Source organism: Acidobacteriota bacterium (assembly GCA_018001935.1).
Taxonomy (GTDB): domain Bacteria; phylum Acidobacteriota; class JAAYUB01; order JAAYUB01; family JAAYUB01; genus JAGNHB01.
Window position 1 is genome coordinate 57,672 of record JAGNHB010000011.1, and the last position, 50,916, is coordinate 108,587.

The following is a 50,916-nucleotide window of genomic DNA, read 5'->3' on the forward strand; positions in this document are numbered from 1 at the left end:
GGTCCTCCCGGGACGGCACCCTCTTCCTGGGGCGAACCCCCGACCTGTCCCCCGACCTGACCCGCCTGGCGGCCGCGCTGCGCGAGCGCTTCTCCGGGAAGGGCGGCGGACGTCCGGACCTGGCGCAGGTCGGCAGCCTGGACCCCGGGCGCCTGGGGGAAGCCTTGACTTACTGCGGGGAGTGGCTCGGGAGGGAGATCGGGACGCCGTGACCGGGGGCCGGCCCCGCCGCCGGATGTCGACCTGCGCGGGGTCCCGTTGACAGGCTCACCGGCGCCGTTTACAATGAAACTGTCACTCAAGGAGGCCTGAACATGAAAAGCATCGACGTGTGCAGAATCGCATTGACCGTCCTGGCGGCGCTCGCCCTCGCGGGGTGCGCCGCCGTCCCCGAGACCCCGCCCACCCCCGCCACCGCCTCGTCGGTCCAGCCGGCCGCCGGCGCCCTGCGGGACGCCGGCGTGAGCAACCTCCGGATGATCGTCGCCGCCCAGACCGCCTACTCGGCGAAGATTTCCAACGGGGGGGCCTTCGGGTCCTTCCACGACCTGGTGGCGCAGGGGCACCTCGACAAGCGCTTCGACAGTTCGTCCCCGGAGACGGGCGGTTTCACCTTCACCCTGGAGACGGGCCCCGGGACCTTCAAGTGCGTGGCCAGGGGGCTGGGGGTGAACAAGGACAAGGTCTTCGCCGTGAACCAGACGGGGACCATCTTTTCGGACGAGGCCTGCACCACGCCGGCCTCCGTCGATGACTGATCCTTGACGGGGTCGGAAAAAGTCGGAAAATGGGCGGGAAAGTGTCTGTGAGACGTTTGTTTGAGCCATTACCCGGAGGGTGATGGTACTTCTTGCGACCGTGTCGGCCATGAGGGATTGAGGAACGGGGCGGGCCTCCCCGCGGGGGGGGGCGTCCCTGGCGGACCAGCGGAGGGCACAGGGGTGAGCGGTCGTGAAACGGGAAAGCGGAGGCCGCGGAAAAACGGCGGAAGCCGTCGCGGTTTCCACCTCTTCCTTGCGGTCTGGACGGCGACGCTCGCGGTCCAGGTGGGGATCGTCTGGTCCTCCCTGGCGCTGGACAGCCCCCTTCGGGGGGGCGGGATCGCGCTGGATTTCGGGGCATCGGGCACCACCGTCCGGGACCTGGCCCGGGAATCCCCCTTCCGGGCCGTCGGGCTGAGACCGGGGGACCTTCTTCGGGCCTTCCGGGACGGGAACGGCGAACGGATCCCCGTCCGCGGCCTGCGGGACATCGCCCGTGCCCACCGGGCCCTCCGGTTTGGGTCCCCCTGGGTCATCGAAGTGGAGCGGGAGATGCCGGGCGGGCGGACCGTGACCCTGGAACTCCCGGTGCCTCCCTGGCCCCGTCCGTCGAACTACGTCGCCCGCAACAGCGGTCTCCTCCTGTCGCTTCTCCCGTTTTTCGTCATCAACTTCCTGACGGCGGGCTTCATCGCCATCCTCAAACCCGACGACCGTGCCGCGCGGAACGCCGCCTACCTCTTCCTGAGTTTCTGCGTGCTGGGGTGGGGCGACGCCTCGAACCTCCTGCCCGAGCCCGCCAGCCAGTTCAGCACGCTCGTCTGGATCACCCTCTTTTCCTGCATGAGCGCCTTCTTCCTGCGCTTCTTCCTCCAGTTCCCCTCGCCCTCCCCTGTCGCCGTGCGGTTCCCGTGGCTGATGCGAGCGGCGGCCTGGGTCGGGGCGGTCTTCAGCGTCTGGAACCTCCTGTGGCACTTCCTGCCCTACTACGACGTCCGGGCTTTCGTCCTCTACCTGCGGCCGGTGATCGTCGTCGACTACGTTCTGGACGTGATCTACGTCCTGGCCGCGCTCGCGGGGTTCGCCTCGCTCGTCACGAACATCCGTCGAACCCCCTCCCCCGGGGAGCGCCGCCGCCTGATCGTGCTCCTGTTCTGCGTCGCGGGCCTGCTGCCCTGGCTGGTGTCCTTCCTCATGTCGGCGGTCTTCGGCTACGCCTTCAGCCGGGGCTTCGCCCTCCTGCTGAACCTCCTGCGGATCTTCATCCCGATCTTTTTCGCGTGGGCGGTTATCAAGCACCGGATGTTCGGGGCCCGGGTCATCCTCCGCAAGGGGCTCCGGTTCGCCCTGCTGTCCAACGGGTTCCTCTTCCTGGAAGGGATCCTGGTGTTCCTGGGGCTGTACTACGGGCTGGGGCCAGCGGTGACCCGGACGTTCGGCACCCGGCAGCACGAGTTCCTCCTGGCGGCCACCGCCGGCGCCACCCTGGGCGCCCTCGTCCTGATCGGCCGGGTCAACCGCGGCATGATGCGGGTGCTGGAGCGGAAGTACTTCCGGGAGAGTCACGACGCCCACGAGATCCTCGCGCGCTTCGGCACCGACCTGCGGCGGCACTGCATGCAGCCCGAGCAGGTCTTCACCCTGCTCCTGGGCACGGCCACCCGGGTCTTCCACCCCGCCCGGGCGGCCCTGTTCGTTCGCCTTCGCGAACTGGCGGCGCTCCCCGCCGAATCCGAAGCCATGAAACAGCTGCGGCGGACCGGCGGCAGCAGCCCCGAGACCGCTTTCACCTGCGTGGCGGATGCCCTCCACGACCCGGACGGCACCCTGGAGGTCCGCTGTCCCTCCCCCCTGTCCGGCGACGCGGGGAGGGAGTCCCGAGCCCTCCGGCTGCTCCGGCTCAAGGGGGGCGAGCAGGGTACGCCGCTGACCATCTCCCCGCGGCGGCGGCGCTGGCTCGAGCCCGAGGCCGAAGCGGCCGCGGACCGGGGAGACCCCCTCATCTTCGAGGAGCTGCGAACCCAGTTGATCGTCCCGCTTGTCCGGGAGGAGTCCATGTTCGCGTTCCTCTGCCTGGGGGAGAAGCTGTCCGAGGAGCCCTACTCGCGGGAAGACGCGGAGTTCCTCCAGACCATGGCCCAGCAGGTCTCGGCGACCCTTGACCACGCGGTCCTGATCCTCCAGTCCCGGGAGCAGTCCCAGTTGCTCCGGGAGATGGAGATCGCCCGGCAGGTCCAGTCGAATCTCTTTCCCGCCGCCACCATCCCCATCCCGGGCCTGGATTACGTGGGGACCTGCCGGCCGGCGCGCTACGTCGGGGGAGACTACTACGATTTCCTCCGGGTGGGTTCCTACAAGCTGGCCCTGGCCCTTGGGGACATCGCGGGGAAGGGGGTTTCCGCCGCCCTTCTCATGGCGGGCCTCCAGGCCACCCTCCGGATGCAGGTGGACCTCCAGGGCGACCGGACCGGGGAGATCCTCGGGGAGATCAACCGCCGCTTCTGCACCACCAGCGAGGAGCGCCGCTTCGCCACCCTCTTCCTCGGCGTGTACGACCCCGTCAGCCGGGTCCTGACCTACGCCAGCGCAGGGCACAACCCGCCCCTCCTCTTTCGGGGCGGGGGCGACGGCTCCACTCCGGAGGCGCTGGCCGCCACCGGGCCCCTCCTCGGCGTCGTTCCCGACCTCCGTTACCCCTCCCCCAGCGTCCGCCTTGAACCGGGCGACCTGCTGGTGATCTACAGCGACGGGGTGACGGAGGCCATGAACGACGCGGGGGACCTCTTCGGGGAAGAGGAGTTCGCCCGATTCATCGGGGCGCGTCAGGACCTTCCCCCGGCGCGGCTGGTGGACGAGGTCCTCGCCGAGGTGCGGCGTTTCGTCGGCGCCGCCCCGCAGTCGGACGACATCACCCTCGTCGTCGCCCGCGTGACCTGCGACCCCGTTCCCTGACGGTCCGAGGTTTGTGTGGAAATCCGGCTGAAAATGGGTACAATACCCATTGGAGGTCGGCATGACAACTGACTCGATCGACAGCGGGAAGTTGGTGTCCGAATGCGCAGAGACCGGGGCCCCGGGGGAGGAACGGCTCTCCGCCCCGCTCCGCTGGATCACCCTGACCCTGCTCTTCTTCGTGATGGACGCCCTGACCAAGGTCGCCGTCCAGGTGTTCCTGACCCAGCCGCACCGGGACATCACCATCATCCCCGGTTTCTTCGCCTTCTCACCGACCCTCAACAAGGGCATCGCCTTCAGCCTCCTGGCGGGGACCGACTCCGTCTGGAAGCCCATTCTGCTCACCACGGTCGCCGTGGCGGCCCTCGCCTGGTTCTCCTGGATGATCCTGGGGGGCACGATCCGGAAGACCGCGATGCTGGTGGCCTCCGGCATGGTCTGCGGCGGCATCCTGGGCAACACCGCAAACCGCCTCATCACCGGCTCCGTGGTGGATTTCCTCGACTTTCACGTCGGCCGCTTCGCCTGGCCGACCTTCAACATCGCGGACTCGTGCATCAGCATCGGGGCCGTCTGGCTCATCATCTCTCTCTTGCGGGAGGAGCGGAAGTCATGAGCGCCCGATGGGCCTGGGCACTCCTGCTGGGCGCCGTCGGGTGGGCTTTCGGCGCGGAGGACGCGTACTACCGGCGTTTTTTGGAGCGCTTCAACGCCATCCGGACCCTGCAGGCGGACTTCTACCAGCGCCTGTCCGGGGTCGGGGGCGTCGAAGAGGGGAACGGCACGCTCCAGCTCAAGCGCCCCGGCCGCCTGCGCTGGGAGTACGCCGCGCCGGACCGCAAGCTCTTCTTCCTGGAGGGCCGGCGGTACCTGTGCTACCAGCCCGGGGAACGCCAGCTCCTGGTCCAGTCGCTCCAGGACGAGGACCTCGAGGAGTCGCCCCTGGTCTTCCTCCTGGGGGGGAAACGGGACCTCGACCGGCACTACGCGGTGAGCCCCGCACCGGCCGGTGAGAGCGGGCGGCGGTACGTGCTGACGCCGCGCCGCCAGGGCGGCCCTTTCAAGCGCATCATCCTGACGCTGGCCGGGGACCCTCCCTTCATCGTCGAGATCAGCCTCTTCGAGGAAAACGACAACTTCCACTACTACCGATTCTCCAATGTGCGATTCGACCTGCCGGTCGCGGACGCGGTCTTCCGGTTCACGCCGCCGGCGGGGACGGAGATCATCCGGGAGGAGTGATGGACTACAAGGACTACTACAAGGTCCTCGAGGTGGACAAGAACGCCGGCACGGACGTCATCAAGAAGTCCTACCGCCGGCTGGCGCGGAAGTACCACCCCGACTTCAACAAGGGAAACAAGGCCGCCGAGCAGCGCTTCAAGGAGATCAACGAGGCCTACCAGGTGCTGGGGGACGAGGAGAAGCGAAAGAAGTACGACCAGCTCGGCGCGGACTGGGACAAGTACAAGGACGCCCCGGGCGGAGGCGGTTTCGACCCGTCCGCCTTCGCCGGTTTCGGCAACCTCGGCGGACGCGGCGGGGCCGGCAAGCGGGGTGGGTTCAGTGACTTCTTCCGGATGTTCTTCGGCGGCGCCGAGGAATTCGATTTCACGGGAATGCCCACCGCGGGCGGCCCCCGGCGCCCGCGCCGGCAGGGGGGCGCGGCGCCCTCCGAGGAGCCCGCGGCGGAACTCCCGGTGAGCGTGCGGGAAGCCGTCGCGGGGACGCGCCAGCGCCTGACCCTGAACCAGGAGGTCCCCTGCGAGGCCTGCGGCGGACGGGGGCTCTCGTCTTCCGGGGTCTGTCCCCGGTGCGGCGGGCGCGGAGTGAGTGTCCTTCCCGAGACCATCGACGTCAACATCCCGCCGGGGGTGCAGACGGGGTCGAAGGTCCGCCTTCGCGGGAAGGGAGCCCCGGGTCCCGGCGGCCGCCGCCCCGACCTCTTCCTCGCGGTCCGGGTCCAGCCGGACGCCCTCTTTCGCCTCGAAGGGCGGGACGTCCACTGCGAGCTGCCCCTGACGGTCTGCGAGGCGGTGCTGGGCGCGGAGATCGACTGCCCGACCGCCTCCGGCCGGGTCCGGATGCGGATCCCCCCCGAGACCGACAACGGCCGGACCTTCCGGTTGAAAGGGAAAGGACTCCCCGCCCTCGGGTCCCACCCCGCCGGCGACCAGATCGTGACGGTCCGGGTGGTACTCCCCCGCAACCTCGGCGAAGCGGAACGGGACCTCTTCCGGCAGCTCGCCGCCCTGCGCCGGGACAACCCCCGCAGCGGCCTGTTCTGACGACCGGGCGGCCCGGCCCCGTCCACCGACGGATCTCGACACGAAGGCACCAAACCCCATGCGATACCGACACCTTTTCGGCCCCGTCCCCTCCCGCCGCCTGGGCGCGTCCCTGGGCGTCGATCTCGTCCCCCACAAGGTCTGCTCCATGGACTGCGTCTACTGCGAGTGCGGGCCCACGACCCGCCTCACCGTCGATCGCGCGGAGTACGTGCCGACGACGGACGTCCTGTCGGAGATCGACGACTGCCTCGGGCGGGGCCCGCTGCCCGACTTCGTGACCTTCTCGGGCTCCGGCGAGCCCACGCTCCACAGCGGCATCGGGACGGTGATCCGCCACCTGAAGGACCGCTGGAAGGCCCCCGTCGCCCTGTTGACCAACGCCACCCTGATGCCGGACCCCGCGGTGCGGCGCGACCTGTTGCCCCTGGACCTGGTGGTGCCCTCCCTGGACGCCGCCCTGCCGGACAGTTTCGCCCGGGTCAACCGCCCCCACCCCGACGTCCGCTGCGACGGGGTGATCGACGGGTTGGCGGCGTTTCGCCGGGAGTACGCGGGGCCGATCTGGCTGGAGGTTTTCGTGGTGGACCCGGTCAACACCGGGGAGGCGGACCTTGCGGCACTGCAGGGGGCCCTGGACCGGATTCACCCGGACCGCGTCCAGATCAACTCCCTGGACCGGCCGGGAACGGAAACCTGGGTCCGCAAGACCCCTCTGCCCGTGCTGGAGGCCCTGGCCGCGAAACTGCGTCACCCCCGGGTGGAGATCATCTCACGGTTCCGGGAGCGGGTGGAGTACCACGCCTTCCGCGACGACGTGGCCGAGGCCATCCTGGAAACGGTTTCCCGGCGGCCCTGCACCCTGGACGACCTGTCCGTCTCCCTCGGCCTGCACGCCCTCGAGGCCCGCAAGTACCTCGACATCCTGGAGGCGGAGAAGCGGCTCCGGGCCGAGCTTGGGGAACGCGGCGTCTTCTACCGCCTCAACCGGTGACCTCGGAAGACAGTGGGTGTTACGTGAGCAGCCGGACCACGGCCTGGCCAAAGGCCCGGGCGGCGTGGGGCCCGTTGGCGGTGACGATGCGGCCGTCCACCTCCACGTCCTGGCCGGTGTAGACGGCGCCCGCCTTCTTGAGGGACGGCTCCTCGGAGGGGAAACAGGTCGCCCGCTTCCCCTTCAGGACCCCCGCGCGGGCCAGGGTCCCCGGGGCGATGCAGATGGCGCCGAGGACCTTCCCCGCCGCCACGGCGTCGTTGGCGACGGCCAGGGCCCGCGGGTGGTTGAAGTAGTCCGCCGCTCCCGGCCCGCCGATGAAGAGGATGGCCTCGTAGTCGGACACGTGGAGATCCTCGATGAGGCGGTCCACCGCCGCCTTGGCGCCGAGCTTGCCCCGGGCGGTGCCGGGGCCGGTGGAGACCGTTGTCACCCCGATGCCGGCCTTCACCAGGACCTGCCGAGGCTCCAGGTACTCCTCGTCGCGGAACCCGGCCAGCGCCACGATCAGCGCCGCCTTTTTGCCCTGAACGTCCATTTCGCCTCCTCTGGGTTTCCCGGGATTGCACTGTTTCCCATTATACCAAAATGCGCCTTTTCGCCTCGCGGCGGCCTGCCGTTTCGCGGCCGCAGGGGATGTGGCCGGCGGCCCGGCGGAGGGTTCAAACCCGGAGATGGCAGGCCGGGGAGGGATTTGTGTTGACTTCCGGGCCATTTCCGGCTATTCCTCCGGTAAAGCCCGCGCATCGGTGATACCGGCCGTTCTCCGTTTGCCGGGTATTGTCGGGAAGGAGGGAAGACCCATGGGATATGCGGATGACCGGCACCAGTTGGTGATCGTGGGCGCGGGGCGGGTGGGCTCGACGACGGCGTATGCCGCCCTGGTCTCGGGGATCGCCGACTCCATCACCCTCATCGACGCTGACCGGAACCGCGCCGAGGGCGAGGTGATGGACCTCGTCCACGGGCTTCCGTTCGTGTCGCCGACCACGGTGCGTGCCGCCGGGTACGAGGCCTGCCGCGAGGCCGACGTGATCATCGTGACCGCGGGGGCGGCAAGGCAGCCGGGGGACACCCGCCTCGACCTCGCCCGGCGAAACCTCGCGCTCTACCAGGAAATCATCCCAAAGATCGTGGAGTGGACCCGGGAAGCCGTGCTGGTCATCGTGTCGAACCCGGTGGACCTGCTCACCCTGGCCGCGCAACGGATGTCCGGGCTGCCCCCCTCCCAGGTCGTCGGCACGGGGACCGTCCTCGACACCTCGCGGCTCCGCTCGACCCTGGCGGAACACTTCGCCATCGACGCCCGCAACGTGCACGCCTTCGTGGTGGGCGAACACGGCGACTCCCAGGTCACCTTGTGGAGTTCGGCCCGGATCGCCGGCCTGACCCTGGCGGACTATGCGAAGGCTGCCGGAAGGGCTTGGGGCGCGGACCTCGAGCACGATCTCGAGCGGCAGGTCCTCACCGCCGGGGCCGAGGTGATCCGGCGCAAGGGCGCCACCTACTTCGCCATCGGGCTCGTTGCCTCCTCCCTTGCGCGGACCATCCTCCACGACGTGCGGTCGATCCTGACCGTGAGTTCCGTCCTCCAGGGCGAGCACGGCCTCGCCGACGTCGCGCTCTCCCTCCCCTGCGTGGTGGGCCGGGAAGGCTGCGCGAAAGCCCTGACCCTGTCCATCGACGAGCGGGAGTTGGGCGCGCTCCGGTCTTCCGCGGACACGCTCCGGAAAACCTACGACGAGATCAGTGGCCCAAGGGCCTGAAGTTCGCACGCGCCGTTCGCACACGCCGTTCGCACGCGCCGTCCCGGCGCGGGTCTTCGGGTTTCGGGAAAATTTGGCGCCGGCAGCCGCGCTCCTGCAGGGAGGCTTGACGTCCGCGTCGGGACGACGTGTACGAACCGCGCCGTTCGCACGCGCCGTCCCGGCGCGGGTCTTCGGGTTTCGGGAAAATTTGGTGCCGGCAGCCGCGCTCCTGCAGGGAGGCTTGACGTCCGCGTCGGGACGACGCGTACGAACCGCGCCGTTCGCACGCGCCGTCCCGGCGCGGGTTCAGGGGCCAGCCGAGGGGACGGGCCAAGGCAGGATCTGCGGTGCATTGGGAGAGACCGGGGTCCGCGTCGGGACGACGCGTACGAACCTCAGCGTTTGCAGGCGGCGACCATGGCCATGCCGTACTGCACGAAGTGAGTGTCCCGCTTCATCACGTCGAAGAAGAAACGCCGCATCTCGTCAAGCTTCTTCGAGGTGTGGGTGCCGTGAAGGAAGTGGTGGTACAGCGTCGCTTCCCGGAAGAGGTACTCCGCCAGGACCCGGTCGTCGATCTGCTGGTTGTTGAATGGCTCCACCCCGACCTCGAGGACCTCGAACCCCGCAGACTCCAGGATGGGAGGCAGGAAGGTCCCCGTGCGGATCTCCGTGGCGTGCTTTTCACAGAAGCCGCGGACAAGTTCCTCGAAGAAGGTGAACGCCGGTGTTTCGGGCTGGCACAGGGTGAAATCCGGGTCCAGGTCGACGACCCACAAGAGGGTCCCCGGCCGGGAAGGGGCGAGCATCCGGGGAAGGGTGCGGCGGGTGTCGGGCAGGTGGAGGACCACGTAGCGCATGAGGATGCCGTCCGTGGCGCCGAGCGTGTCCAGGGCCCCTTCCACCCTCGCGTCCGCCTGCTGCCAGGTCACGTTGGGAAGCCGTCGACGGCCGGCCTCACGGACCATGCACTCCTCCGCGTCCACCCCGGTGAAGGCGATCTCCGGGTGGCGCTCCGCGAGCCTGGAGAGGAAAAGGCCGTTCCCCGTTCCGATGTCCGTGACGTGGCTGCACCGGGAAAGGCCGTGCTGGAGCATGAATCGGTGGTGGCGGTCGAAGGACAGCTCGACCTGCACGGAGAGCTGTTCCCGGATCAGGTCCTCGAAGCGGACCCAGGGGTCCTGGTTCATCGGGTCACCTCCTGGAGCAGGGCTTCCAGCCTTTCGCAGAAAACGTGGCCCAGGACCTCGTGGATTTCCTGGATCCGGGGCGTGTCCGTGGAATCGACGTCGAAGAGGACATCGCAGAGGGGACCGACGTCGCCGCCCCCCCGACCGGTGAAGCCGACCTTCAGGCACGGGACCCCGGCGACGGCCTCGAGGGCGGCCACCACGTTGGGGGAGTTCCCGCTGGTGCTGATGGCGACCACCACGTCGTTCGGGCCGGCCAGGGTGAGCAACTGGCGGGCGAAGACCCGGTCGTAGCCCATGTCGTTGGCGGTGGCGGTGAGGAGGGCGGGGTTGCCCGCCAGGGCGAACGCGGGGATCCCGGGCCGGTCCAGTCGAAATCGCCCCATCAGTTCCCCGGCCCAGTGGAGGGCGTCCGCGGCGGACCCGCCGTTCCCCAGCAGGTAGACCCTCCCGCCTTTCCGAACCCGGCGGGCGGCCTCCCGGGCGGTCTCCTCCACGGTGTCACCGAAGCGATCCACCGCGTCGCGCAACAGGCACTCCAGGTCCACCGCGACCGCTGAAAGCAGGTATTCCATGGCCACCTCCCGACATTCCCCCGGTACTCCGTCGCCACCCCGGCGGGGCGGGGTCCCGGAGAAAACCCACCATACCGTACGGCCCGTCCCCCGTCAAGATCGACGTCCCCGTAAAAAGCCCTATCTTGCCCGCGAATCACGCGAATGAGCGCGAATCAGAAATCAATAATCAATAGATATTGTTCGTGTTATAAATTCGCGTATCTTCGTGTTATTCGCGGGAAATCCCCCTTTTTCGACGCTTCGCGGTCCCATCGCCATCGGTTCCACGTGGAGAAATCGCTTGATATCCGGCGGGCCCCCGATTATAATTCCACTGAAATCGGCTTGATCGCAAATCCTTTCCCTGCGGGGTGCGAGTTATGACTGACGGGTTGAACCAGCCGCCGCCGGCCGTGCCGGATTTCAGCAACACCTTCCGGGTCGTGGCCAAGCAGGAGCTGGCCAAGCGCACCATCTGCATGATGGAGATCGAGGCGCCCTTCATTGCCCGGAAAGCCCGGGCGGGCCAGTTCGTCATCCTCCGGGTGACCGACGCCGGCGAACGGGTCCCCATGACCATCACCGACAAGGACCCGGACAAGGGGACCATCACCATCTACTTCCAGATCATCGGCAAGTCCACGGCGCTTATGCGGACCCTCAAGGTGGGGGAATGCTTCCAGGATGTGGTGGGGCCCCTCGGCGAGCCGGACCGGATCGAGCGGGTGGGGAAGATCGTGATGGTGGGCGGGGGCACGGGCACGGCGGTGCTCTACCACATCACCAAGGCCTACCGCGAGTTCGACAACTACATCATCGGGATCACCGGGGCCCGCGAGAAGGAACTGCTGATCCTGGAAAAGGAGATGCGCCAGCTCTGCGACGAGCTGATGATCTGCACCGACGACGGGAGCCAGGGGGAGCGCGGGCTGGTGACGGACCTCCTCACCAAGTGCCTGCGGCTCAACCCCGATGTCCGGATGGTCTGGGGGATTGGGCCCCTGGCCATGATGAAGGCCGTGGCGAACCTGACGCGCCCCTTCCAGATCAAGACCATGGTGAGCCTCAACCCCATCATGCTGGACGGGACCGGGATGTGCGGGTGCTGCCGGGTGACGGTGAACAAGTGCACCCGTTTCGTCTGCGTCCACGGGCCGAGTTTCGACGCCCACCAGGTGGACTTCGACGAACTCCTCAAGCGCAAGGGCATGTACCTGGTCCAGGAGCGGGAGTCCCTGCTCTTCTCCGTGAGACGCTGACGCCGGAGGACGGATGGAACACGACAAAAGCGAAAAACCCAAAGAGAAGATCCCCCGCCAGAAGATGCCCGAACAGAACGTGTCGAGCCGCATCCGGAACTTTGACGAGGTGCCGCTGGGCTACCCGCCGGAGTCCGCCGTCCTGGAGGCGAAGCGCTGCCTCCAGTGCCGCAACCCGCTCTGCGTCCAGGGCTGCCCGGTGGAAATCGACATCCCGGCTTTCCTCAAGCGGATCAGCGAGGGCGCCTTCCCGGAGGCCATTCGGAAGATCAAGGAAAAGAATGCGTTGCCCGCCGTGTGCGGCCGCGTCTGCCCCCAGGAGGACCAGTGCGAGAAGCTGTGCGTCCTGGGGGTCAAGGGAAACCCGGTCGGCATCGGCAACCTGGAACGGTTCGCCGCCGACGCCGAGTACACGGCGGGGGAAATCGTCGTCCCCCCGGTTGCACCCCCCACCGGCCACCGGGTCGCCGTGGTCGGCGCCGGGCCTTCGGGATTGACCGTCGCGGCGGATCTGGCGATCCTGGGGCATGACGTGACCATCTTCGAGGCGTTGCACGAGGGGGGCGGGGTGCTCATGTACGGCATTCCCGAGTTCCGGCTTCCCAAGGCCATCGTCCGGCGCGAGGTGGAGTACCTGCGGCGCCTGGGGGTGAAGATCCACGTCGACTACATCATCGGGAAGGTCCTGGAAGTCCGGGAACTCCTCGACATGGGTTTCGAGGCGGTGTTCCTGGGCGTCGGCGCCGGGCTCCCCATGTTCATGAACATCCCCGGGGAAAACCTCAACGGCGTCTACTCCGCCAACGAGTTCCTCACGCGCTCCAACCTCATGCAGGCGTTCCGCTTCCCCGATGCCGACACCCCCATCTACGTCGGGAAGAACGTGGCGGTGGTGGGGGGCGGGAACGTGGCCATGGACTGCGCCCGCACGGCGCTGCGGCTGGGGGCCAAGCGCGTCACCGTCGTCTACCGCCGTTCCCGCACCGAGTTGCCGGCGCGGCACGACGAGATCATCCGGGCGGAGGAGGAGGGGATCATCTTCAACTTCCTGACCAACCCCATCCGGTACCTGGCCAACGAACAGAGCTGGGTGCGGGCCATGGAGTGCGTCCGGATGGAACTGACCGAGGAGGACGCCTCGGGGCGGCGCGCGGTGATCCCCATCGAGGGGTCCGAACAGGTCTGGGAGTTCGACACCGTGATCGTGGCCATCGGCGCCGGGGCCAACCCCATCGTGGCCTCCACGATGCCCGACCTGAAGGTCAACCGCCGGGGCTACTACGAGGTGAACCCCGAGACCATGGAAACCTCCAAGCCCCGGGTCTACGCCGGCGGGGACATCGTCACGGGCTCGGCCACCGTCATCTCCGCCATGGGGGCTGGGAGGGTCGCCGCACGGGCCATCCACCGGCAGCTCACCGGCGGGGCCCCGAAGGCCTAGTGCCGTTCACCGCGTGATCCGTGAGCGAAAAATCGATGCAAGGAGATCCATATGGGTGCAACAGCGTTTCGTGAAGAGGACGGGAAAAAAGTCATCAAAAGCGGGACTTTCTTCCGCTGCTTCTGCCCTCACTGCCACATGAGCCTGATCGAGAGCGACAACATCGTGATGACGGTGGTCCGGCCCGGCGGCGAGCGGGGGGTCCTGACCTTGAGCCCCTACCTGAACGTGTTCGAGAGCACCAGCACGGTCCGGTTGCCCGAGGGAGAGGAAGTGGAGGACTTCATCTGCCCGCACTGCGCCAAGTCCCTGAAGGAACCCGAGAAGCGGTGCGGCGCCTGCGGGGCCCACATCATGACCTTGCTGGCCCGGGTGGAAACCGAGGTCTTCGACTTCCACATCTGCATGCGCAAGAGCTGCTACTGGCACGGGATCACCACCGAGAAGCGCGAGAAACTCCTGCTGGAGATGGCCGGGTTCCGCAAACCCGGAGACCACGTGGAGATGATCCGGACGGGGACCAAGCTCCAGTGCTTCTGCCCGAACTGCAAGGCCTCCCTGGTGAAGGGCGAGGACCTGGTGGTCCACATCCTCGGCACCGACGGGCGGATCGGCGAGCTGAGGCTGAGCCCCTACCTCAACGTCTTCCGCAACGAGTGCTCCATTTTCATCCCCCCCGGCGCGGAAGTGGAGGACATGATCTGCCCCCAGTGCAAGGGCAGCCTCTGGCTGAACGATAAACGCTGCGAAGTCTGCGATTCGAAAGCCGCCAAGATGCGCATCCGGGCCTCGGTCCTGGACCTGGACTTCTACATCTGCATGCGTGACCAGTGCCACTGGCACGGCCTGAGCGAGGGCGACCGCCAGCGGATCCTGCTGGACGAGAGCCTGGAGTGGTGAGGAGGGGTCATGCAGCGGATGAACCTGGAAGAAAAACGGAAGGAACGGCTCCTGCAGATCATCTCCCGCCACGCTCACGGCTTCAAGTACGAACTGACCCGGCTGCACCTGAACGAGAACCAGATCGAGGTGATCTACCCCTTCGTGGTGAAGCTCATCGACACCGTGAACCGGGAGTACCTCGCGGAAGAGGCTTCCGGCTGGGCCGACCCGCCCGCGCCCTGAGCCCGGGGCGTGCCCCGGCCGGATCAGCGGCCGTCGCCCTCCCGGCGGGCCGCGTACCGTCCCGTCGCCCCCTCCCGGGCGACGGGCGGTTGCACCCGGCCGGCGAGGCGCCCGGCCTGCGGCGCCGGGCCACGCCGTCGGCGGATTTTTCTTGACGTGTGCCCCCCGGATGGATAAATTGCTTCAATCATTGTCGGGGAAGAGGTTTTCATGCCCACGTACATGCTGCGCACCACCCTGGATCGGTTGAACAAACGCCTGGAGGAGATCCAGCGCGAAAAATACGTCGTTGCCCGCGAACTCCAGGAGGCGGCGTCCCAGGGCGATCTCTCGGAGAACGCCGAGTACGATATCGCCAAGGAAAAGAAGGAGATGCTGGCCCTCGAGGAGCGCCGGATCAAGGAGTACCTCGGCGACGCCCAGCTCATCGAGGAGATCAGCTCCCCGCCCGACGTGGTTTCAGTGGGCAAGCGGGTGAAGATCCAGGACGCCGCATCCGGCAAGGAGCAGGTCTTCGCCATCATCGGAGAGCTCGACAAGATGGAGGGCGTCGACTCCCTCTCGGTCGGCGCCCCCCTGGCCCGGGGCCTGCTGGGAAAGAAGCTGGGGCGGTCCGTGGAGGTCCAGTTGCCGCGCGAGACCCGGCGCTACAAGATCCTGGAGATCTCGAACCTCTTCTGACACGGGAGGCCAGGACCCCGATCGGCAGGAACCGCGCCGGTCAGCCATTGGCCGCAACCCGATCGAAACCACGGATGAACACGGATGAACACGGATACCGGATATTGTGATGACTTCCGGTGTCATGTCGGCCTTCTTCCCCGGGGGCGGCCTCCACTCCGTCCCATTTCTTTGCGGGGCTTGGCGGCTTTGCGTGAGGCCGGTGGTGCCTCCACTTTTCATCGAACCCCGAAAGAGCCTTTGAACCCATGAAAACACTTTCAAGAATCCTGTGGGTGGGCGTGGCGGCGGTCTTCGCCCTCTCTTTCGCCATCGTGACGGGCCTCTTCAACCCGGCCGAGAAGGTCAACGCGCTCTGGCTGGTGACGGCGGCGGCCTGCTTTTTCCTCCTGGCCTACCGCTTCTACGGCGCTTTCCTGGCGGCGAAGGTGGCGGTGCTGGACGAAAGGAGGGTGACGCCCGCCGTCCGCCTCAACGACGGGATGAATTACCACCCCACCAACAAGTGGGTCCTCTTCGGCCACCACTTCGCCGCCATCGCGGGCGCCGGCCCGCTCATCGGCCCGGTCCTGGCCGCCCAGTTCGGTTACCTGCCGGGTTTCCTGTGGATCCTGGTGGGCGCGGTGGTGGCCGGCGGCGTCCACGATTTCGTGATCCTCTTCGCCTCGGTGCGGCGGGACGGCAAGTCCATGGCCCGGATCGTGCGGGAGGAGGTCGGCCCCGTATCGGGCGGCGCGGCCCTCTTCGTGGTCCTCTTCGTGATGGTCATCGCCATCGCCGGCCTGGGGCTGGCCTTCATCAACTCCCTGGCCCGGAACCCCTGGGGGGTCTTCATCATCGGCATGACCATCCCCATCGCCCTGTTCATGGGCTTCTACATGAAGCTGCAGTTCCGGGCCAGCATCGCGGGGATCTCGGCCGTGGGCATCGTGCTCCTGGTGTCGTCGGTGATCGTCGGGCACGCGGTCCCGGGCAGCGCCCTCGGGCGGGTGCTGGACCTGGGGCCCCATTCCCTCACGGTCCTCCTGGGGGTCTACGGCTTCATCGCCTCGGCCCTTCCGGTCTGGATGCTGCTGGCCCCCCGGGACTACCTCTCCTCCTTTCTGAAGATCGGGGTCATCGCCGCCCTCGCCGTCGGCGTCGTCTTCCTGGCGCCGGACCTCCGGATGCCCGCGCTCACCCGCTTCGTATCGGGCGGCGGGCCCATCATCCCCGGGCCCGTCTTCCCCTTCCTCTTCATCACCATCGCCTGCGGGGCCATCTCCGGCGGGCACGCCCTCTTCGCCTCCGGGACCACCTCCAAGATGGTGGACAACGAGCGCTACGTCCTCCCCATCGGCTACGGCGCCATGCTCACCGAGGGTTTCGTCTCGGTGATGGCGGTGATCGCGGCCTGCGTCCTGGTGCCGGGGGACTACTTCGCCATCAACACCACCCTCGACGGCGCCCGGCTGGCCGCCCTCGGGTTCACGCCCGAACACCTTTCGGAGCTGTCCCGGATGGTTGGGGTCGACCTGGCGGGACGGCCGGGGGGCGCCGTCTCCCTGGCGGTGGGCATGACCCAGATCTTCGCGGCCATCCCCCTGATGAAGACGGTGATGGCCTACTGGTACCAGTTCGCCCTCATGTTCGAGGCCTTCTTCATCCTCACCACCATCGACGCGGGGACCCGGGTCTGCCGCTACATCGTCCAGGAACTGGCGGGACACGTCTGGAAACCCCTCGGGGACCTCCGCTCCCTGGCGGGAAACGTCTTCGCGAGCCTGGTGGTGGTCCTGTCCTGGTCCTTCTTCATCGCCACGGGGTCGCTCTCCGCCGTGTGGCCCATGTTCGGCACCGCCAACCAGCTCCTGGCCATGCTGGCCCTGTGCCTGGGCACCACCCTGATCCTCAAGGCCGGGAAGGCGCGCTACGCCTGGATCACCCTGGCGCCCATGGCCTTCATGGCCGCCACCACCCTCACCGCGTCGGTGCAGCTCATCGGCAAGTTCTGGGACCTGGCCCTGGCCGGGGGGAAGGACGCCCGGCTCTACGGCGTGAGCTGCGCGCTCATGGGGATCCTCCTGGTTCTCGCCCTGATCATCGTCGGCGACTCCCTGGTGAAGTGGCGTCGTTTGCTGCGAGGCAGGGAAGGGGAGGCCATCCCGGTGGAGCCGCTTCCCGACGAGGGCGAGGAAGTCTATCCGCTCCCCTGAGAGAACAAATCGCCGTGCCATCCGTAAACTTCCGTTCGTCGATCAGCCGGTGAAAATGTCCACGGATGAACACGGATGGCCACGGATTCAGTCCGGACAGGATATCCAGATGAGTGTGATGAGTGGTTGAAAAATATCTCCTGAGAGGAGAGGCAGCATGATCAGAGTCGTCAATTCGAGGTTCAGCGGGAAGACGGGGCTTGCGGTGAGAGCTTTCCTCTTGCTGGTGGCCGTTGTGGCGGGGGCCGGGGCCGGTTTCGGCCAGGACGCCGTCAAAGACGACCCGCTGACGCCGGCGGACGCGGACCTGGCGGCCCGCATCGCGGCGGTGCGGGCCGCCGACTACGCCGGGAAGGACGTGATGAGGGTCCTCGACCGCACCGACGTGGAGGTGGCCGAGAGCGGTCTCTCCACCATGACCTTCCACCGCGTGGACAGGGTCCTCACGGTGGCGGGCGCCGTGGGCGAAGCGGTCCGGTCCTTCGACTACGACCCGAAAAGCTCGGGCGTGGAGATCGTCCGCATCCGCCTCTGGCGCGACGGCAAGCCCCGGGACCTCGACCTGGCGGGGCTGAGGGACACGCCCGCCCCCGACTGGTCCATCTTCTGGGGCAACCGGCTCAAGGTCTTCACCTTGCCGCGCCTGAAGCCGGGCGACGCCGTGGAGACGGAACACCGGCGCAAGGGATTCGTCCTGGCCCTGCTGGCCGACGAGGACGCCGAGCAGCGCTTCATTCCGCCCATGCGGGGCCACTTCTTCGACATCGTGCCCTTCTGGTCGGATCGGCCCGTGAAGGAGAAGATTTACACCGTCCGGCTGCCCCGCGGCAAGAACCTCCGCACCCAGTTTTTCAACGGGACGGCCGAGACCGAGGCGAGAGTGGACGGCGAGACCGCCTTCTACCGCTGGACGGCCCGGGACGTGGCCCCCCTGGAGCGCGAGCCGGGCATGAGCGCCCCCGACGACGTCGCCCCCAAGCTCATCGTCACCACCACCCTGGACTGGAGGGAGAAGTCGGCCTGGTTCCACCAGGCCAACGAGGACTACGGCTCCTTCACGGTGACTCCCGAGGTAAAGGCGTTCACCGACGCGCTGTTGAAGGGGGCGAGGGACGACGACGAGAAGATTTCCATCTTGACCCACTGGGCGGCGGAGAACATCCGGTACTGCGGCCTGAGCATGGGAAAGGGGGAAGGGTACATCCTCCACACGGGGGAGATGACCTTCCAGGACCGCTGCGGCGTCTGCAAGGACAAGGCCGGGATGCTGGTGACCCTGCTGCGGGCCGCGGGGTTTGAGTCCTACCCCGCCATGACCATGGCCGGTTCCCGGGTGGAGGACATCCCCGCCGACCAGTTCAACCACTGCGTGACGCTGGTGAAACGGCCCACGGGCTACCAACTCCTGGACCCCACGTGGGTCCCGGGGTCCATGGAACTGTGGTCCTCCCTGGAGCAGGAACAGCAGTACCTTCCCGGGGTCCCCGAGACGTCCGGACTCCTGACCACCCCCGCGGCCGACCCGGCCGAGCACTTCATCCGGATCACCTCGACCCTGGACCTGGCCGCCGACGGGAAGCTCTCGGGCCGGGCGTCGGTGGAGACCCGGGGGCTGGGCGACAGTTTCATGCGGCGGGCGGTCCAGCGGACCGTCGCGGCCCGGCGTGCCGACATCTTTCGGAACGCCCTGGCCGAGATCAGCCCCCTCATGAAACTCACGGGTTACGACTGCTCTTCCCCGGAAGACCTGAAGAACGCCATGAAGATCGCCCTGCGCTTCGAGTGCCCCGACTTCGCCCAGGCCGGGGAGAAGTCGCTGCGCCTTCGCGCCCCGGCCCTGGCCCAGTACTTCGCCGACCCGGGGCTCGCCTTCTTCCTGCAGGTCCGCACCGACAAGCCGGATCGGAAGTACCCCCTCAGCTTGCGCTGCAACGGGACCTGGTCCTGGGAGGAAACCGTCAAGGCGCCGCCGGGATACCGGCTGGCCAGGCCGCCCGACGACCTGAGGATCGACGGCGCCGCGGCGTCGCTGGAGCGGACCGTCAAGGCCCTCGACGACGGGTTTGTCGTGAAGCAGACCCTGGTTCTCAAGAAGAAGACCTGCCCGCCGTCGGACTACCCGAACCTCAAGCAGGTGCTGGACGCCCTCCGCAAGGAGCGCGGCCGGGTTTTCGCCCTGGTGGCGGGAGGTGACAAATGAACCGGCGTATCCTGACCCTGACCCTGTGGATCGCCGCGGCCTGGCTCGCGGCGGCCCCGACGACGACCGCCCCCGTGGCCGATTCCCCCGGGGCAGCGTACGAAACCGCCCTGAAGGCCGCGGACGCGGAGGTCCTCCTGCGGGAGAAGACCTTCACCCTCAACCCCGACGGCTCGTGGGAGACCCGGGTGCACGAGGTCCGCAAGGTCCTCACGCTCCAGGGGATGAACCGGGCGCTGGGGGAGACCGTCATCCCCTTCCGCGACGGCTGGCAGACCGTGGAGGTGGGCGAGGCCTTCACCACCCGCCCGGACGGGACGAAGGTCCCCCTCCCGGCCAACGCCCGCATCGAGATCATGAACCTGCACGTGGCCCGCAACCCCGCCTTCAGCGACCTCCGGAGCCTGGTGGTCGCCCACACCGGGCTGGAAATCGGCGCCGTCACCGACCTGAGCTGGACCGTCAGGACCCGCAAGGGCTTCCTCCCGTTCTTCGAAGGGATGGAGATGCTGGCGGGGCCCTTCCCCGTCCGTGACCAGTCGGTGGTGGTGCGCGTCCCGCGGGGCACGCCGCTGAAGACGGCCGGCAGCGGCGGCGGGATGGCCTTCACCCGGACCGCCGCCAGCGGGCAGGATGTCTTCACCTGGCGCGGCCGCGGCACCCTCCCCGTGTTCACTGAGCGGGTCGCCCCCGAGGCCGCCTGCTGGGCGCCCTGGGTGTCCTTCACCACGGCGCCGTCGGACGCGGCGGTCCTGAAGGCCCTCGCGACGGAGCCCCTCACCGCGGAACTGTTCGAGGAGGTGACCGGGCGGAAGGCGGGTGCGATGGCCGGGCTGCCCGGCCTGGCGGATGCCCGCGCGGTCCTGGAGAAGGCCCTCGAGGGGGTCCGGACCGTGGATGCCGCCCCGGCGGAGACGGGGGCCTGGGCTGCCCCGCCGCGGGAGGTGTGGGACCGGGCCTGCGGAACCCGGCTCGAGAAGGCCCGGCTGGCCGCCGCCGCCCTGGCCGCCTGCGGCGCGGCCGACACCGGGGTTGCCCTCCTCCTGCCCTCCGCGGGCGGCGTCGAACCCGTCCCCGGCCTGCTGGCCGCGTCGGCGTTCCTGGCACGGTTCCGAACCACGGCGGGGACCTTCTGCGCCGATACCGACGGTTTCGTGTTCACCGCCGACGACCCCCGGTGGCAGGGGATGGTGCTGGTGGAACCCGACGGGAAGCGACGGAAACCTGCCGTTGCCGAGGGCGAGGCCGGCTGCGCCTGGTCGCTGTCGCTGGAGGCGAAGGACTGGAAGGACAAGACCTGCCGCCTCTCCGGGCGGCTCGCTCTCCGCGGGACCGCGGTGGACACCCCCCGGCTCCTGGACGACGCCGCGAAGTACGCGGAGTCGACCCTGGGGGAGGCTCTGAAACCTTACGGAGTGAAGGGGCTGAAAGTCACGGTGAATCTCGCCGCGCCCAACCTCCTGGAGGCCGGCTTCGAGGCGGATGCGGAAAAGCTGTTCGAGCCCGGCGAGGAGCGCGCCCTCGCCCTGCCAATCCCCCCGCCGGTCGCGGCCTGGAAAGGGCTCCTGCCGGTCGCCACCGGGCGGACGGCCCCCCCGGCCCTTTTCACCCCGGCGGAGTTCCGCCTCGACCTGAGTGTCGCCTTGCCGCCGAAGGGAAAAGTCGCGGCGGGCCCGAAGACGGCGGCGTGGGAGCGGGACGGCGTCAAGTGGTCGCAGGAGGCCCGGCTCGACGGCGAGACGTGGCGCTTCACCCGGACCACCCGCCTCCCGTCCCGGGACGTTCCCCTCCAGACCGTGGCGGATGCCCTGGCGGGCTGGCTGGCCGACACCCTCAACCGCCTCGTGCTGGAGTAGGCGCGGCCCCCCAGCCGGCAGGGGAGTCGCCGGGGAGCGATTTATTCGCCAAGGGACGAAAGGACCAAAAGGACCAAAGGGACCAAAAGGACCGCAAGGTCGACAGCCAGGCTCTCGCCCTCTCAGGCTCTTGCGTTTTGGGCACGTGCCGGGCCCTGCGCTCTCGCGCGCCTTTGGTCTTGCGGTCTTGAGCCCTCGCAACCGGGCGCCCCAGGCCTTTGCAACCGGGCGCGCCAGGCCTTCGCAAAATGGCTCCCCAGGCCTTCGCAACCGGGCGCCCCAGGCCTTCGCGCCCGGGCGCCCCAGGCCTTTGCAGCCGGGCGCCCCAAGCCTTCGTGTTCGGGGGCCCCAAGCCCCCGCGGTCCTTTATGTCCTTTATGTCCTTTGGGTCCTTTCGTCCTTTCCCGCCGCGGCGCCGCTCCCCGCCCCCCCCGGAGAAAATCTCCTTCCCCCGTGCGGCGTTTCGGGGTAAGATAGACCCCGACTTTGATTTTCATGGAGGACCGAAATGGGCTTGAACGAGAACATCCTGGAACGCGCCGAGGCGTACCGTGACTACACGGCGAAGAACCTGTCCGATATCGTGCAGATCCCGTCCCTGAGCTGCGGGGAGCGGGAGGTGATCGCGGCCCTCGAGGCCAAGTGCCGGGAGGCCGGCTTCGACGAGGTCCGCGTGGACGGCCTGGGCAGCCTGGTGGCGCGCGTGGGGAGCGGCCCCCGCAAGCTGGCCGTCGACGCCCACATCGACACGGTCGATACCGGCGACCCTGCCCAGTGGGAACGGCCCCCCTTCTCCGGCGACATCCAGGACGGTTTCGTCCACGGCCGGGGCACCGTGGACCAGAAGGGCGGCGCCGCGTCCATGATCACCGGCGGGCGGATTCTGAAGGAACTGGGGGCGGCGAAGGACTTCTCGGTCTACTTCACCTTCACCGTCATGGAGGAGGACTGCGACGGCCTCTGCTGGAAGTACCTCATCGAGGAGGAGAAGCTGGTGCCGGACTTCGCGGTCATCACCGAGCCCACGAACCTGGGCGTCTACCGGGGCCACCGTGGCCGGATGGAGATCGAGATGTACTTCCCCGGCGTGTCTTGCCACGGCTCGGCGCCCGAGCGGGGCGTCAACGCGGCGTACAAGGCCGCGGAAGGCCTCCTGGCCGTCCGCGAGCTGCAGGAGCGCCTGGCGTACGACGCCTTCCTGGGGAAGGGGAGCGTCACCGCAACCCTGGTGGAGTCCCAGTCGCCCTCGCTGTGCGCCGTGCCTGACCGGTGCCGGGTCCACCTTGACCGCCGCCTCACCTGGGGCGAGGACCTGGAGGGGGCCGTCCGGGAAGTCCGGGAGGCCGTCCGGGACACCGCGAAGGTCGAGGTCCCCCTTTACGATGCCCCCAGCTGGAAGGGCACCGTCTTCACCCAGGACAAGTACTTCCCCACCTGGAAGATCGAGGCCGACCACCCGCTCTGCGCGGCCGGCGTGGCGGCGGCCCGCCTCGCGCTGGGCGCCGAGCCGGTCCTGGACAAGTGGACCTTCTCCACCAACGGTGTGGCCATCTGCGGGCGGCACGGGATCCCCTGCATCGGCTTCGGCCCGGGCAACGAGGTCCTGGCCCACGCCCCCAACGAGAAGACCCCGATCGACCACCTGGTGAAAGCATCGGCCTTCTACGCCCTTCTGCCGTCTCACCTGTGAGCGGGCACGGCGTCAGGGCCCTGGACCACGCGATCCGGATCTGACCTGGAGCACCCCCGCCGGGGGGGTGAGGGAGGCAACATGAAGAAGCGACAGGAAAACGTCGGGCGGACGGCCGGGACCGTCGAGTCCTTCAAGCAGGCCATGGAGGACAACCTCTACTATGTCCGCGGGCAGGCGAAACACACCGCCAGCCCCGTGGACCGCTACATGGCCCTCGCCCTCACGGTCCGGGACTACCTGGTGGACCGGTGGCGCAAGACGGTGGAAGGGTACTACGCCAGCCGCCCGAAGTTCGTTTACTACCTCTCCGCCGAGTACCTCCCCGGCCGTCAGATCACCCAGAACCTCCTCTACACCGGGACGGAGGAGGTGGCCCGGAAGGCCCTCCAGGAGATGGGGTTCGACCTCGACGCCCTGATCGAGCTGGAGCCGGAGCCCGGCCTCGGCAACGGCGGGCTCGGGCGCCTGGCCTCGTGTTTCATGGACTCCCTGGCCACCCTGGACATCCCCGCGGTGGGGTACGGCATCCGCTACGAGTTCGGGATCTTCCGCCAGAGCTTCCGTGACGGCCGCCAGGTGGAGAGCCCCGACGAGTGGCTCTTCAACGGCAACCCCTGGGAGTTCGCCCAGCCCGACGACATCGTGGAGGTCCGTTTCGGCGGCCGCACCGAGCACTTTCACGACGACCGCGGGCGGTTTCACGTGCGCTGGGTCCCCGACCAGACGGTTCTGGGCGAGCCCTGCCACACCCTGGTCCCCGGCTACGGGACCGGCACCGTGAACTTCCTGCGCCTCTGGCGCGCCCGGGCCAGCAAGGAGTTCGACTTCCAGCTCTTCGACGTGGGGGACTACGCCCGCGCCGTGGAGCAGAAGACCTATACCGAGAACCTCTCCAAGGTCCTCTACCCCAACGACAACACCCCCCAGGGCCGCGAACTGCGGCTCAAGCAGCAGTACTTCTTCGTGGCCTGTTCCATCCGCAACATCGTGGACCGTTTCCTCAAGTTCAACAAGGGGTGGCCGGAGTTCCCCGACAAGGTGGCCATCCAGCTCAACGACACCCACCCGGTGACCGCCGTGCTGGAACTGATGCGGATCATGGTGGACGAGCACCAGTTGGAGTGGGACGCGGCGTGGGACCTCACCACCCGCTCCATCGCCTACACCTGCCACACCCTCCTGCCCGAGTCCCTGGAGAAGTGGCCCGTGGACCTCTTCGGCCGGCTGCTGCCGCGCCACCTGGAAATCCTGTACGAGATCAACCGGCGCTTCCTGGAGGACGTCCGGCGGCGATTCCCGGACGACCCGGACCGGGTCCGCCGGATGTCCATCATCGAGGAGGGGGTGGAACGGCGGGTCCGCATGGCCCACCTCGCGGTGGTGGGGTCCTTCTCCGTCAACGGGGTGGCCGAGCTTCACTCCAACCTCCTCCGGGACCGGACGCTGCGCGACTTCTACGACCTGTGGCCCGGCAAGTTCAACAACAAGACCAACGGCGTGACCCCCCGCCGCTTCATGAAGATGGCCAACCCGCGCCTGAGCGACCTCCTCACGCAGACCCTGGGGGAGGGCTGGGTCACGGACCTGGACCGGCTCCGCGAGCTGGAAACCCTGGCCGACGACCCCGTGTTCCGCCGGATGTGGCGGGAGATCAAGCAGCGCAACAAGACCGACCTGGCCGGCGTGCTGGTGGAACGGACGGGGATCCGGCCTGCCCCCGACTCCCTCTACGACGTGATGGTCAAGCGCCTGCACGAGTACAAGCGGCAGCTCCTCAAGGTCCTCCACATCATCACCCTCCACCTTCGCACCCTGAAAGACCCCGGCGCCGAGGTCCTCCCGCGCACCTTCCTTTTCGGGGCCAAGGCGGCCCCGGGCTACCACGCGGCCAAGCTCGTCATCCAACTGATCCACGGCGTCGCCGACGCGGTGAACGACGACCCCGACGTCGCGGGCCGGCTGAAGGTGATCTTCGTCCCCAACTTCAACGTCACCCTGGGCGAGCGGATCTACCCGGCCGCCGACCTCTCCGAGCAGATCTCCCTGGCGGGGAAGGAGGCCTCCGGGACCGGCAACATGAAGTTCGCCCTCAACGGGGCCCTGACCATCGGGACCCTCGACGGCGCCAACGTGGAGATCCGGGAGCACGTGGGGGCGGAAAACTTCTTCCTCTTCGGCCTGACGGCGGCGGAGGTCCTGGCGCTCAAGGCCGTCGGCTACAACCCCGGGGAGTACCTCGACCGTTCCACCGAGTTGCGGGAGGTCCTGGACGCGGTGGCCTCCGGCCTCTATTCGAAGGGGGACCCCCTGCGCTTCCGCCCCCTCGTGGAGTCGCTGGTGAGCCGCGACGAGTACCTGCTCCTGGCCGACTACCCCGCCTACCTCGAGCGGCAGGCCGAGGTGGAGGACGCCTACCGGGACCCGGAGCGGTGGACCCGGATGTCCATCCTCAACACCGCCCGCAGCGGCTTCTTCTCCTCGGACCGCACCATCCGGCAGTACTGCGAGGAGATCTGGAAGGCCTCCCCGATGCCGGTTTCGGTTTGACCAACCCGAGGCGAACCACCTTTTGGCGAACCCGTCAACTCTGCTCGGTTCGGGTAAAACCTTTCATTCAGGAGCCTGCCGGCCCTCGGGCCGATCGGGCGGAACGCCGCCCGGCGGGGGCGACGGTTTTTTCATGAGGCGCACGGACCCGTTCGCCGGGTCGAAGACCACGACGGGGAGCGGGCTGTTTTCATTGACGGTTCTGGCCACGGCCTCCGTGCGAAGACGGGTCCCCTCCTCCCCCGAGGGCTCGACCGCCGGGACGCCCGCCGCCGGGTCGAACCCGTGGCGTCGCCGGAAGGCGGTCCTGACCACGGGGTCGATGATCTGCAGGGGGTTGCAGACCTCCAGGCCCGGCTTCTCTCCCCGCAGCAGTTGGTATTCCCTGAGCCTGGTGTTCAAATCGTTGGGAAAGAGGATGATCGCCCTCTCGAAGGGGACGGCGTCCCACATCCCGTGGATTTGCTCGTCAAAATGCGTCATCACCTGTCGGCGCTCCTCCCCGGTCCGGATCCACCCGGGCGCCACCAGCAGCGTCGCCGCCGCGAGGAGCGCGGCGACCGCCACACGTCCCCTTCGGGCGATATCCGGCCGGCGGAAGAGCCAGGCGGCTCCCGGGACGCTGGCCGCGACGGCGATGGCCATGGGCGCAAGGAAGTAGGACGAGGGATCCGGCACGGAGTAATTGAAGGCGTAGGTCAGGCTCAGGACGGCGGCCAGGGAGAGCCCCCGCGCCGTCCAGGCGGCCGGGCCGGGGGTAAGGCGCAGCGTGCCGGCCAGCAGGAGCGCCATGGAAGGGAAGAGGACCGGGTAGACGTAGGCCGAGAGAAAGGAAAGTTGCTCGGGGGAGGGGTTGAAACCGCCTAGAAAGTGGCCGTAGGCCGCCCCCCGGATGTGGTCGACGATGCTTCCCCAGCTGGCTCCCAACGTGGGCCAGTTCCAGGCTGCCGGGTGGAAGGCCCTCCAGGCGATGAAGAGGTAGCTGCACAGCGGCACGGCGGCGGCCGCCGCAAAAAGCCCCGCGTGCCGCAACCCCAGCCTCCGAAGGGGCCGGGACGCCATCCAGAGCGACAGGGCCAACGGGATCGAGACGAAGAGCGAGGTCGCGTGGTGCGCGGCGCCGAACCCCACGAGAAGGCCGAGAACAAGGGCGACCCGGCGGGATTGGCGTTCCGCCCACTGCGCCGAGGGTGAGGCCAGCGCCCGGCTCATCCCGCTGAAGACGAAGGCGGTCAGGAGGGCCCAGGCGACGTGCCAGCTGTAGACTTCGGCCAGCGTCGCCTCGTAGGTCCAGATGGGGTTCAACGCGAAGAAGAGCGTGGGGGCCAGGCCTGCCAGGAATCGTGACGTTTTGCGCATCGGCGCGGAGGCGGGGAGAAGCCGGAGCGAAAGGGCGTTCAGGAAGAACACGGCTACGGCCGCGCCCAGGGCGCTCCAGGTGTTGGCCGCCCAGGGCCAGGAAGCGCCGAGCCCGTGGAGGGCGGAGCAGAAGACGTGCCCCACGAGCGTGTAGATCGGGTAGCCCGTGGGGTGGGCGGCGCCGGCGAAGGCCAGTACCAGGGTGAACTCGCTGCCGTCCTTGTCCCCGGATGCGGCGGGGATTTGCGCAAGGTAGAGCAGGAACGCCGCCGCCGCGGGAAGCAGGGGCCACCACCAAGGGTTCCGCGAACTCCCGCCCGCGTCGGGATGGGGTGGCTGGACCGCTTTTCCCCTGTTCGTCGAAGGCTTGGGTCCGGGCTTCACGCTTTTCTCCTCGGCCGTTCCGCCCCGTGAACCGGCGGCAAGCCGTTTTCTTCCCGGGCGGGCGAGGCGTGGGAATCCGCTTCCCGGCCGTCAGAACCGGTACAGGAAGGTGGCCTGGTAGCGGTTCTTGGTTCTGATCTCGTCCGGGCCCGGGAAGGCGTTGTACCATCGGGAGTACTCCACACCCACCTCCCAGTGCGCGTCGAAGTCGTAGAAGACGTTCCAGAACCAGGTGTACGACGTGTTCTCGCTCCCGTCGCCGAGAACGGGGAAGTCGAAACCGCCCCCCAGGTTGGCGCGGATGTTGGGTCGCAGCCACCAGGTCAGGGACCCCCACCCCCCGATGGATTCGGTGGTGTTCCGCAGGGGGGCGCCGAAATTGTCGAGCATGAAGGAGTTGAGCCGGTAAAGGTCCATCACCTCGCCGGTCCAGGCCTCGCCCATGAAGAGCAGGCTGGGGCGGATCCAGACCTGGGCCTCGCCCCCGATGGACCACGTGGTGACCTTGATGTTCTTCTCCGGGGAGGTCCGGGTGGACTTCCGGCCCCAGTTTCCGTACGCTGCGAGGAAGGTGGTCTTTTGTCCCGAGAAGCACGGGAACTCCAGCGCGGCCCGCCAGAGGACGGTGGGGACGTGGACGTCGATGGGATCCCCTCCCATGGGAATCTGGTTGGAGAAGAGAGGTTCCACCGTGTTGGTGGTCTGGGCCAGGGCCCCCTGAAGGCGGAGCACGAGCGTGGACCCCAATTTGAACCACTTTTCCGCCCGGATCTGGGGGCGGCGGTTCCCGATGTCGCCGGTGAAGGCCTCGGTGGGGAAGCTGATGGAGTCGACCTGGGTGATGCCGCCCACGATGTCGTCCGTCTGGCCGAAGAGGAAGGAGGCTTTCCACTTGTCGGATTTCGCGGTGAAGAAGCCGTGCCGCAGGCGGATGTAGGGGGATGTGACCGAGGCGCCGTTGGTGTTGAAGTCGGTCTCCACCTTCCCGGACACCTCCCATCCTCCCACCCGGGGGCCGTTGAAGAGGACGCCGACCCGGCTGGGCCGGGGGGAGAGGTCGAAGGTGGTGTTGCCGTACGTGTCGAGGGACCCCCCCACGGCGGAAGCGTTGGAGTCGTGGGTCAGGTCGAGCTCGATGTTGCCGTAGACCTTGATGGGGGGCTTCTTCGGGATTTCCGCCTCCGGGGCCGGGGGGACGGGGAGGGCGGCGGCGACGGGGACCGGGGCCACGGGCTCCGGGGGAGGGAGCGCGGTCTTGCCCTGGCTCGCAAGAAGGGCCTCGATGGCCTCCAGGCGGTGCCGGAGTTCGTCCGATGCCTTCTGGGATTCCTCCAGCTTCCGGACCCGTTCGCGCAACAGCGCGTTCTCCTTGCGGAGGTCCTCCAGCTCCCGGGCCACGCTGTCCTGTGCGGAGGCGGGCAGGCAAGCGCTCAGAGCGACGAGGCAGAAGAAGAACACTTTCCGCATAAGATCGACCTCCCGAAATCTGTTGGAACCAGGGGTTATCAACCACCGTTCGAAGCTTGCGGGCCGGGGCCCGGGACCTCTTCAGGGTCTGGCTGCGCTTCCGGCACAGGCCCGGGGTACTTTTTACCCATCCGGGCGAGGAACCCGTCGGCATGGAAGAGAGCGAGGCAGCCCACCCCCATCGTCAAGGCCCCGCAACCCATCGCCCAGGGGTCCCGGTCGTTGGCCATCGTGAAACCAGCCAGGGCGGCGCCTCCCGCCAGGGCGGCCAGCCCGATGCCGTGCATCAGGAGCCGGCTCCGGCTCTTCCAGTTCTCCGGCGTGATCCGGAAGGCCACTGCGCCGACCGCCCCGAAGAGAAGGCCGAGGATCAGAAGCATCAGCGGCAGGCGCATGCGGCCCTTCTCGAACAGGATGACGGCGGAGACGACCAGGGCGGCGCCCTCGAGGATGTGGAACAATGCGTGGGCGTTGCGGACCCGTTTCTCCAGCCGGCGGTGCCCGACGGATCCGACGATGACGAACAGGCCCAGGAGGAAGAGGACGACGATCTTCACCGGCGCCTCGGCGAAGTGCTCCGCCTTGTCCGCGGCCTTGACGAGGATCTGAAGGCCGATGGCCAGCCCGGCGATCATCTCGGCGACGTGAAGGGCCTTCTTCTGTTTGTGATCCATGCGGTTTCCTCGTTGCCCGTCCCCTGCCGCCCCCCCGTGTTCGGGACGGAGGGGCGGGGTCGGGAAACACGGTGTTCGTCTGTCTCCGAGTCCAGAAAGACAATAACCGGCCCGGCAGGGCGAGTCAAGCCGAATTCGGGAACCGGGAAAAATCCGGCTTCTTGGCGGGCCGGGGGGACGTTCGAGGAGACGGGGCCGCCGGGCGGGTTTTCCCGCCACCGGGAGTCGATCGCCTCCGCGCCCTCACCCCGTCAGGGGTGAAATATTTGTAGTAAATGAGGTTATTGTTCATTTCCCCCCGCGCGCCGCCGGGGGCCAACCTTGCTCCGGAGCATCCTCCCGGCCGGCGGCGCGCGGGGGAGGATTCCCGCCGCCCGGGAAACCGGGGGCGCAAGGCGGGGCGGGCGCGCGGCCGGGAGCCGCACCCCGGGTCATCGGAGAAGAAAAGAAAAGGTTATGAAGGGTTGAAACGACGAAAGGACCTAAAGGACCAAAAGGACCTAAAGGACAGCAACCCCGGGACGTCCTGTAAGCCCTGTAAGCCCAATAAGCCCAATAAGCCCAATAAGCCCAATAAGCCCAATAAGCCCAGTAAGTCCAGTAAGTCCTTGAAGTCCTTGAAGTCCTTTAGGTCCTTTTGGTCCTTTTGGTCCTTTTGGTCCTTTGTCCTTTCACGCCAGCAGCAGCAGCGCCAGGTTCCGGCGGAGGCCGTCGCGGAAGAGGCGGTGCCGGAAGATCAGCCGGCGGCGGGCCAGCCAGCCGGCCTCGTCCAGGCGGGCGAAGGCGTCCGCGGCGCGGGCGGCCCCGGGGGGGAGGTCCGGGCCGAAGCGGTCGATGAACGCCCGGGCCTGGGCCCGCAGGCGCGCGAGGTAGCCCCGGAGGCTCGGGGCGCGCCACTCTTCGGCCAGCACGCCGGGGGCGTCCCGGAGCGCCCAGGAGCGGAGCCGCGTGGCGGTGGCGCCGTGGCGGCGGTAGCGGAGGGTGGGCTCGGCGACCCAGCCGACCCGGCCGAAGGCGGCGGCGGCCAGGGCGAACCAGTGGTCGTGCATCAGGGCCCCCTCGGGGATGGCCCCCACCCGGGCCCGCAGGGCGGCGTTGAAGCCCGTGGTGCAGCCCGTGACGCGATTCTGGATCAGGAGCCGGGGGAAGGAGCGGGAGGCGTCGGGGTTGAGCCGCCGGTACCGCCACAGGGAAGGGGAGACCGTCCTCAAGCCCTCGTCCGCCACCACGGCGTCGGTGTGGACCAGGAGCGGGACCCCGGGGCCGGCCTCCCGTTCCAGCGCCGCCAGGCGCCGCAGCGTCTTTTCCACCTTGTCGGGGAACCAGACGTCGTCCTGGTCGCAGAACATCACGCGCTCCGCGTCGGAGTGGGCCAGCAGTTCGTTGACGGCGGCGGCGGGACCGCCGGGCGACGTCGCGCGGCCGACGAGGCGGAGGCGGAAGTCCCGGGGGATGCGGCGCTCCAGGAGGTCAACGGTGCCGTCGGCCGAGGCGTCGTCGAAGACCAGGAGCCGCCAGTCGGCCACGGTCTGCCGGTCCAGGGAGTCCAGGAGGTCCGGGAGATAGGCGGCGCCGTCGCGGGTGGGGAGGAGGAGGTCGAGGGAAGGCATGGCGGGTCAGGTGACGGGAGTCAGGAGACCGGAGACAGGAGGCCGGAGGAAAAGGACAGGAAAAAGGTGACCGGCGTCGGAAGGCGGGGGGCAACCGGCGGGACAAAGGCGGCGCGGGCCCGGGAAGGAGATTGCGGTTGAACCTTGGAGGGGAAAAACAGATTCCGATGTTAATCCGCAAGAGGTTGCCGGCAGAATGTCGACGTTCCCCCGACTTTTTAGGAGGACGTCAAGTTCGAGTGGATGCCGATACGAAAGAGAGAACACGGTTCACCTTTTGCGAAACTGCCGGTACGGGGTGGCTCCGCGTTGCCGTGGACCGGAACGCGCCGCTCCGGCGGCCTGCGCGGCGCGGTCAAAGCGGCGCTCCGGCAGCCTTCACGCCGCACTCCGCAGAGCGAACACCCGCTCCGGCGTCCTCCGGTTCCGACCGCGATCCCGACGGCGACTGCGATCCCGATAGCGATTCCGATACCGATACCGATTCCGATACCGATAGCGATACCGATACCGATTCCGATACCAACCCCGACGGGAATCCCTCCGGACCTACAGCCTACAGCCCAACCCGGATAAACCGGAGAGAAACCACGGATGAACACGGATGAACACGGATGGAAACGGATCATCCGGACGCTCCAGAAAAAAACAGGCGGTCTTTACCTCTCGCAAAGGCGCAAAGACGCCAAGCCTCGCAAAGCCGGAAGCGGAGAAGGGGGATTCCTTGGCGAGGCTTGGCGTCCTGGCGTCTTTGCGAGAGACCTGATCCGTCGATCCCGGACCCGGATCGGCACAAACGGGGCCTTTTAGCCCCGGGGCATGCCGGACGACGCTGCCGGGATTCCCTCCTCCGTCCCCGCATCGGGTTTCCCCGCTCTGAAAGCGGTGGGAGCCCACCGATGATCTCAAATCTTGCTCATTTTGCCAAAGATCTTACTTCGTAGGGACTACAGCCCAATTTCCCCTCGCCGCGGCGACGGAGGCCGTGAACTCCCGGTGCCACTCCAGGAGCAGGACGAGGGCGAAGAGGAGGCGTTCCCGCTGCAGGCCGGCGTCCAGGTCCTCCTGGATCACCCGCCGCATCTCCTCCCCGTCCAGGCCCGGGAAGGGCCGCGCGGTGCAGTACTCCGCCGCCCCGCCCGCCTGGCGGAACCAGGTGAAGAGCCACTCCCGCATGGGCAGGACGAACCCCTGTTTGCGCCGCTCGACGATGTCGGCGGGGAGGTAGCGCCGGGCCGCCTTCTTGAGCTTCGCCTTGAGGGTCTCGCCGTGGACGCGCTTCGCGGCGGCCAGGGCTACCCCCTTCTCCACCACGGCCGGGGCGAGGAAGGGCGCGCGGCCTTCCAGGGAGTGGGCCATGGTCATCCGGTCGAACTTCACCAGGAGGTCGTCGGGGAGCCAGGAGAGGAGGTCCGCGGCAGCGGCGCGCCCGAGGGGGTCGGGGGCCTCGTCGATCCGCCCGATGAACCGGGCCTCGTCCAGGTCCGGGGCCTCGACGCCGGGGTCTTCCGTCATGAGCCGGCGCCGGCCCGCCACGTCGGTGAGGAGGGGGAAGCCCGAGGGGGTCACCGGTTCGGCGTTCTGGATCAGCCGGCTGACGGGGTCGGGGCGGGACGGCCCCCGGCGGACGAGCTTCAGCCGTTGCTTCCAGGAAAGCACCGGGGAAAAGGGCCGGTAGTAGCGGTAGCCGCCGAAGACCTCGTCGGCCCCCTCGCCGGAGAGGACTACCGTCAGGTGTTTCCGGGCCTCGCGGGAGAGCCAGTAGACGGGGAGGGTCGCCTGGTCGCCCACCGGCTCGTCCAGGGCGCGGGCGACCTGGGGCAGCAGGTCCAGGAAGCAGTCCTCGTCGAAGCGGAAGTGGTGGTGAGTGCTGCCGATGTGGCGGGCCACCGCGGCGGCGTGGGCCGACTCGTCCCGCTCGGGGACGGTAAACCCCATGGAGAAGGTGGGGATCCCGGGTTGGTGCTTCGCGGCCATGGCGGCCACCAGGGAGCTGTCGAGACCGCCCGACAGGAAGACCCCCACGGGGACGTCCGCCACCAACCGCGAGGCGGTGGCCTCCTCCAGGCACTCGGCCAGTTCACCCGGGCTGCAGGCCGCCTGCCGGCCCAGGGGGAGTTCGTAGTAGAAGCGCCGGCTGACGCTGAGGTCCCCCAGATCGACCTCCAGCGCCTCGCCGGGGAGCACCCGTCCGATCTCGTGGAAGAGGGTGCGGCTGCCGAAGACGTAGTGGAAGGCCAGGTAATAGTCCAGGGCGCGCGGGTCGACGGCGCCGGTGAAGTCGGGGAGGAGGGCCAGCGAGCGGGTGGTGGAGGCGAAGGCGAAGAGGCCCGGCCACTGGGCCACGAAGAGGGGTTTCTCCCCGAAGCGGTCCCGGGCCAGGTGGAGCCGGCGGTTCCGCCGGTCCAGGATGGCGACGGCGAACATGCCGTCGAGCCGCCGGAGGAGCCCGTCGAAGCCCCAGGCGGCGAAGCCGTGGGCCAGGACTTCCGTGTCCGAGCGGCTGAGGAAGCCGTAACCCTTTGCCTCCAGCTCTCGCCGGAGCTGCTTGAAGTTGTAAATCTCCCCGTTCTGGAAGGCCACGATGTTGCGGCCGTTCGAGAAGTGCGGCTGCCACCCCTGCTCCAGGTCGATCACCGAGAGCCGCCGCATGCCCAGCTGGACCCCTCCCTCCCGGTACTCCCCCTTGCCGTCGGGGCCCCGGTGCACCATGGCGTCCAGCATGGCGTCCAGCGCCCCCGGGGGCAGACGGGACGGGTCCAGGGCGGCGAAGCCGGCGATTCCGCACATGGCGACGTTCCCTCAGCGCTGCGGCCGGCAGGGCGGTTCGCCCGGCCGGGAACACGGGGAGGCACCGGGAGCCGGGAGCTTCCGGAGAACCAGCAGGAGTTCGGTGTGGTTGCGCGAGAGGTTCTCGAGGTCCGCGTGGAGCCAGTACTGGCAGAGGGAATCGACCCAGACCCGGAAATTCTCCATCTCGAAGACGTGGAAATGGATCTTGTAGTCGATCCGGATCAGCTCCTCGACTCTCTGGTCGATCTGGTCCTCGGGGGTCCGGTTGACCAGGCGCTCCCACTCCGCGTAGTGCTCGACCCTGGTGCCGCGCCCCCCGTCCAGGGCGTCCGCCAGGAGGTGGCGGAGCGGGGTGGGGGGGCGGTTGACGTCGAAACAGGACCGCTTGTCCGGGACGGAGTAGAACAGGACACCCTTTTCCCGGATTTTCCGGAGGTGGGTCCGGAGGGTTCCCGTGGGGTCCATGCAGTGTTCCAGAAAGTGGTTGGCCACGATGAAATCGACGCTCTCGTCCGGGACGGTGGCCATGGTCTCCCCATCGTCCACGAGGTCCACCCGGACGACGGACTTCGGGTCGATCTCGGGGTAGGTGGCGCGCAGGGCCGCGTTGTCCTGGTAGTCCAGGTAGCGCACCTCGGTTTCCCGCTTGCGGGTCTGCAGGGGCGAGTCGAGGGCGCCGATCTCGATCCCCTCGCCCCGAAGAAACTGGTCGGCAACGAGGTTGCGGTACCGCAGCATGGGTTCCGGGATTCGGTTCATCAGGCCTCCTGTTCCGGCGAGAAATAGGCTTCCCGGAAGACCCGGGCGTAGGCGTCCACCACCTCGGGGAAATCGGGGAAGATGGCGTAGAGTTCACGGGAGGCCCGTCCCATGGACTCCCGGAGCGCCGGGTCGCGCAGGAGTCGCTCCAGGGCGCCCGTCAGGCCCGGGATGTTCTCGGGCGGGTAGTACAGGGCGTTGACGCCCTCGCGCACCTGCTCCGTGATGCCGAAGACCGGGGTGGTCACGATGGGGAGCCCGAAGAACATGGCTTCCATGATCACCCGCGGGTAGCTTTCCAGCCGGGAGGTGCAGACGAAGAGGTCGGCGGCCTGGTAGTGGGGCGCCACGTCCTCGGTCTCCCGGACGAGAAGGAACCGCTCGCGGCGCTCCGGCGGCAGGGCCTCCGCCAGGGCGTGCAGTTCCTTCGCGTAGTCGTTGTCGCGGTCCCCCACCACTACCATCTTGAGTTTCGGCAGAAGATCCCCGTCGATGGCCTCCAGGGCCCGAACCAGGTCGTGCTGGCCCTTGCGGCGGCAGACCGTCCCCAGGAGCAGGATCGCCGTCTCGTCGGGCGCGATGCCGAGTTCGGCCCGCTGGGTCTCCCGGCACGCGCGCGCGGCCTGCTCCGCCAACCGGTCGTTCTTCAGCGCGTTGTGGATCACGGCGAAGTTGTGGCGGGTGTTGAGGGGCTCGTACCGCTGCCGGGTGGCGTGGGCCACGAACACCACCCGGTAGGGGTAGGGGAAGCAGCCCAGGGCCTCGAGGTTGATGTCCGGGCCGAAGTGGTTGAAGTAGGTCTGCCAGGGTTCGCTCTCCCGGATGTTCCAGACGGCCGGCAGCGCGGCGTCGCGGGCGGCCGCCATGGCGTAGAACGTCTGCATGGTGTTGCCGTAGACCAGTTCGGCCCCGCGGCTCCGGATGAGCTTCGCAAACCCGCGGATCGCCTCGCGGTACTCGGGAAGGGTGTAGATGTCCGCGAGCGGGTGGCGGTCCACGATCACCTCGACCCCGACCCGCTCGTAGTACTCGCGAAGGGGGCCGTCCTCGGGGGAGAAGACCACGGGGTCGAGAACCCCCTGTTCCTTCAGGGCGGCGGTGACCTCGTACTGGCTGAAGGGGGCGCCCTCCAGGTTCAGGTTGAAACCGCACATGAAGGCGCGGATCGGGCGCGGGGGCGGACGCAGCACGGCGCACCGGCTCCGGACCTGGAAGCGCTCGTCGCCCAGGGAGAGGTTGGGGTTGTAGTATTGGTCCTGCCGGCCGGCGTACTTGCTCCGGAAGTAAGCCTCCTCGGCGGGGTGGTCGCCCGAACCGCGGGACGCCCCCTCGTGGTGCCGAAGCTCGGCCTCCGGCACGTAGACGCAGCGGTACCCGGCGTCCACCAGGCGGTAGCAGTAGTCCACGTCGTTGTAGGCCACGCCCAGCCGCGTCTCGTCGAAACCGCCCATCTCGAGGAAGAGCTTCCGCGGGGTGAGCATGCAGGCGGCGGTCACCGCCAGGTAGTTCCGGGAGACCTGGGTGTATGAGAGGTAGCCGTGGTCGGAGGCCGGGAGGAGTTTGAAGGCGGGGCCGGCGAAACCGTCGTACAGGCCGTGGACGATCCCCGCGTGCTGAATCCGGCCGTCCGGGAAGATGAGCCGGGCCCCGACGGCGCCCACGCCGGGCTGCCGCGCGTAGCCGACCATCTGGGTGAGCCAGTCGTCGCGCAGGACCTCGGTGTCGTTGTTGAGAAAGAGCACGAAGTCGTCGTCCACGGCTTCCGCCGTGCGGTTGTTCAGGTGGGAGAAGTTGAACCCGCCGGCGGGGTTCGGGACCGTCCGGACGCTGACCCGGCTCCCGGGGGCGGTGATCTCCCGGAAGTAGGCGAGGGTCTTCTCGTCGTCGCTCTCGTTGTCGACGATGATCACCCGGTAGTTGGGGTAGAGGGTCTTCGCCAGGATGGAATCGACGCACCGCCGCAGGTATTTGACCATGTTCCGGGTCGGGATGAGGATGGCGACCGAGGGGGGGCGGGAGAGTTCGAAGCGGTGCCGGAAAATCCCGACGCCGCACTTCTTCGCCCAGGCGGGTTGGTACGCCTCGGCTTCCATGCCCCGCCGGTCCAGCGCTTCCTGGACCGCTTTGCGACCGGCCTCGAAGCTGGCGGGCTTGGCGGCGCCGGACGCGGCGGTGGAACCGGCGCAGATCCGCCAGTGATAGAGCACCCGGGGGACGTGACCGACGTGGCGTGCCCGCTCCGAGGCCCGGAGGGCGAAGTCGTAGTCCTGGGAGCCGTCGAAGGCGCTGCGGAACCCCCCCGTTTCGCGAAAGAGGGAAGCCCGAACCAGAAAGAAATGGCTGAAGTACATGTAGGAAAGGAGAAGTTCCGGTGACCAGTCGGGCTTGAACTGGGGCGCCAGGCGCACCCCGCCGGCTCCGGCCTTGTCGTCGTCGGAATAGAGCAGGTCCGTTTCGGGGTGATCGTCCAGGTAGATCACCGCTTCGGCCAGGGCGTCCGGCTCGAGGAGGTCGTCCTGGTCGAGGAACAGCAGGTATTCCCCCTTCGCCAGGGCCGCCGCCGAGTTGGTGGCCTCGCTGATGTTGCCGTTGACGGGCCGGAACTCCAGTCGGATCCGCGGGTCGCGCTCGGGGAGCCGGCGGAGAAAGCGCTGCAGTTTCCGGTTGGTGCTGGCGTCGTCGGCGATGCAGAGTTCCCAGTGGTCGTAGACCTGGCCGAGCACGGAACTCACCGCCTCCTCCAGGTGGGCCGGGGAGGCGTTGAAGACCGGCATCAGCACGGAAATCAGCGGCCTTTGGCCCAACCGGTCCATCCGGTGGCGGATCTCCTCGCGGCGGCGCCCGTTGCAGCGGTTGTTCTCGACCCAGCACGCGTAGGGGTCGCGGGGCCGGGGGATCTCGAACCCCGGCGGCACCGTTTCGGTCCCCTTCACCTTCTGGACGGCGAAGGCGTGCCGGAGCATCTTCACGAGTTCGGGGATCTCCCGGGGGCGGGGAAGTCGTTTCCGGGCCCGGACCCAGTTGACGCTCTTCTCCACCACCATCCCGGAAATCCGGCGGTAGTTGCGGATTTTTCCGGACAAGGGCAGGTCCGAGACCTCCAGGACCTTTTCAGGGTCCAGCAGTTCCGTTGACCCGTCCTCGAAGCCGAGCCGGAGCCGCAGCGCCCACTTCCCCTTTCGACGGACCGTCACCGGGCAGGCGAAACCGCTCTCCAGGGAATTCGGCTGGTTCTGGAAGTAGGCCTGCACGTCGGGACGATGCATCCGGACCTGGGCGGCGAATTCGTCCTTGCCGACGAGCACGCTCATCTCCGCCAGCCGGCGGGTGGGGGAAAAACACCAGCCGGAAACGCGAACCATGTCTCCGACCGCGCAGGTCCACTCCGTGGGCGTCTCGAGGTTGAACTGGGCGTCTTTTTTCATGAGCCGTTTCCGTTTGAATGCGGGGATGTGCCTTTCAACCGCCGGATCTCCGCTTCGGCGAGCTGGAGGCGTGTCCGGAGGTCATCCGCGGCCTTCTCCTGGATGCCGTGGTTGACCCTCGCCAGACGGATCTCCTCCTCGAAGCCCGTGATGGTCGCCCGGGCCGTCTCGATCTCGTCGAGGCGACCGCCGAGCTCGACCTGCAACGCGCGGGTCTCCGCGTCCCGGAGCGCCTCGTTCTCCCTCGCCCGACGGATCTCGTCCTCCAGCAGCCGGATGGATTCCCGGGCCGTTTCGACCTGGGACAGGGCGTCGCTGAGGCCCTCCCGGAGCGCGGCGTTGTCGTGCTCGAGGATCACCTGGCTGTCGCGGGCCTGGCGGACCTGGTCCTCGAGGAAGGTGGCCGCCTCGCGGGCCCGGCGGACCTCGCCCTCCAGGAGGGCGGCCGCCTCGCGGGCGTTTTCGAGCTGGGCCTGGGCGTCGCCGAGGCCCTCCCGGAGCGCGGCGTTGTCACCCTGGAGGGTCTCCTGGCTCTCGCGGGCCTTCTCGAGTTGGGCCTGGGCGTCGGCAAAGCCTTTCCGAAGATCGGTGTTCTCGTGCTCGAGGATTTCCTGGCTTTCGCGGGCCCGGCGGACCTCGCCCTCGAGGAGGGCGGCCGCCTCGCGGGCCTTTTCGAGCTGGGCCTGGGCGTCGCCGAGGCCTTTTCGGAGATCGGTGTTCTCGTGCTCGAGGATTTCCTGGCTTTCGCGGGCCTGGCGGACCTGGCCCTCGAGGAGAGCGACCGCCTCGCGGGCCCTCTCGAGCTGAGCTAGCGCATCGCCGAGGCCCTCCCGGAGGGCGGCGTTTTCGCCCTGGAGGGTCTCCTGGCTCTCGCGGGCCCGGCGGACCTGGTCCTCGAGGAGGGCGGCCGCCTCGCGGGCCTTTTCGAGCTGGGCCTGGGCGTCGCCGAGGCCTTTTCGGAGATCGGTGTTCTCGTGCTCGAGAATTTCCTGGCTTTCGCGGGCCTGGCGGACCTGGCCCTCGAGGAGAGCGGCCGCCTCGCGGGCCGTTTCGAGCTGGGCCTGGGCGTCGCCGAGGCCTTTTCGGAGATCGGTGTTCTCGTGCTCGAGAATTTCCTGGCTTTCGCGGGCCTGGCGGACCTGGCCCTCGAGGAGAGCGACCGCCTCGCGGGCCCTCTCGAGCTGAGCTAGCGCATCGCCGAGACCCTTCCGGAGCGCGGTGTTTTCGCCCTGGAGGGTCTCCTGGCTCTCGCGGGCCCGGCGGACCTGGCCCTCGAGAAGGGTGGCCGCCTCGCGGGCGGTTTCGAGCTGGGCGTGGGCGTCGCCGAGGCCTCCCCGGAGGGATGCGTTTTCGCCCTGGAGGGTGAGTTGGCTGTCGCGGGCCTGGCGGACCTGGCCCTCGAGGAGGGCGGCCGCCTCGCGGGCGGTTTCGAGCTGAGCCTGGGCATCGGCGAGGCCTTTTCGGAGATCGGTGTTCTCGAACTCGAGGATTTCCTGGCTTTCGCGGGCCCGGCGGACCTGGCCCTCGAGAAGGGCGGCCGCCTCGCGGGCGGTTTCGAGCTGGGCCTGGGCGTCGCCGAGGCCCTCCCGGAGGGCGGTGTTTTCGCCCTGGAGGGTCTCCTGGCTCTCGCGGGCCCGGCGGACTTGGCCCTCGAGAAGGGCGGCCGCCTCGCGGGCCGTTTCGAGCTGAGCCAGGGCGTCGCCGAGGCCCTTTCGGAGAGCCGTGTTGTCGCCCTGGAGGGTCTCCTGGCTTTCACGGGCCCGGCGGACCTGTTCCTCGAGGAGGGTGGCCGCCTCGCGGGCCGTTTCGAGCTGGGCCAGGGCATCGTCGAAACCCCGGCGGAGAGTGGCGTTTTCCCCCTTGAGGAGTTTCTGGTTGCTGCGGGATTTCCGAACCTGGTCTTCCAGCAGGGCCGCCGCTTTTCGGGAAGCCCCGACCTGGGCGAGGGCGTCTTCAAGGCCTTTCCGGAGCGCGGCGTTGTCGTCCTGGAGGATCGCCTGGTTTTCGCGGGCCTTCCGGACCTGGTCCTCGAGGAGGGCGGCCGCTTCGCGGGCCGCGTCGAGCTGGGCCAGGGAACCCTCGAGGTCCTTTCGGAGGAGGGCGTTCTCGTCCTGGAGGATTCCCTGGTTCTCGCGAGCCTGCCGATTCTGGTCTTCCAGGAGGGTGGATGCCCTGCGGGACGCCTCGACCTGGGCGAGGGCGTCGACGAGGTCCTTCCGGAGAGCGGCTTTCTCGCGCTTGAGGATATCCTGGTTGTCGCGGGCTCGCCGGATCTGGTCCTCGAGGAGGGCGGCGGCCTCGCGGGAAGCCTCCACCTGGGCTAGGGCATCCCGGAGGTCCCGCCCGAGGGTGCCCTCTTCTTCCCTGAGGATGCGCTGGTTCTCGCGGGAGAGCCGGATCTCCTCCTCCAGGAGAACGATCGCCCGGCGGGACGTTCGGATCTGGGACAGAGCGTCCTTGAGCTCCTTCTTCAATACGGCCCGCTCGTCCTTGAGGATCCGCTGGTTTTCCCGGGAGCGCCGGATCTCCGCCTCCAGGGCCGTGCAGGCCTCGCGCGAGACGAGAATCTGCTCCCGGCAATCTTCGAGCTCGATCCGGCTCTGGTTGTCGACATCCAGGGCCCACCCGGCGGTCAGGGGCGGCGGTGATGCATCCGAGCAAACCGCCAGCAGGTACTCGCCCGGCAGTGGACCCGGGTCGTCCTCCGGCCGGCAAAGCCCGTCCTTGCCCCGGATCAGCCGGGTGACCTTCGCGTCCTCCTCCTGCCGCCAGATCCGGCTGCTGAAGCGCGCGATCTGGTTCCAGGCGGCCACGTGACGGAAGTGCCGGGAGAGGAACCCGTAGAATTCGCCTCCATCGAGCTCCAGGAGATGGAAAGGATTGGGCGTTCCCCTCGTCTGGTTGTAAAGCTCCCGTTCCGGTGTGGAGATCACGAGCACGCCTTCCGGCTTGAGGACCCTCCGGACCTCGACCAGGAATGCCGTTTGGGAAGGCCCCGGGAGGTGCTCGAGCGTCTCCAGGGAGACGACCACGTCGAACCGTTCCTTCCCGAAGGGGAGCCGGGAGATGTCCGCCTGGACGAAAACCAGTTTGCCGTGCCGGTAAGCCTTTCGGGCGCACCGGATCGTTTCGCTGTGATTATCGACGCCGATCACCCGCCGGGCGATCCGCGCCAGGCGAAAGGCGCCGTAACCGTCACCGCAGGCGGCATCGAGCACCACGCGGTCCGTGCAGATCCCCTCCAGGGCCAGATACCGGTGCCAGTGTTCCACGGCGATCTGGCCGATCATGGAAGGGTGGTAACGCTCCCCGGAAAGTACCGGCCGGGATTTCAATCCGACTCCTTTTTCACGTGAAAGCACGCATTCTCGACGAGGAGGTAATAGCCGAGCGTCGCCGCGGGGTCGGTCCCGGCCACCCGGATCACGAAAGCGTCGTGCACCCAGTGGTGCTGGACGTGGTTCATGAGGGTCCCGTCGGCGACCGCCACGGAAAAGGTGTAATCACCGTTGGTGAGGAAGGGGAACCGGAAGCAGAAGTCGATCCGGACCCGGTCACCCTTGGCGAACCGGGGGAGGCTCTCGCCGCCCAGCACCGCGGTGTTCATCCCCAGGATGTGGTTCCCGGTCCGGTCGTTGAGCAGGAAGCCGGCGATGGGGCACTCCAGGTCCTTCAGGACGAGGACGTTCATGGAAAAGACCACCGGCTTGCCCCCCTGGAGGGTCTGGAGCGGGCGCCCGGAGTCCTCCTCGCGGAACATCACGTGGGTGATGCGGGCGCCCCCCTCGCCGAAGAAGGAGCAGGCGGAAAGGTCGACCCAGGGGAGTGCGGCGCCGGTGGGGCGCAGGCCCGGGGAACCGGCTGCTGCGGGAGGGGCGGTGTCGCTGTCGTAGTGCATGTAGGCCGTGTACTCCCGGATGACCCGGTCCGGGGTGTCCAGCATTTGAAGCTGTCCGTCCCTGAGCCAGGCGGCCTCGTCGCAGAGGCTGCGGACCGCGCCCAGGTCGTGGGTGACGAGCAGGATCGTCCTCCCGCTCTCCCGGAACTCCCGCATCCGGCGGAAGCACTTCTGCTGGAAGCGGATGTCTCCGACGGCCAAGGCCTCATCCACGATGAGGACGTCCGGTTCCACGTGCACGGCGGCCGCGAAAGCGAGCCGGACGAACATGCCGCTGGAGTAGGTCTTCACCGGCTGGTCCACGAATTCGCCGATGTCGGCAAAGGCTTCGATCTCCGGCCAGAGTTCCTGCATCTCGCGGCGGGTGCGGCCCGTGAGCGAGCCCAGGAAAAGGACGTTCTCCCGCCCCGTGAGCTCGGGGTTGAAGCCGGCCCCCAGTTCGAGCAGCGCCGAGAGGGTCCCGTCAACCTCCACTCGCCCGCGGGTGGGGGTCAGCACTCCCGAGACGATCTTGAGGAGGGTCGACTTCCCCGAGCCGTTCTTCCCGATGATGCCGAGGGTGCGCCCTGCGGGGACACGGAGGGAGACATCCCGCAACGCGTTGAACTCGTGGTGGTAAACTTTTTTACCGGGGTGCAGGGCTTCCTTCAGCCGGTCGAGCTTCCGGGCGTAGAGCCGGTAGGTCTTGGTCAGCCCCTCGATCCGGATGACCGGGGTTGCAGAAACTTCCTCCCCCGTTGCCGGGGCCGGTTGGGGGGGGAGTTGGGCCGCTTCCTCCGCCGGGCGGGGTGTTTCCGGTGTGGGAACCACGAAGGGAAATGCCGGGGCGCCCGCGCCGGGGACCGAGACGGCGGCAGAGGCGCCGGGGGACATGCCGTCAGCACGGGCCCCCGGTCCGGCGAACCCCTCGCGCACGGCTTCGGGCCCCCAGGAGAGCAGGGGGAGCGGCTGCGGGGCCGCTTCCCGGCTGCGCAACACCACCAGGTCCTGGTGCCCGTGTCCCGCGGGAAGGTAGGCGCAAACCTGGAAGTGATCTGACCAGGAGTCCAGGATGTAGTGGAGGTTGTGGTAGGCCGTGCCGTAGTAGCTCTCGTCGCCGATGATCCGGCCGATCTCGTGGGGTTGGGGGATGAAGAAAAACCCCTTTTCCTTCCAGAGTCGGTAAACGTCCTGGCCCGGATCGATCTTGGCCATGGCCTGCAGCCCCTGGACGGAAAGGACCACGAACCCGCCCGGTTTCAAGAGCCGTGACAACTCGCGGAGCCAGGCCTCTTGGCAGGTTTCGTCCAGGTGGGTGACCACCGAGATCCCCACGATGAAGTCGAAGGCCCGGTCGGGGTAAGGGAGCGGCGGCAGAAGGGGGCTGATCTGGTAGGTCCCCCGGGGGAGGTGGGACTGGCACCAATAAATGTTGTCCGGGTCGATGTCCGTGCCGAAAAAGGCGACGTCCTCCCGGGTGGAGAGGTAACGGGCGATGTTGCCGCACCCGCAGCCCCAGTCCAGGACCGCCGGGACGACGCTCCGGCCCGGGAGCAGGGCTTCCAGAAGAAACGACAGTTTCCGGTGAAGGGTCATCCCGCGCAGGAGGAACTGGGAGGCGTCGCGGTCCGCCATCACCCGCTCCCGGCGGTCGGCGTCGGGGAGCGGGATTCCGTCGTCCTCTGCGGGGTACCAGTAGTCCGAGAGGGGAGCGTGTTCCGCAATCCCCTCCCCGTGCAGCTGGAAACGGAACGTCTTTGCACCGGTCACGGGGGATTCGCTCCAGGCCTCGAAGGGGAAGGCCCGGCCGTGGTCGCCCAGGGTTCGGAAGACCGCCTCGACATCCGGGCGGGACTCCAGTTGGCGCATGGCCATCAGTCTCCCGTTGAGTCGCACGGAGAGGAACCGGCAGCCGGAGGGGGGAAGGATCCATCCCCAGATCCGGACAAAACCGGCCTGAACCGTCACCCGGTCGATGGCCCAGTCGGGGAAGGAGAACAAGGCCACCGGAAACGGCGGCTCCTCGGACGCCCGGAACACGAGGGGCTCGGTCAGGGGATTCCCGCGGACGTCGGTCACTTCGATCGACTGTCCTTCCCGGAGCGGCTCGGTGAACCAGTTCCACGCGGTGCGCCCGCCGTCGAGACCGCGGCTGCAGAGGACCGGGGGCCGGAGCGGGCCGGGAATCCCATCCCGGCGGACGATGATCCCCTCGGAAGCCTCCGCGGGGACCGGGCCGAACTCCAGGAAGTGCCGGGTGAACCGGAGGACGCGGGCCTCCCCCGGCGGGGGCGGCGCAGCCGGTGAGACGGGCGGGAACCGGAAAGCCGTGGCTTCGGGCGGGGATACCGGCTCGCTCCCGCTGGCAGGTTCCGCTGTGGGCGCCTCGGGGCGGGCCGTGGTCGTTTTCGGGCGGCGGCGGGCCATCAGATTGCATCTCCGAAATGGGGTTTGAGACGGCGGAAAATGGTCACTCCCGCCAGCAGGAGGAGCCCCGTGAACCCCCAGAAATACAGGAGCTGCATCGGGGCTTCCCAGAACCACTCCCGGTGGATCAGGCAGTTGCGATAACCTTCGATGACGTAGTGGAAGGGGTTGAGGCGGAACCAGTCCCGGACTCCGGGCGGGAGCATCTGGAGCGGCCAGAAGATCGGGGTCAGCCAGAACCCGATCTGGAGAACGATGGAGACGACCTGCGGGGTGTCCCGGGCGAAGATGGTCAACGAGGAGACGATGAGGGCGAAGGCCACGGTCAGGGTAAGCATGGCGACCATGTAGTAGGGCAGTTGGACGGCCTGCCAGGGGATCGCGACCCCCATGATGAGGTAGCAGAAGAACAGGATCACGATGAACACCAGGTGGATGATGAAGGTGGAGCAGGCGCGGACGAAGGGCAGGAGGTTCACGTTGAAGACCATCTTCTTGACCAGGTGCTGGTTGTCCAGGAAGGTGGTGGAGGAGCCCGAGATGGCTTCCTGGAAGTAGAACCAGGGGATCAACCCCGTCATGAGCCAGAGGAAGAAGGGGACGTGAAGGACCGGCTGGCTCCGGAACCCGATCTCGAAGACGAACCACAGGACGGTGAGGGTCACCGCCGGGTGGATGAAGGCCCAGAAGATCCCCAGGTAGGAACCCAGGTAACGCACGGTGAAGTCGTTCCGGGTGAGTTCGCTCAGTATGGCCAATTGAGGACGTGGTTTCGTTTTCATGCTTCAAACGAGGCCGGCACGGAGACGGCGGCCTCGAAAACCCCTTTCCTGGCGTGTGGTTTGTGGGTCCGGCCAGACCGCGGATTATAGCATTTTTTCCGGCAAACACAACGCTTTTCAGGCTCGCCTCCCGCCCGCCATGCCGGTGGGCGAGAGATGCCTTGTCCACATGACCGCAGGACACTCACTCTATCCAGCCAGGGGAGAGAACGCTTGGATTGGTCTTTTCACCCCCTTGCTTCACCGCCCCGATTCCCTCTATACTGCTCTCGACTGCCGTTCCGACGGAAAAAACACCAAGGATGATCTCATGAATGTACGGTATCAATCGGTTCGCCGCCTACCCACCCAACACACGGCCGAGGAGATCCTGGCCGCGGCGCCGCCTCCGTGGTTTTACCGTTTCACCTTCGAGAACGGTGCGAGCACGGTTTCCGCCGACCCGCTCATCGACGAGATCCACCAGGTGCGCGCCGACCTGGTGTTCCCCTGGCTGGACTGCGTCGTGGGCTCGGCCTGGCCGCGGCTGACCTGCCTCGACATCGGCTGCCACGAGGGGTGGTGGAGCGCCCAGTTGGCCGTCCGCGGCGCCCGCCGCGTCCTCGGCATCGACCCCCGGCCCGGCCACATCGAGCGGGCTGAGAAGATCCGTCAGATCACGGGGATGGAGAACCTCGACTTTCGGGCGGGTAATCTGTACGAACAGGGTGCTTTCACGGGAGCCCCCTACGATCTCACGCTGTTCATCGGCCTGCTGTATCACCTGGACAACCCCGTCTGGGCCCTGGAGAGAGCCCGGGTCCTGACCCGCGGCGTCTGCGTCGTCGAGACGCAGGTGGCCCGGCCCGTCCCGGAGTTGGAGTGCCTTTGGGGCAGCGACACCCGGCTGAAGCACGGCCCCGGGATCGCGCTGGTCCGCTCCGACGAGGCCCACGTCGAGGGGGCGCGCCCCCTCTCCATGGTGCCCACCCTGGCGGCTTTGTACGAGATCCTGTACCAGGTGGGTTTCCATCGGGTCTTCACTGCCGTCCCCGCGCCGGGCATGTACAGCCAGTACCGGGATTATGACCGGGTCGTGGTCTTCGCCCTGACGGAAGCGGCCTCCGGAGAAGCCCTCGGCCTTTCGGGTTGACCCTTGCCTCGAGGAGGGGGGAGACAGCGTGCGGCCGGCCGGTGAGCGTGAGAAAGAAGAGGACACCCAATCGAATCCGACGAGTGAGTGTCCTCAAATCTTCGGCTTCAGGGGCTGTCCTGGGCCCGTTCGGGAGAGGTCGGCCGAATGAGCCTGGATAAGTATACAATGCGACCTGTGAGTGCAGGGCGATCAGAAGGAGTCCCGATGAACTATCGAAGACGCTTGGCCTGGAGGGTGGGGGAGGGCGGTTCGATCTCTGGTATTGCTGCCGGTTATCCGGGCCGCCGGCATGCACGGGGTTGGCTCCTCGGGCGGCCGTGGTCTTCTGGCGGTCGAACCCCGGGGGGGGGAACATCCTTGCCCTGCGTCCTGTTCTTCCTGCTCTGGGGGGGGCTTTGGGCGGGAACCGCCTTTCCCCTTCGGTTGCAGGCCCCACGAAGTGGCTTCGAGCACCTCTCTCTCGAGGACGGCCTCTCGCAGAGCGTCGTCAACGGGATCTGCCAGGACCGGCGCGGCTTTCTCTGGTTCGCGACCCAGGACGGCCTCAACCGCTACGATGGCTACCGTTTCGTCGTTTTCCGGAACGATGCCAACGACCCGAATTCCATCAGCGATAACCTGGCGTACTGCCTCCACCTCGACCAGCAGGGTGACCTCTGGATCGGGACCGACGTCGGCCTGAACCGGTACGATCGTCGAAGCGGGCGTTTCGTCCGGTACGATTTCACCCGCGTGAATCCGGGTGTCGAGGGGATCAATCGGATCGCGTCCATTTGCCGGGATGCGAGGGGTATCCTCTGGTTGGCCACCCGTCGGGGCGGGATTCTCGCCTTTGACCCGTCAACAGGCCGAAGCTTTCACTTTGCCCCCGACCCGAAGGACGACCGCAAGGTCCCGGATCACCTTCTGCGGTGTATGTTGCTGGCGGAGGACGGTTTTCTGTGGGTCGGCACAGCCGAGGGGGTCCTCTGTCGGCTGGACAGGGGCACCGGGCAGGTACGGCGTTTCCCGCTGAACAGGGTGTTTGGGGAGTCCAGGAAACCCTCGGAAGTCTGGTCGATCTTCCAGTACGGGCGCGATCGCCTATGGATCGGGACCAACCTGGGGTTGGTGGAGTTGAACACGCGGTCAGGGGAGGTCCGGGATCTGAAAGGCCTGTTTGGTTCATCGGGCCCCGCGACCCCGGTCGTTGTCAACATGATGATGAGAAGCCGGTCCGGTGAACTCTGGATCGGGACGACCACCGGCATCTACCGCCTGGGAAAGGACCTCGCCCTCAAGAACACGTACCGGCGAGACGCGCGCATCGCCGACAGTCTCAGCCAGGACAACATCAACATCCTGTTCGAAGACGACGCCGGTGTCCTCTGGGTGGGGACCTACAGCGGCGGAATCAACAAGCTGGACCTGAAGCGTGAACGATTCGCACATTTCCCCTCTCACGACTGGGAGCCAGGGTCCCTGAGCAACCCCTTTGTCCTCGGGTTTCTGGAGGACCAGTCCGGGCGTCTCTGGGTCGGTACGGAGAACGGTCTCAACCGGTGGGACGATTCAACGCAGCGGTTCGACCATTTTTTCCACGAGCCGAACAATCCGCGGAGCCTCAGCAACAGCAACATCCAATCCCTCTGCCAGGACCGGGAGGGGGTGATCTGGGTGGGGACGAGTCACGGGCTCAACCGGCTCGACCCGGGGAAAAGCGATTTTGTGCGGTATCTTCGCGAGGAGAAGGACCCGCAAAGCCTCAGTTCCAACGACATCCTCTGCCTGCTGGAGGATCGGCATGGGCAGTTCTGGGTGGGAACCTACTCCGCCGGACTCTGCCGCATGGACCGACGGACAGGAAAGTTCACCACCTTTCAGGCCGACCCGGGGGACCCGAGGAAACTCTGTGACAACTACATCTCCTGCCTGCTGGAGGATCGTTCGGGAACGCTCTGGATCGGTACCAACGGAGGCTTGAACCAGTACCACCCGGGGACGGGGACTTTCTCCCGGATCGAAGTCAACCCCGCCGACCTCCGTAAACTTGGGAACAGCCGGATTCGCTGCCTCTACGAGGACAGCCGCGGGTACCTGTGGGTGGGGACCCGCAACGGGCTTTACCTGATGAACCGGGCGACAGGGGCATTTGCGCGTTTCACCATGAAGGACGGGTTGCCCAACAACGTCGTGTATGGGATTTGCGAGGACACCCAGGGCTTTCTCTGGCTCAGCACCAATCACGGGCTTTCCCGTTTCGACCCGTTCTCAAGGAAATTCAGGAATTACGACGCCATGGACGGGCTTCAGAGCAGTGAGTTCAACCAGTGGGCTTACTGCCGCCTGCGCAGCGGCGAACTCCTCTTCGGGGGAATCAACGGGTTCAGCCTGTTTCGCCCTGAGGCCATCGTGGACAATCCCCACGTGCCGCCCGTGGTTCTGACGGGGTTCAAACTGTTCGGCCGGGATGCCCGGCTGCCGCAGGACGTCACCGAAACCGTGAATATCACCCTCCGCCACACGGAGAACTCCTTTTCCTTCGAGTTCGCCGCGCTGGATTACACGAATCCCAGGAAGAATCAGTACGCTTACATGCTGGAGGGCTTCGACAGCGGCTACATCGAGGCGGGGACCTCCCGGGTCGCCACCTACACCAACCTGGAAGGCGGAGAGTACTTCTTCCGGGTGAAAGGAACCAACAGCGACGGCGTGACCAATGATCAGGGGGTGGTGATCCGGGTCAACATCGTCCCCCCCTTCTGGCGGACTACCTGGTTCCGGATCGCAACCATCGTGGGCCTGGCCGTGCTCCTCAACCTGGTGTTTTTCGGGGGGCGGAGGCTCTGGAGGGCCTACGTCGTCTGGAAGCGGTCCACCTATGTGGCCCATTTCCGGGTCTTGGGAACGCTGGGCCGGGGGGGCATGGGGGTTGTCTACAAGGCCGTGAACATCGTCAACCGGCAAGTGGTCGCCTTGAAAGTCCTCGACCAGGGTTTGGGGGATGAAACTTCCCGGAAGCGATTCGTGCAGGAAGGCCTCATCTGCGAACGCATCAAGCATCCGAACGTGGTGGCGATCTACGAACGGGGCGAGCACAACGATCGGATGTACTTCTCCATGGAGTATCTCGAAGGGATGACGCTGCGTCGCCTGCTGAACGACGGTCCTTTCGAGGAACGGGCGGCCGTCGCCCTCTTCGCCTTCCTCTTCGACGTGCTGTGCGACATCCATCGCCAGGGTGTCATCCATCGTGACATCAAGCCCGAGAACATCATGATTTCCCGCGGTTTCTCTCAGGGGTCCCTGAGCCACAGCCGCGCGCCGAAAAGTCTTCTGCAAGAGCAGATCAAGTTGCTGGACTTCGGCCTGGCGCGTTTCGCGGATTCCAAGTCCCTGACCGAGGCCGGTTCCGTCGCCGGCACCTTGTCCTACCTTCCCCCCGAGATGCTGGGAGGGGAGCGGGTCGTAGGGCCCGAGGCGGATTTCTATTCCCTGGGTGTCATCCTCTATGAGATGTTGACGGGGACTCGCCCCTTCCAAGGAGACGACAACCTGTCCATCATGTTCTCCATCATGTACCGGGACCCCATCCCGCCCCACGAAGTGAAAGCCGGGTTGTCGACGGCGACCTCTGATCTGGTCATGAAACTGATCGCAAAGAAGAGGGAGGATCGGTTGACCGGCGAGGCCGCTATCCGGGAGATGCTCGGCGGTGGAATTGAAGGACACTCACCGGATCGATGAGGAGGAGGGTATCCAGAGCTGGATACCTTCAGATCATCGAGGACGATGGGAAGGGAAGAAGGACCCGCCAGCGGGGCGTCGGCACCCTCGGCTGCAAGAACAGCTTCAGGAGTTCTTACAAGATCAGGAGTTCTTACGTTTTGGGGCTAGGTTCGCTCAGGTCTGAAGAGCCTGCGGCAGGTGGCGATGCCCTGGAACCATCGGAGGCCGGCGGCACGGGCCAGTTCCGCGAGGCGGCCGGCGTAGCCCACCACCCGGCGGAAGCGGCGCTCATAGCCCTGCACCGACGCCAGCCACTCTACCGCGTCAGCAACCGGTAGTACTCCACCGCCGTCAGCGTGGCGAAGACTCCCTTGCGGCCGTCCGCGGCGTTCAGCGGGGCCAGTCACGACGCCCGTGCCAGCGCCCGCGCCGCCTCCGCCATGGCCGCCGCCAGGATCGAGTCAAGGACACTCACTCAAGGATCTCAATTGAGTGTCCTTGATCCCATCCCAGGCCGCCGGTCCAGGGAGGCTCACCCTTGGGACTTCGCGCAGCGATGGGTCGAGTTTGGGGATTGATCAGGCCCCGAACCCTTTCAGAGTGGTTTTCTTCGCTGTTGTGGGCTTTCTGCGGGGGGTGGGCGGGGGCAAGGAACGGGGGGGCCGAGTGACCAGCGGATGCGTCGCTCCCTGAAAGGGTTCCCGGCGGATCAAGCGTTCCTGGAGATCTCCATTTTCCACTCCCGACTGCTGCCGGGCTTTCGCCGTTTGAGAGCAACCCGGCCCGGAGGTTATCACCTGGCTTCGAGCGAGGTCTACGTCCGGGCGGGGAGGAAGAGCTTGCGGCAGGCGGCGACGCCCTGGAACCACTTGAGGCCGGCGGCGCGGGCCAGCTCCGCGAGGCGGCCGGCGCAGCCCACCACCCGGCGGAAGCGGCGCTCGTAGCCCTGCACCGACGCTAGCCACTCCGCCGCGTCCAGCGACAGCCGCTCCAGGATCGGCGCCAGCTCCGCCGGGATCGCCCCCG

35 protein-coding genes and 1 pseudogene (1 of these 36 cut by a window edge) are annotated in these 50,916 nt (G+C 67.5%); 20 read left to right on the plus strand and 16 right to left on the minus strand.

What is annotated here, in order from left to right:
- From KA419_06630 to KA419_06660, 7 genes are all read left to right on the plus strand, one after another.
- A protein-coding gene (locus KA419_06630; GenBank protein ID MBP7865609.1) for a phosphoesterase crosses the window boundary here: on the plus strand, nt 1-212 show its 3' end. Its footprint begins 1,000 nt before the window's first position; only the last 212 of its 1,212 coding nucleotides appear in the window; its start codon lies off the left edge, out of view; the stop codon is at nt 210-212.
- Nucleotides 213-314: 102 nt separating this feature from the next.
- A complete protein-coding gene (locus KA419_06635; protein MBP7865610.1) occupies nt 315-758 on the plus strand; it encodes a hypothetical protein in 444 nt (147 codons plus the stop codon).
- 183 nt (nt 759-941) lie between these two features.
- A complete protein-coding gene (locus KA419_06640; GenBank protein MBP7865611.1) occupies nt 942-3,713 on the plus strand; it encodes a SpoIIE family protein phosphatase in 2,772 nt (923 codons plus the stop codon).
- Nucleotides 3,714-3,774: 61 nt separating this feature from the next.
- Entirely contained in the window at nt 3,775-4,332 is a 558-nt protein-coding gene (gene lspA / locus KA419_06645) for a signal peptidase II (protein MBP7865612.1), read from the plus strand.
- Nucleotides 4,329-4,958 (plus strand): outer membrane lipoprotein chaperone LolA, encoded by a 630-nt coding sequence (gene lolA / locus KA419_06650; protein MBP7865613.1) that lies wholly within the window; start codon nt 4,329-4,331, stop codon nt 4,956-4,958. Before lspA ends, lolA begins: the two co-directional genes overlap by 4 nt.
- Entirely contained in the window at nt 4,958-6,004 is a 1,047-nt protein-coding gene (locus tag KA419_06655) for a J domain-containing protein (GenBank protein MBP7865614.1), read from the plus strand. The genes lolA and KA419_06655 overlap by 1 nt, the downstream gene beginning before the upstream one ends.
- A gap of 58 nt (nt 6,005-6,062) precedes the next feature.
- Nucleotides 6,063-6,998: a radical SAM protein gene (locus tag KA419_06660; protein MBP7865615.1), complete on the plus strand. Its 936-nt coding sequence runs from the start codon at nt 6,063-6,065 to the stop codon at nt 6,996-6,998.
- Between the two features lie 19 nt (nt 6,999-7,017).
- Here the strand turns inward: KA419_06660 and KA419_06665 are convergent, their stop codons facing one another.
- Nucleotides 7,018-7,536 carry a DJ-1/PfpI family protein gene (locus tag KA419_06665; protein MBP7865616.1) on the minus strand — a complete coding sequence of 173 codons (519 nt, stop codon included), beginning with the start codon at nt 7,534-7,536 and terminating at the stop codon, nt 7,018-7,020.
- 265 nt (nt 7,537-7,801) lie between these two features.
- Here KA419_06665 and KA419_06670 point away from each other — a divergent pair, with 265 nt between their 5' ends.
- Nucleotides 7,802-8,764, plus strand: a complete 963-nt coding sequence (locus tag KA419_06670; protein MBP7865617.1) for an L-lactate dehydrogenase — start codon at nt 7,802-7,804, stop codon at nt 8,762-8,764.
- Nucleotides 8,765-9,141: 377 nt separating this feature from the next.
- On the opposite strand, the gene KA419_06675 is transcribed toward KA419_06670, so the two are convergent.
- Complete coding sequence (locus KA419_06675; GenBank protein ID MBP7865618.1) at nt 9,142-9,936, minus strand: methyltransferase domain-containing protein; 795 nt, start codon at nt 9,934-9,936, stop codon at nt 9,142-9,144.
- Nucleotides 9,933-10,511, minus strand: a complete 579-nt coding sequence (locus tag KA419_06680) for an SIS domain-containing protein (GenBank protein MBP7865619.1) — start codon at nt 10,509-10,511, stop codon at nt 9,933-9,935. The genes KA419_06675 and KA419_06680 overlap by 4 nt, the downstream gene beginning before the upstream one ends.
- Nucleotides 10,512-10,873: 362 nt before the next feature.
- On the opposite strand from KA419_06680, the gene KA419_06685 reads away from it, so the two are divergent.
- The 10 genes from KA419_06685 (at nt 10,874) to KA419_06730 (ending at nt 25,490) form a co-directional block, all read left to right on the plus strand.
- Entirely contained in the window at nt 10,874-11,752 is an 879-nt protein-coding gene (locus KA419_06685; protein ID MBP7865620.1) for a sulfide/dihydroorotate dehydrogenase-like FAD/NAD-binding protein, read from the plus strand.
- A 13-nt stretch (nt 11,753-11,765) separates the two neighbouring features.
- A complete protein-coding gene (gene gltA, locus KA419_06690; GenBank protein ID MBP7865621.1) occupies nt 11,766-13,193 on the plus strand; it encodes an NADPH-dependent glutamate synthase in 1,428 nt (475 codons plus the stop codon).
- Nucleotides 13,194-13,244: 51 nt separating this feature from the next.
- The gene (locus KA419_06695; GenBank protein MBP7865622.1) at nt 13,245-14,093 is read left to right on the plus strand and encodes a hypothetical protein; all 849 of its coding nucleotides are present in this window, start codon (nt 13,245-13,247) and stop codon (nt 14,091-14,093) included.
- A gap of 9 nt (nt 14,094-14,102) precedes the next feature.
- Nucleotides 14,103-14,318 (plus strand): hypothetical protein, encoded by a 216-nt coding sequence (locus tag KA419_06700; protein MBP7865623.1) that lies wholly within the window; start codon nt 14,103-14,105, stop codon nt 14,316-14,318.
- 210 nt (nt 14,319-14,528) lie between these two features.
- Entirely contained in the window at nt 14,529-14,999 is a 471-nt protein-coding gene (locus KA419_06705) for a GreA/GreB family elongation factor (GenBank protein MBP7865624.1), read from the plus strand.
- Nucleotides 15,000-15,247: 248 nt separating this feature from the next.
- On the plus strand, nt 15,248-17,194 hold the full coding sequence (locus KA419_06710; protein MBP7865625.1) for a carbon starvation protein A: 1,947 nt from the start codon (nt 15,248-15,250) through the stop codon (nt 17,192-17,194).
- Between the two features lie 157 nt (nt 17,195-17,351).
- A complete protein-coding gene (locus KA419_06715; GenBank protein ID MBP7865626.1) occupies nt 17,352-19,394 on the plus strand; it encodes a DUF3857 domain-containing protein in 2,043 nt (680 codons plus the stop codon).
- The gene (locus KA419_06720) at nt 19,391-21,250 is read left to right on the plus strand and encodes a DUF3857 domain-containing protein (GenBank protein MBP7865627.1); all 1,860 of its coding nucleotides are present in this window, start codon (nt 19,391-19,393) and stop codon (nt 21,248-21,250) included. The genes KA419_06715 and KA419_06720 overlap by 4 nt, the downstream gene beginning before the upstream one ends.
- Before the next feature lie 508 nt (nt 21,251-21,758).
- Nucleotides 21,759-22,940 carry a YgeY family selenium metabolism-linked hydrolase gene (locus KA419_06725; protein ID MBP7865628.1) on the plus strand — a complete coding sequence of 394 codons (1,182 nt, stop codon included), beginning with the start codon at nt 21,759-21,761 and terminating at the stop codon, nt 22,938-22,940.
- 81 nt (nt 22,941-23,021) lie between these two features.
- A complete protein-coding gene (locus tag KA419_06730; protein MBP7865629.1) occupies nt 23,022-25,490 on the plus strand; it encodes a glycogen/starch/alpha-glucan phosphorylase in 2,469 nt (822 codons plus the stop codon).
- Between the two features lie 63 nt (nt 25,491-25,553).
- Here KA419_06730 and KA419_06735 read toward each other — a convergent pair whose 3' ends face one another.
- The 11 genes and pseudogenes from KA419_06735 to KA419_06785 form a co-directional block, all read right to left on the minus strand.
- On the minus strand, nt 25,554-27,233 hold the full coding sequence (locus KA419_06735) for a DUF2723 domain-containing protein (protein MBP7865630.1): 1,680 nt from the start codon (nt 27,231-27,233) through the stop codon (nt 25,554-25,556).
- A gap of 90 nt (nt 27,234-27,323) precedes the next feature.
- Nucleotides 27,324-28,700 carry a hypothetical protein gene (locus tag KA419_06740; protein MBP7865631.1) on the minus strand — a complete coding sequence of 459 codons (1,377 nt, stop codon included), beginning with the start codon at nt 28,698-28,700 and terminating at the stop codon, nt 27,324-27,326.
- Nucleotides 28,701-28,738: 38 nt separating this feature from the next.
- Nucleotides 28,739-29,374: a hypothetical protein gene (locus KA419_06745; GenBank protein ID MBP7865632.1), complete on the minus strand. Its 636-nt coding sequence runs from the start codon at nt 29,372-29,374 to the stop codon at nt 28,739-28,741.
- 500 nt (nt 29,375-29,874) lie between these two features.
- A pseudogene (locus KA419_06750) lies at nt 29,875-30,036 on the minus strand (hypothetical protein).
- A gap of 9 nt (nt 30,037-30,045) precedes the next feature.
- Complete coding sequence (locus tag KA419_06755) at nt 30,046-30,984, minus strand: glycosyltransferase (GenBank protein ID MBP7865633.1); 939 nt, start codon at nt 30,982-30,984, stop codon at nt 30,046-30,048.
- Nucleotides 30,985-31,917: 933 nt separating this feature from the next.
- Nucleotides 31,918-33,774 (minus strand): asparagine synthase (glutamine-hydrolyzing), encoded by a 1,857-nt coding sequence (gene asnB / locus KA419_06760; GenBank protein MBP7865634.1) that lies wholly within the window; start codon nt 33,772-33,774, stop codon nt 31,918-31,920.
- A gap of 12 nt (nt 33,775-33,786) precedes the next feature.
- The gene (locus tag KA419_06765; GenBank protein MBP7865635.1) at nt 33,787-34,536 is read right to left on the minus strand and encodes a methyltransferase domain-containing protein; all 750 of its coding nucleotides are present in this window, start codon (nt 34,534-34,536) and stop codon (nt 33,787-33,789) included.
- Complete coding sequence (locus KA419_06770; GenBank protein MBP7865636.1) at nt 34,536-37,961, minus strand: glycosyltransferase; 3,426 nt, start codon at nt 37,959-37,961, stop codon at nt 34,536-34,538. Before KA419_06770 ends, KA419_06765 begins: the two co-directional genes overlap by 1 nt.
- Nucleotides 37,958-41,296 carry a methyltransferase domain-containing protein gene (locus KA419_06775; GenBank protein ID MBP7865637.1) on the minus strand — a complete coding sequence of 1,113 codons (3,339 nt, stop codon included), beginning with the start codon at nt 41,294-41,296 and terminating at the stop codon, nt 37,958-37,960. The genes KA419_06770 and KA419_06775 overlap by 4 nt, the downstream gene beginning before the upstream one ends.
- On the minus strand, nt 41,293-44,265 hold the full coding sequence (locus KA419_06780; GenBank protein MBP7865638.1) for a Wzt carbohydrate-binding domain-containing protein: 2,973 nt from the start codon (nt 44,263-44,265) through the stop codon (nt 41,293-41,295). The genes KA419_06775 and KA419_06780 overlap by 4 nt, the downstream gene beginning before the upstream one ends.
- On the minus strand, nt 44,265-45,023 hold the full coding sequence (locus KA419_06785; protein MBP7865639.1) for an ABC transporter permease: 759 nt from the start codon (nt 45,021-45,023) through the stop codon (nt 44,265-44,267). Before KA419_06785 ends, KA419_06780 begins: the two co-directional genes overlap by 1 nt.
- Nucleotides 45,024-45,357: 334 nt before the next feature.
- Here KA419_06785 and KA419_06790 point away from each other — a divergent pair, with 334 nt between their 5' ends.
- Both KA419_06790 and KA419_06795 read left to right on the plus strand, forming a co-directional pair.
- Nucleotides 45,358-46,179 (plus strand): methyltransferase domain-containing protein, encoded by an 822-nt coding sequence (locus tag KA419_06790; protein MBP7865640.1) that lies wholly within the window; start codon nt 45,358-45,360, stop codon nt 46,177-46,179.
- 360 nt (nt 46,180-46,539) lie between these two features.
- Nucleotides 46,540-49,908 (plus strand): protein kinase, encoded by a 3,369-nt coding sequence (locus tag KA419_06795; GenBank protein ID MBP7865641.1) that lies wholly within the window; start codon nt 46,540-46,542, stop codon nt 49,906-49,908.
- Between the two features lie 146 nt (nt 49,909-50,054).
- On the opposite strand, the gene KA419_06800 is transcribed toward KA419_06795, so the two are convergent.
- Nucleotides 50,055-50,192 (minus strand): hypothetical protein, encoded by a 138-nt coding sequence (locus KA419_06800; GenBank protein MBP7865642.1) that lies wholly within the window; start codon nt 50,190-50,192, stop codon nt 50,055-50,057.
- Nucleotides 50,193-50,704: 512 nt separating this feature from the next.
- Nucleotides 50,705-50,916, minus strand: a 212-nt coding sequence (locus KA419_06805) for a transposase (GenBank protein MBP7865643.1), incomplete at its 5' end; no start/stop codon positions are given.

Excerpts from the sequence above, each read along its gene's own strand:
- KA419_06635 (MBP7865610.1), top strand. The coding sequence starts at position 315 with ATGAAAAGCATCGACGTGTGCAGAATCGCATTGACCGTCCTGGCGGCG.
- lspA (MBP7865612.1), top strand. The coding sequence starts at position 3,775 with ATGACAACTGACTCGATCGACAGCGGGAAGTTGGTGTCCGAATGCGCA.
- lolA (MBP7865613.1), top strand. The coding sequence starts at position 4,329 with ATGAGCGCCCGATGGGCCTGGGCACTCCTGCTGGGCGCCGTCGGGTGG.
- KA419_06655 (MBP7865614.1), top strand. The coding sequence starts at position 4,958 with ATGGACTACAAGGACTACTACAAGGTCCTCGAGGTGGACAAGAACGCC.
- KA419_06660 (MBP7865615.1), top strand. The coding sequence starts at position 6,063 with ATGCGATACCGACACCTTTTCGGCCCCGTCCCCTCCCGCCGCCTGGGC.
- KA419_06665 (MBP7865616.1), bottom strand. The coding sequence starts at position 7,536 with ATGGACGTTCAGGGCAAAAAGGCGGCGCTGATCGTGGCGCTGGCCGGG.
- KA419_06670 (MBP7865617.1), top strand. The coding sequence starts at position 7,802 with ATGGGATATGCGGATGACCGGCACCAGTTGGTGATCGTGGGCGCGGGG.
- KA419_06675 (MBP7865618.1), bottom strand. The coding sequence starts at position 9,936 with ATGAACCAGGACCCCTGGGTCCGCTTCGAGGACCTGATCCGGGAACAG.
- KA419_06680 (MBP7865619.1), bottom strand. The coding sequence starts at position 10,511 with ATGGAATACCTGCTTTCAGCGGTCGCGGTGGACCTGGAGTGCCTGTTG.
- KA419_06685 (MBP7865620.1), top strand. The coding sequence starts at position 10,874 with ATGACTGACGGGTTGAACCAGCCGCCGCCGGCCGTGCCGGATTTCAGC.
- gltA (MBP7865621.1), top strand. The coding sequence starts at position 11,766 with ATGGAACACGACAAAAGCGAAAAACCCAAAGAGAAGATCCCCCGCCAG.
- KA419_06695 (MBP7865622.1), top strand. The coding sequence starts at position 13,245 with ATGGGTGCAACAGCGTTTCGTGAAGAGGACGGGAAAAAAGTCATCAAA.
- KA419_06700 (MBP7865623.1), top strand. The coding sequence starts at position 14,103 with ATGCAGCGGATGAACCTGGAAGAAAAACGGAAGGAACGGCTCCTGCAG.
- KA419_06705 (MBP7865624.1), top strand. The coding sequence starts at position 14,529 with ATGCCCACGTACATGCTGCGCACCACCCTGGATCGGTTGAACAAACGC.
- KA419_06710 (MBP7865625.1), top strand. The coding sequence starts at position 15,248 with ATGAAAACACTTTCAAGAATCCTGTGGGTGGGCGTGGCGGCGGTCTTC.
- KA419_06715 (MBP7865626.1), top strand. The coding sequence starts at position 17,352 with ATGATCAGAGTCGTCAATTCGAGGTTCAGCGGGAAGACGGGGCTTGCG.
- KA419_06720 (MBP7865627.1), top strand. The coding sequence starts at position 19,391 with ATGAACCGGCGTATCCTGACCCTGACCCTGTGGATCGCCGCGGCCTGG.
- KA419_06725 (MBP7865628.1), top strand. The coding sequence starts at position 21,759 with ATGGGCTTGAACGAGAACATCCTGGAACGCGCCGAGGCGTACCGTGAC.
- KA419_06730 (MBP7865629.1), top strand. The coding sequence starts at position 23,022 with ATGAAGAAGCGACAGGAAAACGTCGGGCGGACGGCCGGGACCGTCGAG.
- KA419_06740 (MBP7865631.1), bottom strand. The coding sequence starts at position 28,700 with ATGCGGAAAGTGTTCTTCTTCTGCCTCGTCGCTCTGAGCGCTTGCCTG.
- KA419_06745 (MBP7865632.1), bottom strand. The coding sequence starts at position 29,374 with ATGGATCACAAACAGAAGAAGGCCCTTCACGTCGCCGAGATGATCGCC.
- KA419_06755 (MBP7865633.1), bottom strand. The coding sequence starts at position 30,984 with ATGCCTTCCCTCGACCTCCTCCTCCCCACCCGCGACGGCGCCGCCTAT.
- asnB (MBP7865634.1), bottom strand. The coding sequence starts at position 33,774 with ATGTGCGGAATCGCCGGCTTCGCCGCCCTGGACCCGTCCCGTCTGCCC.
- KA419_06765 (MBP7865635.1), bottom strand. The coding sequence starts at position 34,536 with ATGAACCGAATCCCGGAACCCATGCTGCGGTACCGCAACCTCGTTGCC.
- KA419_06770 (MBP7865636.1), bottom strand. The coding sequence starts at position 37,961 with ATGAAAAAAGACGCCCAGTTCAACCTCGAGACGCCCACGGAGTGGACC.
- KA419_06780 (MBP7865638.1), bottom strand. The coding sequence starts at position 44,265 with ATGGCCCGCCGCCGCCCGAAAACGACCACGGCCCGCCCCGAGGCGCCC.
- KA419_06790 (MBP7865640.1), top strand. The coding sequence starts at position 45,358 with ATGAATGTACGGTATCAATCGGTTCGCCGCCTACCCACCCAACACACG.